Here is a 51,210-nt window from a genome sequence, read left to right on the forward strand (position 1 = left end):
GGCGGCGAATCAAGGTTGGCTATCGGAATGATAGGGGGCATGGGCAATATTGATGTTGTCCGCACGAACGCCTTCGCGGGCAAGCCTCGCTCCTACAAGGCAACCTCTGTGAGCGCCGCAACCTTGTAGGAGCGAGGCTTGCCCGCGAAGAGGCCCTTACAGCTTGAGCTGCCCTATCGCCTTGCTCAACGCCCCAGCCAACGCCGCCAACTCATTACTGGTAGTCGCCGACCCAACCGTCTGTTGCACGGTGTTCTCGGTCACATCGCGGATGCTCACCACCGCGCGGTTCATCTCTTGCGCCACCTGACTTTGCTGCTCGGCCGCCACCGCGATCTGCGTATTGCTTTCACGCATCTGCGCCACGGCCCCGGTGATCTGCGCCAAAGCCGCGCCAGCCTCTTGCGCCTGTTGCACGCAGTCGTCGGCCTTAAACGAGCTCTCCTGCATGAAATCCACAGCGTCCCGCGTTCCGGCTTGCAACGCAGAAACCATCACGGTGATTTCGTCAGTGGAGGTCTGCACACGCTTGGCCAGGTTGCGCACCTCATCGGCGACTACAGCAAAGCCGCGACCCATTTCACCGGCACGGGCCGCTTCGATCGCTGCATTCAGCGCCAACAGATTGGTCTGCTCGGCAATGCTGTGAATCACATTGACCACACCGTTTATTTTCTGGCTGTCTTCGGCCAGACGCTGAATCATCTCGGCGGTCTGCTGCACCCCGGTAGACAACCCGGCAATCGACTTCTGGACGCGCATGACTACTTCCTGCCCGCTGCCGGCCAGAGTATCGGCCGATTGCGAGAGGTCGCGGGTAGCGCTGGCGTGCTGGGCAATGTGGTGCACAGTGGCGGTCATTTCATTGATCGCCGTGGCGGCCTGATCGGTTTGACTCTGCTGGCCAAGCATGCCGTGACGCACTTCATCCATGCTCAATGCCAGCCGAGTGGCGCCGTCGTCCAGTTGTCGGGCGGTGCTGGCGACGGTGTTGACCACCCGTTGATAGCCAGCCTGCATGGCGTTAAAGGCGTTGGCCATTTGCCCGACTTCATCGCTACCGCAGAGGGGGACACGGGCCGAGAGGTCGCCGGTTTTCTCGACGTGAAGCATCACGTCTTTCAAGGTGTTGAGCTGGCTGAGCAGGAAGCGGATCAGCAATTGCGAGGCGCCGAGCATCGCCAGCATCAGGATGAACACCACTACGGCGTAATTGGCGAAGCGCTCGCCGAACACTTGGCTCAGGCTCGGGCCATGGGCAATCACCGCGATCTGCTGGCCGTCTGCGCGCGTGAAGACCTCGGCACCCAGCAGCAGGTTGGCACCCGCCAGCGGCATGGCGTTGTTATCAACCCAGCCGTTTGCATCGGCCAGTTCCAGTATTGGTTGCCCATTGAGCACCGGCGCCTGGCCGCGGCTGAAGGTCAGCAGGTTCTCGGCATTAGGCAGAGGTTGCCCGGCAGGCCAGGCGCTGAGCAAGCGCGCTTGGGCCTGCGCCGATGCCAGAGCGGCCTGGCTGCGGACCTGTTGTTCGAGCTGCACGGCGTACAGCACGAGGAGCAGGGTGGTGACGAAGGCGACGGCATTCACCGCCCAGAATTTGTACTTCAGCGAGATATTGCTAAGCCAGGCACCCATGGAGGTCTTCTCTGATAGCGGAAACAGTTTTGGCAAGGTGCCATTATTGTGCCGCTATGCAGGTATTCAGATCTTGATATGGGTCAATGGTGAACTCGGACAAATGTAGGAGTGAGCCTGCTCGCGATAGCATTGTTTCAGCCGCCAACGTTGTTGACTGACACTCCCTCATCGCGAGCAGGCTCACTCCTACAGGGGAATGGTGGGCAAGTCGTAAAATGCCCGTGCGCAGGCGGTGGTGTGAGCCGCCAGGTCTTCCTCAGTCTCCCCACGATGCAACGCCACCTCACGCAACACTTCAGTCAAATACGCCGGCTCGTTGCGACCATTCTTCGGCTTGGGACGCAGGCTGCGCGGCAGCAGGTAAGGTGCATCGCTTTCGAGCATCAGGCGCCCACGCTTGATTTCTTTCACCAGTGGATGCAGATGTGTGCCACGGCGCTCGTCGCAGATCCAGCCGGTAATACCGATATGCAGGTCCATATCGAGGTAACTGAACAGCGCCTTTTTTTCCCCGGTAAAACAGTGCACCACCGCGGCCGGCAATTGGTCGCGGTAATCGCGAAGGATCTCCAGCAGTCGCTGACTGGCGTCACGCTCGTGCAGGAATACCGGCAGCTGCAACTCGACCGCCAGCGCCAGGTGCTCTTCGAGGACTTTCTCCTGCAGCGGGCGCGGCGAGAAGTCACGATTGAAGTCCAGGCCGCATTCACCCACGGCCACCACGTTCGTTTCCTTCAGTAGACCGCGCAGATGGCGGGCGCTGTCAGCGTTCCAGTCACTGGCGACGTGGGGGTGGATGCCGGCGGTGGCGAACAGCCGTTGCCCACTGTCATCCAGTTGCCGGCACAGCTCCAAGGCCTGCTCGCTGCCCTCGACATTGGTACCGGTGAGCACCAATTGACAGATCCCGGCGGCATAGGCGCGGTCGAGTACAGCCTGGTGTTTGTCAGCAAAACTGGGGTTGGTCAGGTTGACGCCGATATCGATGAGTTGCATGGTGCTACCTCGGACCAAAGGCCGCAAAGCATATCAGAGCTGTAGATTTATAAGAAAAACCAAGAACTACAACGACTTATAACGGTCTTTTGAACTGACCTCTTGAGACGTGTGAAGGACGGGATGGTCAAGGTGCCATCATTGTGCCAGTCTTTCGCACTTTCCCAGCGCTACAGGCGCTGTGTTTCTGTCGTTTGATTGCATGACAACACTCATGTGGTCGACCCGAATTCTTTGCGGAGAGTGGATGATTCGTCCCTCGGTTTTGCTACTGCTGTGTTGTTCGCTGCTGCTGCCGATGTCGGCGGTTGCGCGTCTGCCCGGGCCACTGCAAGCCGTACCGGCGACCAAAGTGCGCGACTTGACGGAAATCCGCAGCAGTCGCGTGCTACGCGTGCTGGTCAACCAGAGCCGCAACAGCTCCGGCGAAGTCCAGGGCCAGGCTATCGGCGTCGAATACCACCGCTTGCGCGCCTTCGAGCAATACCTCAACGACCACGCCCGTGACGGTCAGGAAATCACCCTCAAGATCATCCCCAAGGCCAAGGACCAACTGCTCGGCGCGTTGCAGCGCGGGGAGGGCGACCTGGTGGCGCCAGGGGAGTTGCTCGATCTGCGAGCGGGTTATGCCGTCAGCACCAGTGAGCCGATTGCCAGCAACATCCCATTGGTGCTGGTAGGAATCAAGGGCGAGCGCCGCTACACCCGCCTCGAACAGCTGTCAGGTAAAACCCTGGCCTTACCCACCGGCAGCGCTGCCGGCGATGCCGTCAGCCAGATCAATCAGAAACTTGCCCTGCACAAACTGCCGCCGGTCAATATCGAGTGGGTCGACCCAAGCCTGGCGGTCGAGGACGTGCTGGAGATGGTTCAGGGCGGGATCTTTCACCTGACCATCGTCGAGCAACCGATTGCCGAGCGTTGGGGCAAGATCCTGCCGAAACTGCGTTTCGACAAGCAGGTGCTGATCAGCGATCCGGGTGAGGAATACTGGTTCGTGCGCCGTGACGCGTCGATGCTGCGGGCCAGCATTGATCGCTTCCTGACCGGCTACAAAAAACCATCGGACCAGGACGCTGCCTTCCTGCGAATTTATCGACGCCTCTATCAAGTGCACTATCCCTTGGCCAAGGCCGACCGTCAGCGTCTGGAAAAGCTTCGGCCGGTGTTGCAGAAACATGCCGACGCCCAGGATATGGACTGGCTGAACCTGGCGGCGCTGGCATTCAAGGAGACCGCCCTGCAACCCAAGGCCAGTAGTGGTGGCGGCCCGACCGGCCTGATGCAGATCACGCCGTCCGCGGCCCAGCGTGTCGGGGTCAGCAATATTCAGGATCTTGATGCCAATGTGCAGGCCGGGGCCAAGTATCTGGCGATGATTCGTCGCAAGTTCTTCTCCAGTCCCAAGCTCAACGAGCGCGAGCGCATGGCGTTTGTGCTGGCGGCCTACAACATCGGCCCGGAGCGGGTTCAGGGGATGCGCGCCGAGGCGCGGCGACGGGGCTTGAATCCCAATCAGTGGTTCTTCCAGGTCGAGCGCATCGCCATGGAGCAGGTGGGAATGGGACCTGTCAGCTATGTTAATAGCGTAAACAAGTACTACTTGGCATTCGATCGGGAGCGGGTGTCGTTGGAGCCCCAAGGGCAAAAGGTTGCCCTACGTAAATGATCGAATAAATTGAACTGTTAGAGCGGCTTTTTGCGCTTTAAGTATGATTTTTACTGATTAATATGGCGGCCAACCAACACACACTGACAATGGATGACACAGCATGAGCACACTGATCAACAAGGTTCTGTTTACCCGCGCTGGCTATGGCCTGACCGTTTTGCGAATTTTCGTCGGCATCATCTTCGCCGCGCACGGCTCGCAGAAACTCTTCGGGGCATTCGGTGGCTACGGCCTGGCCGGCACTGCGCAGTACATGGAAAGTGTGGGCCTGACGCCGGGTTACCTGATGGCGACACTGGCGGGCGGGACTGAATTCTTTGCCGGTCTGGCACTGATCATTGGCCTGCTGGTCCGTCCGGCAGCGCTGGGCCTGACCTTCCTTTCGCTGGTGGCGATCTTTTCGGTGCACATCAGCCATGGTCTGTTCATGGCCAACAACGGCTACGAGTTCGCCCTGGCTTTGCTCGGTGGCAGCATCGCGGTATTGATCGAAGGCGCCGGCAAGTTGTCGGCCGACCGTGCCATCGCTGGTTGAACGAACGTTTCTCTCTGTGCGGCCTCAAAGCTTCAAACCCCTTGAAGAATGCGAGGCACGCCATGACAGCGAATACTAAAGGCAAGGAATTTAGCCACCACCGTTCTCCACGTTTCCTACTGCCTGCTCTGGTTTTCGGGCTGTTGCTCACACCGCTTGCAATGGCAGCCGGTAACGGCACCGCAGCAGTAGGCGGGGTCTCGGGGAGCGGTGGGTAACGTAGTCGGCGGGCATATGGGTGGCAGTACCGGCGCTGCAATTGGTGCCGGTGTGGGTGGCGCGGCTGGAAGCGCGGTTGGCGCACCCAAGGGCAGTCGCACAGAGGCGGCGGTTGGCGGTGGCTTGGGTTCGGCAGGCGGTTCAGTAGTCGGTAACAGCCTCGGTGGCTCCACCGGTTCGACCATTGGCGCGGGCCTCGGTGGTGCTGCGGGTGGTGCGGTCGGCAGCAATATGGGCAATGACCACGGCAGCTCCCATTCCGGTGGTGGCCACAAACACAAGAACAAACACCGAAACAGCCATCACTGATTCGGCGTGGCAAGACAACAGAAACCCGGCCAGGCGCCGGGTTTTTCGTTTGTTCGGCAGGAACGTTAGATCGCAGGACACCTCGAATTAAATACATCCCTGAAATTACGAGGCTTGCCATGACTCCGGAAACCGAAGGCAAGGAAGAAAAAGGCCCAAGCGGACTGCCATTCGTTAATGATCCAGGTAATGAAGATCCAGGCTCTCTGATGGACGACGCGACGGTGCCGCTCAACGATTCGGATGACGCGGGTGATGTGGGAAACCTCGAATTTGAAGATGATGACGAAGATGAAGGTGAGGATGACGGTGAGTATTGATTGAGCATTGCAGTTCAATTGACCGGTTGTCTGCCCGATCGAACGCGTTTGTAGCTCCCGCCTCGAAATTTCAGGGCCTGCCTTTCAGGCTCTTTGAGAGGTGCTTTATGAACGCTGATCCGAAAGACTCCGACATCGATGAAACCCCTGAATACCCGTTGCCTTCACCTACTGATTCGTTGAGTCGCGATCAGCGTCCGCCTGATGATGAGGACGCGGGTGTTGAGCAGGTTTCCAATGAAGACGTTAAGCGTACTGATGTTGAGGCGACCCCTGAAGACGCGGATATTGCTGGTAAGGACTGCTCGGGGAGCCTAGTTAATTGTAATGTGCTGAGGTGTCGCCCTACATAATATGGAACAGTGCAGTTTTAAATGTTTAAGCCCAGCAGTATGCTGGGCTTTTGCGATAAATAATCTTAGGCTATTATTTAATCGATTCTAGCCAGCGAAAAAAGTAATCGGTCTGCATTTGTGGGTCGTTGATGATGTCTTGATCCTCGTAGTCAAATATATTAACAATGCTTTTTCTAGATGGCTTAACACCCAGCTTGTGTTCATAGGCCACAATGCCTGAGCTCATTTGAGAGGACATGCTGGAAGGTCGAACATTTATTTTTGCGCCCTTGCATAAAAATTTAATGTCGGGAAGCTCTTTTATAATTTTCCCGAGGCACTCGTATATGTCTAGTCCGGAGGTGCTTGTTGTCCATCCACTCTCCAAAGTCAGTCGCATGGATGGTGGATGTTCGACGTAATCGAGTATGGCTATTTCTAATTTTTCAGCGTTCAAAATAGAGACTCTGTTAGTTGGCATTATCGTTTCCTTTGGGGTTTGGTATGGAGTGGCCAACATAGCTTCCGTCTTTTTTTAGAGGAGTGGCACCTAGAATATTTTCGCTTTTTATTCGGTCGGGAATTGCAATTTCATCTTCATAGCTGTAGGGGATATCGTTTTGGTGAAGCTCTTTATTTATATCGTGGCCGTAGATTTTATTTAGTGTGTATAAGAAGCCTTTGTTTGTTCTAAATTTTGTGCCGAAGTCTATGCCTATTTCAGGGTCAGTTGATGTGCTTACAAAATTACTTGGTGGGTTTCTGTTGTCCAAGACGTGAAGCTTTAAATCGGTGCTTTTTCCTAAGCTCATAAAACCAGTATTGAAAATTTCACTCGGGGGTCGAGTATCACCACGGTATAGATATTCGCTTTCTTTTCCCGTTGATGGAAGCGTAACTTCCCCTCCATCAACCGTAGTCTCAACAACACCATCCGGTGCAGAGCAGCCCGGCTTGTTCGCTCCCGGACAGTTCCCGCTCAACCCCAACGGATCCACCCACCCCGTCGGGTTCGGCACATACCGATAGGCATTCAACCCACCCGCCAGCTTGACCGGATCCGGCGTCAGATAGCGCCCGCTATCCGGCTGGTAGTAGCGATGGCGGTTGTAGTGCAGTCCGCTTTCGGCGTCGAAGTACTGGCCCTGGAAGCGCAATGGCTGCTCGAGCTGTTCGCCGCCGCCGTGGCTGAGCTGGCTGAGCTTGCCGTAGGCGCTGTACCTGGCTGACCAGACGATCTCACCGCTGTAGTCGGTGAGTTCCTGTGGGGTGCCGAGGTGGTCGAGTTGGTAGTAGAACGGGCAGGCTTTTTCGGGCCTTTGCCGTCGAGCAGGGCCAGCGGGCGGAAGCTGCCAGGCTCAAAGAGGTAGCTGCGGTAGTGGCTCGGGCTGCTTTCGGCGACGAGTTGGTCGCCTTGCCAGAAGAAGCTGGTGGTGTGGCCGTCGACGGTCTTGTCGATGCGGCGGCCGAAAGCGTCGTAGCGGTAGGACGCTTGGCGGCCGTCCGGCAGGCTGATGCCGGTCAGGCGGTGCTGGCTGTCGTAGCGGTATTCGGTGATTTGGATCTGGCCGTGGCCACGGCGTTCACGGATCAGGTTGCCGTAGGCGTCGTAGTCGTAGTGGCGGTCGCCGTGACGCAGCAGGCGGTTGCCCTTGAGGTGCCAGGGGCCGGGGCGGTCGTGGATCAGCAGGTTGCCGGCCGGGTCGTGGCTGAAGTTTTCCGCGTCTTGGGCGCGGGCGTGGCGCACGTGGGTCAGGCGGTCGAGCGGGTCGTACTGATAGCGGCGTTGGCCGTGGCGGCTGTCGGCTATCTGCAGGAGGTTGCCGTTGGCACCGTAGGCATAGTCGCGGCGGTACAGCGGGCGTTGTTGTTGGCTGACGGCGTGGGCTTGCAGCCGACCCTGATCGTCGTAGGCGTAATCGCTGAGCAGCTGACCCTGCTGCCGCTGGCGTTCACGGCCGCATTCGAACTGATGGCTGGTGAGGCGCGAGCCGTTGAGGTCGATGGCGGTTAGCGCCCCGCCCAGAGCGCGGTGGTATTTAACACGACTGTTGTCCGGCAGGCGCAGGTGTTGCAGCTGGCCACAGGCGTCATAGCCGTAGCGCAGCGTGCCCCAGCCCTGATGCTCGCTGATCAGCCGGTCGTGGGCGTCGTATTCGAACTCCAGTGGATGGTCCTGGCCATCGTCGACGCTGACCAGTCGCCCCAGACTGTCGTAGCGGTAGTCGACCTTGACCCCATCCGGCAGGGTCTTGACCAGCAAGCGTCCGGCGCTGTCGCGTTGATAGGCCGTGACCCGTTGCGAGCCGTCATCGCCGAACTCGGTTTTCTCCAGCAACTGCCCGTTGAGGTCGTAGGCATACGCCGTGCGCCGGCCGTCGAAGCCGGTTTCCTGTCGGATCAAACCGCCTGGCGTGTAGTCCAGCCGATAGGTGTCGCCGCTTTCGTTCTCGATCTCGGTCAGCAACAGCTGCGCATGCTCGTAGCGGTACTTGAGCTGCGTGCCGTCGGGGTTGATCCGCCGGCTGACCAGGTGCAGGTCGTCGGCGTATTCATAACGGGTGATGCGATCCAGTTCGTCGCGCTCGGCGGTGATGCGGCCGTAGGCGTTGTAGCTGAAGGTGCGACGGGCGCCCGTAGGAAGAATCGTCTGCAGCAGTCGGCCGACGGCGTCCCACTGATAACGGCTGACGGCGCCGAATTCGTCCTGAGATGTAGTCCGTCGCCCGAGCGCATCGTAGGCATATTGCCGACGCCCGCCGTCGGGCAGGGTTTCCTCGATGAGTTGACCGAGGCGGTTCCACGCATACAGATGGCGGCTGTGGTCCGGGTAGCGGATCAGCAGCAAGCGGCCTTGCGCGTCGTATTCGTGGTAGGTGCTCTGGCCGTCGGGGTCGATCAGCCAGGTCAGGTCGCCCTGGGCATTGCGCTTATAGGTCCACTTGGCTTGGCCGCGATACCGCGCATGCAGGAATCCGTTGCGGTACTCGTAGGACGTCGGCTCGTCTTGCGCTGGAATCAGCGCGATCAGCCGTCCGGCTTCGTCGTAGCGGTATTCGGTGACGGCGCCGAGCGCGTCCTGCTCGGCGATCAAACGGCCCTGGGTGTCGTAGGCCTTGTGCTGTTCACCCCCGTCGGCAGCGATCCGGCCTACCAGCCGCGCGCTCTCGTCGTGGGCGTAGCTTTCCTCGCTGCCGTCGGCGTGTTTGAGCCGCACACCGCCGTTCTCGTCCCAGACATACCGCGTGTCCATCTGCGCAAACGACGCCCAGTGGCGGATGCATCTGGCCGCCTTGCCGGACCTTTCCCACTCCCAGTAGAAACTCGCGCCACCGGCCAGTTGCCGCTGCAAGATGACGTGCTGCTCGTCGTAGTCGTAGCGCTCGCTTTCCCAGGCGGCATTGCTCGCTTCGATCAGCCGGCCGCGGGCGTCGTAGCGGTAGCTGACCAGCGTCTGTTCCGTGTGCCAGCCCTGCTCCAGGCTGTCGGCGGCATGAAAGCTTTGGTAGTCGACGGCGATCAGGTGCTGACGCTCGTAACGTAATCGCAAACAACGCCCGACGCCGTTGTCGAGGCGCTGGATGCGCCCGGACACATCGCGTTGCACGGTCAGACGGTTGCCGTAGGCGTCGCTGATCGCCGTCAGACGCCCGTCGCGAAAGTGGTAGAAGCGCGCCGACTCGCCGGCCAACGCCACAATCAGCTCTTCCGGCTGATCCCCCAGATAAATCGCCGCCCGCGACAGGCTGTTGTGAATGGCCGGGCGCGCCAGGCTCGGCAGCGGAAACGGTGTGCGGCGGTTTTCGTGGTCGATCCACAGCACCGTGTCGCCGTCGATCTGCAGGCGCTGGGCCAGCGAATGGCTCCAGCCGAAGCCGAGGCCGCAGTCGATTTCGACGGCGCTGCTGCGATAGAGGCGGGTGAACTCGAACGGCAAAATCCCGTCGAGCGTGCCATCGGTGAGGGTCAGCAGTTCTTCGCCGGTGACCATCGACAGCGGGCAGCCGTGGGTGGCGGTGTGGGTGGCGGTATCGGCGCTGTCGCCGTTGGGGTTTTTCGCCTGTTTCGGAGCGTCATCCCGATGTTCCTGCCGGGACAAACGTGTGGTGGCTTCAGACTTGTTGCGCGTAATGGCAACCGGATTGTCCACCAAAAGATCGGTCGAACCCGCCGCACTGATCCGAAGCGGCACGGCTGGCGCAGGTTTCAGCGGTGCGTTCCGGGCATTGACCATCAACGGCTTGAGCGAACCCGCATGAGCGCTCAGGTCCAACCGGGCCGTCAGTTCGGCCAGTCGCAAACCCGCCGCAGCCAGCCAGCGTCGTGCGCGCTCGGACTTGATCCTGGCGAGCACTCTGGCGCTAATGCCGATCCTCAAGCCCGCTGGACCGGTCAAGCACACCAGCAGGAAACTGATCAGCAACTCCGTACGAATCTCCGCCACGACTTCGGCGATGTACTGCGGCGGCAACATCTTCAACCAACTGGTGAAAGCAGCCAGATGGATGAAAATCAATGGCTCGTCGCTCAACACCAGCAACAGGTTGGCGATGGCCTCGGCCGAAGCATTCAGCAGGGTCTCAAGTTCGGCCTCGGTCAGGTATTCAAGGAGTTTTGCGCTGTTGGCCTGCAGGTCGGCGATCAGGGCGTAGAGTTGCTTCACGTCGTCCCACAAGCCGTTCAGAGAATTCTCGACCCCTCGCCAGTCGGCGCGTTGCAGCATGCCGTAGCGTTCTCTGAAACCAGCCTCGGAAAATCCGGCCCACTGTGGTTGAAATTCGGTCGCCCACTCGTTGCGCAACCAGCCTTCCAGTTCGCCGAGGACGCCCTGATAGGAGGCATAAAGCGCTTTGACATGGTCGGTGGTGACGTTTGGAAAGAAGGTGATGCGATAGCGATTGCCGCGCCAGCAATCTGGGATTTCGAGGATGCCGCTAGGACCGATGGTTTCGCGAACCGGTTTGCCGTACTTCGGCCCGTCCGGGCCTTGTGATATCAGCGGTTCGAGCATTACCGGCGTGTTGCCGATCGGTACGAAGCGCGCGGTTTCAAACATATGCACCAGCGTCAGCGGGCCGCTGGCGGGGCACATCGCGACGGTTGAACTGACTGGCGTGGTGGAATTCTTCGGTACGTTGAGGCGGACGTCGTTGCCGACCTTGAACACTTGCTCAACGTCCAGTGCGCCGCCGGTCCAGAAGCTCTCCGCCCAGGCGTCGTAATCGTTAAGGCAGAGACGGAAATCACTGAGCAGCGCTTCAATGTCCGGGTGCTCCGGATTCATCGCAGCGACCACCAACAGGCCGATGGAGTTGTTCAGGGCCAGCAGCTTGTCGGGATCGAACATTCGCAGTCTTTCGCTCGGGTGAAGAGGGAGCGCGAAACTCTGCGGGGGATCCGCGAGGAAAGAAGTCGGGAAAGGCGGTGTTTGCTGTAGGGCGAATCGCTAAATCATTGGCGTATCTTCAACAAGGTTCAGGTTTTGCCCGTTGCTCTTCGCCAGCCGCGCTCGCTATGCTGCTGAAACCTTTAATCAGTCACGGAACCGGCCGCACTTGAGCCGCCTGGGATGTCGTTGAAAACGGATCAATGCGATGAATGCAGCGCTGAATGAGTTCGGCCCGATCAAGGCCGTGATTTTCGATATGGACGGCTTGCTGCTGGATACCGAGGGCATTTACACCGAGGTCACGTCCATCATTGCCGGACGCTATGGACGGACCTTCGACTGGAGCATCAAGCAGAACATCATCGGTCGTGGCGCCGGTGATCTGGCGCGTTACGTGGTCGAGGCGCTTGATTTGCCAATTACCGCCGAAGAATTTCTGGTGATCCGCGAGCCGCTAATGCGCGAGCGTTTTCCTACAGCTCAGGCGATGCCCGGCGCACAGGAATTGGTGCGGCATCTGAAGGCCAACAACATTCCCATCGCTGTGGGCACCAGTTCATCGAGCCAGTCGTTTGGCCAGAAAACCACCTTGCATCGGGACTGGTTCGCGCTGTTCGACACCATCGTCACCGCTGATGACCCGGAAGTCGGTGCGGCCAAACCGGCACCGGATATCTTCCTGACAGCGGCGCGACGCCTGGGTGTCGCGCCGCAGGATTGCCTGGTGTTCGAGGATTCGCCGTTCGGTGTCACGGCGGCGAAAGCGGCGGGGATGACGGCGATTGCGATTCCGGATGCCGCGATGGCTGACGAAAAATACGCACATGCTGACGGCATTCTTCGTACGTTGAAGGCGTTCAAGCCGAGTGCATTTGGCTTGCCGGCGCTTGAGTGGACCTGACGACGAAATGTGTAGGAGCTAGCTTGCTCGCGAAGGTGTGTCAGCTGCATTGATGTCAACTGATACACCTTCGCGAGCAAGCTAGCTTCTACAAAAAGCGATTGCGTTTCGCTGACTAATATCAGGCGCCGAAACCACCGTCGATGGTCAGGCTCGCGCCGGTGATGTAGCCGGCCTCTGGACCGACGAGGTAGGCGACGAAACTGGCGATCTCTTCGGCTTTACCGTAGCGCCCCACGGCCATCAGCGGAATCAGGCTGTCGGCGAAGTCGCCGTCGGCCGGGTTCATGTCGGTGTCCACCGGGCCCGGTTGCACGTTGTTAATAGTGATGCCTTTGGGGCCGAGGTCCCGGGCCAGGCCCTTAGTCAGGCCGACCAGCGCCGACTTGCTCATGGCGTACGGGCCGCCACCGGCAAAGGGCATGCGATCGGCGTTGGTGCTGCCGATGTTGACGATACGGCCACCTTCGGTCATATGGCGTGCGGCGGCCTGGGTAGCGATAAACACGCTGCGTACGTTGATGGCCAGGGTCTGGTCGAAATCTTCGAGCTTGAAATCTTCCAGCGGTGCAACGGCCAACACGCCGGCGTTATTGACCAGGATGTCCAGTCGACCAAAGCGTTCCACCGTCGCGGTCACGGCACTGCGGATGGCTTCGGCGTCGGCGCTGTCAGCCTTGATGGCCAGGGCTTTGCCGCCGTCGGTGATGATGCCGTTTTGCAATTCTTCGGCCTTGGCCGTGGAGCTGACGTAGGTAAAGGCGACTGTCGCGCCTTCAGCGGCGAGGCGTTTGACAATGGCGGCACCGATGCCGCGGGAGCCACCTTGAATCAAAGCCACTTTGCCGCTGAGGTTCTGAGTTGTCATATCGATCTCCAAAGTCCCGAGGCGAGATGTCCCGGTTGATGGAGCCTAGTATCGATTGCGGATTACACGCCGTGTAGACAGTCATTGCGATAGTCTGTGTAAACCAGAAGTTTATAGTGGCGGCTATGGAAACCTTCAGCAGTATCGAATGCTTTGTCCGCAGTGCCGAGGTCGGCAGCTTCGCCGAAGCCGCGCGGCGCTTGAGTCTGACACCGGCGGCGGTGGGCAAAAGCGTCGCCAAACTTGAAGTGCGGCTCGGTGTACGGCTGTTTCAGCGCAGTACCCGCAGCTTGACGCTCACAGAGGCCGGGCAGCTGTTTCTCGGCGAGGTCAGTGCCAGTCTGCACACGATCCAGAATGCCGTGGCCAACCTTGCCAGCGCCGAGGGGCGTCCGGCGGGGACGTTGAAGGTCAGCATGGGCACGGTGTTCGGGCGCTTGTACATCGTGCCGTTGCTAGGGGAGTTTTTTGCGGCGCTTTCCGGCGATCAACCCGGACTGGCATTTCGATAACCGTCAGGTTGACCTGATCGGCCAGGGCTTCGACGCCGCGATTGGTGGCGGATTCGAACTGCCCCAAGGCGTGGTGGCACGCAAGTTGACACCCGCCCATCGCGTGTTAGTGGCTTCCACCGACTACCTGGCGACACGTGAGGCAATCATCGAACCCGACGATCTCACGTTTCACGATGGCATCCTCATTCGCTCGCCGCAGACCGGTCGCGTGCGTTCCTGGCAGTTGACCAGTCGCAGCCAGCAACACAGCCCGTTGACTCTGAAAGCGCGGATGACCATGAGCGATTCGGAAGCGGCCTGCGCTACGGCGATCCAGGGCCTGGGCATTGCGCTGGTGAGCATGCCATTTGCCGCTGGTTATCTAGAGGCGGGGACGTTGCAGCGGGTGTTACCGGATTGGTACGTCGATGATGGCAACATTTCTATCTATTACGCCGAACACAAACTGCTGCCGGGCAAGACCCGGGCGTTTGTTGATTTCATCATTGAGCAGTTTGCCGAGCAGGGGTTGGGGCAGCGATTCAGTGCGGTTTGAGACAGGCTTTAGCGATGAAAACTTAACGCCCGAACCGCCCCGGCCAGCCAATGATGTTCTTCGGCCGCGGCGTCGCATAAGTCCGCACCTTCGAAGTCGACAACCCCAACCGCACCAGCGATTCGGCAATGGTCACCGCCGCCGTCACGCCATCCACCACCGGCACGCCGGTACGCCGGCGAATCTGCTCATCCAGCCCGGCCATGCCGCCGCAGCCCAGGCAAATCACCTCCGCCTTGTCCTGGGTTACAGCCAGTTCGGCCTGATGCACGATGGCTTCCAGTGCGCGTTGCGGCTCGTGTTCCAGTTCCAATACCGCCAATCCACTGGCTCGCACCGAGGCGCAGCGATCCCAGAGCCCGGACAGTTTGAGGCGATCTTCGATCAGCGGCACGGTGCGGTCGAGGGTGGTGACCACCGAATAGGCATGGCCGAGGAACATCGCGGTGCTTGCCGCCGCATCTGTGATGTCCACCACCGGCACGTTGAGCAGCTCTTGCAGACCTTCGCGACCATGCTCACCGTAACCGGCCTGGATCACCGCATCGAAGGGCTTGTCGTAGGACATTACCCGATCCATGACGGCAATGGCGGCCAGATAGCTTTCGAAGTTGCCTTCGATGGAGTCGGCACCGAAGTGCGGTGTCAGGCCGATGATTTCGGTGCCGGGAGCGGCCACTGCCTGGGCCGAGCGGGCAATGGCCCGGGTGATGGATTCGGTGGTGTTGACGTTGACCACGAGAATTCGCATGGGATGTCCTCTGACTTGTTGTATACAAAACCTGTATGCACTTTAGCCAGATTTTTCCCAGTCCGGAATCTATGGAATTCGTTGCTGATCTCATTCTGTAGGAGCCGGCTTGCTGGCGAATGCGGCATATCAGTCAATACATGAGTCGACGGATACACCGCATTGGTCAGCAAGGCGGCTCCTACAGGGGGATATCACTGTTATGCCTTGCTAATGATATTCCCCGCATGCAACCCGCATTCTTTCTGCGTCGCCTCTTCCCACCACCAACGCCCTTCACGTTCGTGCTGGTTCGGCAGCACCGGACGGGTGCAGGGTTCGCAGCCGATGCTGATGAAACCGCGTTCATGCAGGCTGTTGTACGGCAGCTCCAGCATACGGATGTAACCCCAGATTTCTTCGCTGGTCATCTGCGCCAGCGGGTTGAATTTGTACAGAGTGCGTTCCGGGGTGGAAAACGCGGTGTCGATTTCCATCGCCGCGACAGCGCTGCGGGTGCCGGGGCTCTGGTCACGGCGTTGGCCGGTGGCCCACGCCTTCACGCCAGACAGCTTGCGACGCAGCGGCTCGATCTTGCGGATGCCGCAGCATTCGCCATGGCCGTCCTTGTAGAAACTGAACAGGCCTTTTTCCTTCACGAAGGGTTCAAGTTTGGTGTAGTCCGGCGACACCAGTTCGATGTCGATCTTGTAGTGCTCGCGCACCTGATCGATGAAACGGTAGGTCTCGGGGTGCAGGCGACCGGTGTCGAGGCTGAACACTTTGACGTTCTTGTTCAGCTTCCAGGCCATGTCCACCAGCACCACGTCTTCGGCGCCGCTGAAAGATATCCACAAATCATCACCGAACTCGGCGAACGCGAGTTTCAGGATGTCCTGGGCAGATTTGTTGGCATAGGTCGTGGCGAGTTCCACGATGTCGAACGTTGGGCTCATCAGGGCGGCTTCCTACAGGTCGGTGGCGCTGGGCGCTCTATATGGGGTCGATGGTAACAAAAAGCTGCGCGGGCCGGGGCGTCCTCTGCGTTGCGCGGTGGGGATGGAGTCGCTAGAGTTCGGGCTCGCTCGACTCAATAAACAATACAAATGGGAGTGTCTTGTGGAAATTGCCTGTCTGGATCTTGAAGGTGTGCTGGTCCCGGAAATCTGGATCGCGTTTGCCGAAAAAACCGGGATCGAATCCCTCAGGGCCACCACCCGGGACATTCCCGACTACGACGTGTTGATGAAGCAGCGTCTGCGGATTCTCGACGAACATGGCCTGAAACTCGCAGATATCCAGGAAGTGATCGCTACGCTCAAGCCGCTGGATGGCGCCATCGAGTTCGTCGATTGGCTGCGGGAGCGCTTTCAGGTGGTGATTCTGTCGGACACCTTCTACGAGTTTTCCCAGCCGCTGATGCGTCAACTGGGCTTCCCGACCTTGCTCTGCCATCGTCTGATTACTGACGACTCTGGGCGGGTGACTGGCTATCAGTTACGTCAGAAAGATCCCAAGCGCCAGTCGGTACTGGCCTTCAAGAGCCTTTACTACCGAGTGATTGCCGCAGGGGATTCGTACAACGACACCACGATGCTGGGCGAGGCGGATGCGGGGATTCTGTTCCATGCGCCGGACAACGTGATTCGCGAATTCCCGCAGTTTCCAGCGGTGCACACATTTGAAGAACTGAAGCAGGAGTTCATCAAGGCTTCGAATCGGGCGTTGAGTTTGTAAATAGAGATCCTGTAGGAGCGAGCCTGCTCGCGATGAACCTGAGAAACCCGCGGGGTGTCAGGTTTCCCTTGTCATCGTTGACGACCATCGCGAGCAGGCTCGCTCCTACAGATTTTGCAGGGTATCGAGCAACACCTTCACCTTGGTAATCGATTCCTGATACTCGGCCTGCCACTCGGAATCCGCAACAATCCCACCTCCACCCCAGCAACACACCTGCCCATCCTTGACCAGCAAACTGCGAATGGCGATGGAACTGTCCATCTCGCCACGCACGTCCAGGTAGAGCAAAGAGCCGCAATACAACCCGCGTCGGGTCGGCTCCAGTTCGTCGATGATCTGCATCGCCCGAATCTTCGGCGCGCCGGTAATCGAGCCGCCCGGGAAGCTGCCGGCGATCAGGTCCAGTGCATCCCGATCATCCGCCAGTTCGCCGGTCACGCTGCTCACCAGGTGATGCACGTTGGGGTAACTTTCCAGACTGAACAATTCCGGTACCCGAACCGAACCGGTGCGGCAGGTGCGACCAAGGTCGTTGCGCAGCAGGTCGACGATCATCAGATTTTCCGCACGGTCCTTGGGGCTGGCCAGTAGTTCGGCGGCATTCGCCGCATCTGCGGCAGCGGTCAGACCGCGAGGGCGGGTGCCTTTGATTGGGCGGGTTTCCACATGACGTTCGCTGACTTTGACGAAGCGCTCCGGTGACAGACTCAGTACCGCGCCGCCTGCAGGCAGGCTCTGGAAGCCTGAAAATGGCGTCGGGCACGCGGCTCGCAGCGCAACATACGCGGCCCACGGATCACCTTGGCATTGCGCGCGAAAACGCTGGGCAAAGTTGACCTGATAGCAGTCACCGGCCTGGATGTATTGCTCAATACGCTCGATCGCCTGGTGATATTGATCAGCACTCAGGTCGGCATTCATTGGCGATTGCAGCTTGAACGGTTCGACCGCTGCAACGGCTGGCTGGCTGAACAGCTGGATAAGACGCTGACGTTCGCCGTCGGCCAGCGTCGGGTGAAACACCAATTGGCTGGTAGCCCGTTGGTGATCGCTGATCAGCGCCCAGTCGTACAGGCCGAAACGCGCATCCGGCAATTGCAGATCATCCAGGGCCTGACTTGGCAGGTTTTCCAGGTGTCGGCCGAAGTCGTAGCTCAGGTAGCCGATCAAACCACCAACAAACGGTAATTCATAAGGCGCAGGCAGGGTTGCTTCGCCAAGTCGCGTCAGATTGTCCCGCAGGCGTTGCAGGAAATTGCCGCCACTTTCGTCAGGTGCCACCGTCAGTTGTTCCAGTGGCCAGGCGCTGAGCAGGTCAAACCGCCCACGTTCGGCGCTGGGGCGGCCGCTGTCGAGCAGCACGGCGCCGGGGGCATGACGAATGGCCGCGAAGTACTCGGCGGGATTGGCGCGATAGGGTAGCGGGTGTACGGAACAGGTCAGCATGGGCGGGTTGGATCAGCCATCGAGGCGGGGTGGCGATTGTAGTCCTCTGCGGGATTTGGTCCTAGAGGGGATTGGCGGGTTGATGACCTGTAGGAGCGGGCATGCTCGCGAAAAACGCCGGAACAACGCGGGCATCCAGAAAGCCCGCGTAATCGTTGACGACCATCGCGAGCAGGCTCGCTCCTACAGAATCAGGTCAGCCTTCAACCTGCGGAATATGCCCAAACATCTCCTGCACAAACGCCACTCGCTCTTCAACCGTTTCGGTCACACCGCGAGCCTTCAGCTCTTCCAGTCGCGCCTCGACCGCATGGGTGCGCAGGGTCAGGCCGCAGTCATTGGCAATCTGGATGTTCAAGCCCGGCCTGGCATTCAGTTCAAGAATCAGTGGGCCTTTTTCCTGGTCGAGCACCATGTCGACACCGATGTAACCCAGGCCGCACAGCTCGTAGCAGCCAGCGGCGAGTTTCATGAAACCGTCCCAATAGGGCAGTTGTACGCCATCCACCGCATTGGTGGTGTCCGGGTGTTTGGCGATGATGTTGTTCAGCCAGGTGCCGCGCAGTGTCAGGCCGGTGGCGAGGTCGACCCCGACGCCGATGGCGCCCTGGTGCAGGTTGGCCTTGCCGCCGGACTGGCGTGTTGGCAAGCGCAGCATGGCCATGACCGGGTAGCCCATCAGCACGATGATGCGAATATCGGGCACGCCTTCGTAGCTGATGCTTTTGAATATCTGGTCCGGGATCACGCGGTACTCGATCAGCGCCCGGTCGCGGTGGCCGCCGAGGGAGTACAGGCCGGTGAGGATGCTGGAAACATGGTGCTCGATCTCTTCGTGGCTGATGATCTTGCCGGATACGGTGCGATAGCGACCCTCGAAGCGATCGGCGATCACAATGATGCCGTCGCCGCCAGCGCCCTGGGCCGGTTTGATCACAAAGTCGTTGCGCCCGCCGATGATCTCGTCGAGCTTGTCGATTTCCTTCTCGGTGGAGATCACACCATAGAGTTGCGGCACATGGATGCCGGCGGCGATGGCGCGTTCCTTGGTGATGATTTTGTCATCGACAATCGGGTACAGGCTGCGCTTGTTGTACTTGAGAACGTAGTCTGCGTTGCGCCGGTTGATCCCCATGATGCCCCGGGCTTCCAGGGCCTTCCAGGTTTTCCAGAAGCCGAACATCAGGCGTCGGCCTTTTTCAGGAAGGCCTTGAAGCGCACCAGTTCGGTCAGGCGGTAACCGCGATAGCGACCCATGGCCAACATGAAGCCCACCATGATCAGCAGGATCGCCGGGAAAGTGAACACGAAGTACACCAGCTCCGGAATAGTCATGATCAGGTGCGCGAGGGAAGCGGCGAACAGCGTGCCGATCGCCACTTTCATCGCATGCCCGGAACCGCGTTCTTCCCAGGTGATCGACAGTCGTTCGATGGTCATGGTCAGAATCACCATCGGGAACAGCGCCACCGACAACCCGCGCTCCAGGCCGAGTTTATGGCTGAACAGGCTGATGGCCGCGATCAACACCACCACAAACGTCAGCACCACCGACAGCCTCGGCAGCATTTGCAGCTTCAGGTGTTCAAGGTAGGAACGCAGCGACAGCCCCAGGGCCGTGATGATTGTGAACAGCATGATGCCGAAGCCGAGCTGGGTTTCGCGGAAGGCCAGGGCGATCAGCACCGGCGTGAAGGTGCCGAGGGTTTGCAGGCCGATCAGGTTGCGCAGGATCAGAATCACCAGCACACCAATCGGGATCATCACCATGATCATGAAGGTCTGCTGGGTTTGCAGCGGCAAGCCGTACAGCGAGTACTCGAGGAAATTGGCGTCGGTGTTTTCGTCGGTCAGCTTGGCCAGGCGAATGGCGTTCATTTCACTGTTGTTCATGCTGAAGGTGACGGTGGCTTTCTTGCCGCCATCGACGGTGATCAGGTTTTCATCGCCCGTCCACCATAGCAGGCGGTCGGTCGGCAGGCCCTGTTCACCGGTTTCCGGGTTGAAGTACAGCCAGTCGGTGCCATTGAAGCTGCGAAGCCAGAGTTCCGGCGTTTGCGGTTGATCTGCCACCAGGCGAATGGTGTGGACTTTTTCTACCGGTACGTGGGCGATGGACAGCACCAGTTCGACGATCCTGGCTTTTTGCGCGGTGGACGGATCACCCGCCAGCAGCAGCTTCACGTTGTCGTCGTTGACATTGCTGACACGCTTGATCGCCTCCCCGACGAAGGTTTCGACGTCGGCCGAGTGTTGGCGGATAGGCGCGAGCAGGGCTTCGGCAGCAATTTTTTCCGGCCCTTCGACGGCGATGCTGTCACGGAAGGTCGGGCCTTTGATCTTGGATTTCTCGGCGCTGTAGCGTTTGGTCAGCACCAGACGGTAATAAAGGGTCTGGTTGCCCTTGGCCCGACGTGCCGACCAGGTGACCTTGCGGTTGCCGTCGACCCGGTTGACCGCAACGCCGTAGTTATTGGAAATAAAGCTTTCGTTGAGACTGACGTAGTCGCGGCTCAGCGGCGGCACGAACATCTGGATCTTGACCGGGTCCTTGGCACTGGCGACGAACTCGACCTTGGCGTCGATGTTCCACAAGTCGTCGGTGGCGTCTTCGGTCACGGGAATGCCCAGTACAAAGATCTGGTAGGCCGTGACTGAAATGCCTAGCACCACCAGGATGGCGATCAGCAATTTCAGATGAAGGTTAAGAGCTCGCATTGGAATTACTCTGCGGTATGAGCGTCGGTGGCGCAGGCGGGTTTGCCGGCAGCGTATTTAAGACTGGGGTCGACCAGCGCGTCGAAGCGTTTGAGCGCTTCGGAGCCAATCAAGAGCGGGTATTGGAACGCGCTGCGGTCGGTCAGGTTCACTTCGATGCTGCGTAAAGCCGAACCCATGCAGATATCCAGTTCGATCACCGGGCGGGCGGTGTATTTCTTGCCTTCATCCGGGTCGTAGTCGCCGGCCCGGCGCTTGATCTTGCTGACGCGAGCCAGCGGTCGCTCGATCGGGTGCGAATGGGCTGCGTCGATGGCCAGATAGAAGCGCACCCAGGATTCGCCATTGCGTTTGAAACGCTTGATGTCGCGGGCACTCAGGGATGCTGTTTTCGCCCCGGTATCGAGTTTGGCCGCCACTTCGAGGTCAATTCCGCCCAGCGACGCGTACTCGTTGAGGCCATACACAGCCTTTTCCCCTGCCACGGCTGTGCCTGGCAGAAAAAGAAAATAAAGGAATGCAGGAAAGGGCTTGAGTCTCATAAATCCTGGTGCGCAGCGGGCCGTATTTCGATTCAAGACCCTGGCATTGCTGCGCAAGCTCCTCGTATGCCTATCAGCTATTTATGACAGACAGTGCAGATGTGACACACAAATGCGGCCGGCATTCTAGCACGGTGGTTTCATGGCGCCAGCGCTGCCCGGCGCCTGTAAAGAGGTGGATTGCTTCGTTATGGTGCGGCCGGTTATTAGACGATTGTCGACAATATCGAATTATCCTTTGACTCCTGTGAGCGATTTCGCTAGTTTTTGCGGCATTGGCTTTCAAGGTGTCGACAATATGTTGGATCAACTCGATCCCCCAGTAACTACGCAAGACGATACGGAAACACTTTCCGAGAACGTCTTCCGACGCATTCAGGCAGCTATCGTCAAGGGCGAGATCGCTCCTGGCAGTAAAATTTCCGAGCCGGAACTGGCCCGCACCTATGGCATCAGCCGGGGTCCGCTGCGCGAGGCTATCCACCGCCTGGAAGGCCAACGCCTGTTGGTGCGCGTGCCGCATGTCGGGGCGCGGGTGGTGTCGCTCAACCATGCCGAGCTGCTGGAACTCTACGAAATCCGCGAATCCCTCGAAGGCATGGCCTGTCGCCTGGCCGCCGAGCGCATGAGCGTCGAAGAAATCGACGAACTGCGCCGCGTCCTCGAAACCCACGAACGCGATGAGGCGTTTCAGGCCGGGAGAGGCTATTACCAGCAGGAAGGCGATTTCGACTTCCACTATCGAATCATCCAGGGCAGCGGCAACCGCACCCTGACGCAAATGCTTTGTGGCGAGCTCTATCAGTTGGTGCGCATGTACCGCATCCAGTTTTCCACCACGCCCAATCGCCCGCACCAGGCCTTTGCCGAGCACCACCGAATTCTCGATGCCATCGCCGACCGTGACGGTGAACTGGCCGAGTTGTTGATGCGCCGTCACATAGGCGCTTCCAAACGCAATATCGCCCGTCATTATCAGGACGGCGCTAACCCGACAGCCAAACGAGGTGAGTCATGAGTTCCAACAAGAGCACTCCAGGCCAGCGTTTCCGCGATGCGGTCGCCAGCGAGCATCCATTGCAAGTGGTCGGCGCGATCAACGCCAACCACGCGCTGCTGGCCAAACGTGCCGGCTTCAAGGCGATTTACCTGTCCGGTGGCGGGGTGGCTGCTGGTTCCCTCGGCGTGCCAGACCTGGGTATTACCGGCCTGGATGACGTGCTGACCGACGTGCGCCGCATCACCGACGTCTGCGATCTGCCGCTGCTGGTTGATGTGGACACCGGTTTCGGTTCCTCGGCGTTCAACGTCGCCCGTACCGTCAAGTCGATGATCAAGTTCGGCGCGGCAGCGATTCACATCGAAGACCAGGTCGGCGCCAAGCGCTGCGGTCACCGTCCTAATAAAGAAATCGTCTCGCAGCAGGAAATGGTCGACCGCATCAAAGCGGCCGTCGATGCCCGCACCGATGACAGCTTCGTGATCATGGCCCGTACTGACGCTCTGGCGGTGGAAGGTCTGGAGTCGGCACTGGATCGCGCCGCGGCGTGCATCGAGGCCGGCGCTGACATGGTGTTCCCGGAAGCCATCACCGAACTGGACATGTACAAGCTGTTCGCCAATCGCGTGAAAGCGCCGATCCTGGCCAACATCACTGAATTCGGCGCGACGCCGCTGTACACCACCGAGCAACTTGCTGGCGCGGATGTATCGTTGGTGCTGTACCCGCTGTCGGCCTTCCGTGCCATGAACAAGGCTGCGGAAAACGTCTACACCGCGATCCGCCGCGACGGCACGCAACAGAACGTCATCGACACCATGCAGACCCGCATGGAGCTTTACGATCGCATCGATTACCACACTTTCGAGCAGAAACTCGATGCGTTGTTTGCCGCGAAGAAATAACGCCCCCCCGTAGGAGCGAAGCTTGCTCGCGAAAGCGTTGTATCAGACGACATCAATGGTGAATGTCAGTCAGTCTTCGCGAGCAAGCTTCGCTCCCACAAGTTTCCCTAACAAATTCAAGATTGGAGACAGCAATGGCCGAAGCAAAAGTACTCAGTGGCGCCGGGCTCCGTGGCCAGGTTGCCGGGCAAACCGCACTGTCCACCGTGGGCCTGTCGGGCGCAGGGCTGACCTATCGCGGCTACGACGTTCGCGAACTGGCGGCTGACGCACAATTCGAAGAAGTCGCTTACCTGCTGCTGTACGGCGAACTGCCGAGCACAACGCAACTGGCGGCCTACATCAGCAAACTGGGCAAGCTGCGCGACTTGCCGCAAGCCTTGAAAGAAGTGCTGGAGCGCATCCCCGCCGACGCTCATCCGATGGACGTGATGCGCACTGGCTGCTCGTTCCTGGGCAATCTCGAACCGGAGAAAGACTTCTGCGAGCAACACGACACGACCGATCGCCTGCTGGGCGCCTTCCCGGCGATCATGACCTACTGGTATCACTTCAGCCATGAAGGCAAGCGCATCGATTGCGTGAGTGACGAGCAATCCATCGGCGGCCACTTCCTGCACCTGCTGCACGGCAAGAAACCGAGCGAGTTGCACGTCAAGGTGATGAACGTTTCGCTGATCCTCTACGCGGAGCACGAATTCAACGCCTCGACTTTCACTGCACGGGTTTGCGCTTCGACTCTGTCCGACCTGTACTCGTGCATCACTGCGGCCATCGGCTCGCTGCGCGGCCCGCTGCACGGCGGCGCCAACGAAGCGGCGATGGAAATGATCGAGCGCTTCTCGTCGCCGGAAGAGGCTATCAAGGGCACCTTGGGCATGCTCGAGCGCAAGGACAAGATCATGGGCTTCGGCCACGCGATCTATAAGGACAACGATCCGCGCAATGAGGTGATCAAGGGCTGGTCGAAAAAACTCGCTGACGAAGTGGGCGACAAGGTGTTGTTCCCGGTCTCCGAAGCCATCGACAAGACCATGTGGGAGCAGAAAAAACTGTTCCCGAACGCCGACTTCTACCATGCCTCGGCGTACCACTTCATGGGTATTCCGACCAAGTTGTTCACGCCGATCTTTGTCTGCTCGCGCCTGACCGGCTGGGCGGCGCATGTGTTCGAACAACGCGCCAACAACCGCATCATCCGCCCGAGCGCCGAGTACGTCGGTGTTGAACAGCGCAAGTTCGTGCCAATCGAACAACGCTGAATGGTGGAGGCCGGCTAACCGGGAACCTGTAGGAGCGAGCATGCTCGCGATGGACGTCAACGAAAACGCGGGGAGCCTGATGCCCCGTGGTGCGGCGTCCACCATCGCGAGCGTGCACGCTCCTACAGGGGTCGTGTCGCGCCAGCCCCACCCTTTGTATTTACCGTGACCGAGTCCTGACCGATGAACACACAATTCCGCAAAACGCTGCCCGGCAGCCATCTGGATTATTTCGACGTCCGTGCGGCGGTCGATGCCATTGCGCCCGGCGCCTACGATACCCTGCCGTACACCTCCCGCGTGCTGGCGGAAAACCTTGTGCGTCGCTGCGACCCGGCCACGCTCACCGAATCCCTGAAGCAATTCATCGAACGCAAACGCGACCTCGATTTTCCATGGTTCCCGGCCCGTGTGGTGTGCCACGACATCCTTGGCCAGACCGCGCTCGTGGACCTCGCCGGTCTGCGTGACGCCATCGCCCAGCAAGGCGGGGACCCGGCGCAAGTGAACCCGGTAGTGCCGACGCAATTGATCGTCGACCACTCCCTGGCCGTCGAGCGTGGCGGCTTCGATCCCGAGGCGTTCGAGAAGAACCGCGCCATCGAAGATCGTCGCAATGAAGACCGGTTCCACTTCATCAACTGGACCAAGAAGGCGTTCAAGAACGTCGACGTGATCCCGCCAGGCAACGGCATCATGCACCAGATCAACCTGGAGAAAATGTCTCCGGTGATTCAGGTGCGTGACGGTGTCGCGTTCCCCGATACCTGCGTCGGCACCGACAGCCACACTCCGCACGTCGATGCGCTGGGTGTGATCGCCATTGGTGTCGGTGGCCTGGAAGCCGAGAGCGTGATGCTGGGCCGCGCGTCGTGGATGCGTCTGCCGGAAAGCGTCGGTGTTGAACTGACCGGCAAACTGCAACCGGGCATCACCGCCACCGACATGGTGCTGGCGCTGACCGAATTCCTGCGCAAGCAAAAAGTGGTTGGCGCATGGCTGGAATTCTTCGGTGAAGGCGCCTCCGCGCTGACCCTCGGCGACCGTGCGACCATTTCCAACATGGCTCCGGAATACGGCGCCACTGCGGCGATGTTCTACATCGATCAGCAGACCATCGACTACCTGAAACTCACCGGCCGTGAAGACGAGCAGGTGCAGTTGGTTGAGAACTACGCCAAGCAGGTTGGCCTATGGGCGGACAGCCTGAAGGGCGCGCAATACGAGCGTGGCTTGACCTTTGATTTGTCCTCGGTGGTCCGCAACATGGCCGGCCCGAGCAACCCGCATGCACGCGTTGCAACCTCTGATCTGGCCGCCAAAGGCATCTCCGGCCAGTGGGAAGATGTGCCGGGTCAAATGCCGGACGGCGCGGTAATCATCGCCGCCATCACCAGCTGCACCAACACCAGCAACCCGCGCAACGTGATCGCCGCCGGCCTGCTGGCGCGCAACGCCAACAAGCTCGGCCTGGCCCGCAAGCCGTGGGTCAAATCGTCCCTGGCACCGGGCTCGAAAACCGTGGCGCTGTACCTCGACGAAGCCGGTCTGACCGATGAGCTGGAGCAGCTCGGTTTCGGCGTCGTGGCCTTCGCCTGCACCACCTGCAACGGCATGTCCGGCGCGCTGGATCCGGTGATCCAGCAAGAAATCATCGACCGCGACCTGTATGCCACCGCCGTACTGTCCGGTAACCGCAACTTTGACGGCCGGATTCACCCGTACGCCAAACAAGCGTTCCTCGCCTCGCCGCCGCTGGTGGTCGCTTATGCCATCGCCGGTACCATCCGTTTCGACATTGAAAGGATGTGCTGGGCGTGGTCGATGGCAAGGAAATCCGCCTGAAAGATATCTGGCCGAGCGACGAAGAAATCGACGCCGTGGTGAAAGCTTCGGTGAAGCCTGAGCAGTTCCGTCAGGTCTACATCCCGATGTTCGCCATCCACGAAGACACCGGTCCGAAAGTGGCGCCACTGTACGACTGGCGCGAGATGAGCACCTACATCCGCCGTCCGCCGTACTGGGAAGGCGCACTGGCCGGCGCGCGTCCGCTCAAGGGTATGCGTCCGCTGGCGGTGCTGCCGGACAACATCACCACCGATCACCTGTCGCCTTCGAACGCGATCATGCTCGACAGCGCTGCCGGCGAATACCTGGCGAAAATGGGCCTGCCGGAAGAGGACTTCAACTCTTACGCCACCCACCGCGGTGACCACCTGACCGCGCAGCGCGCGACCTTCGCCAACCCGAAACTGTTCAACGAAATGGTTCTGGAAAACGGCAAGGTCAAGCAGGGCTCGCTGGCTCGCGTTGAGCCTGAAGGTCAGGTCATGCGCATGTGGGAAGCCATCGAGACCTACATGGATCGCAAGCAGCCGCTGATCATCATCGCCGGCGCCGACTACGGTCAGGGCTCGTCCCGCGACTGGGCGGCCAAGGGCGTGCGTCTGGCGGGTGTGGAGGCGATTGCCGCCGAAGGTTTCGAGCGCATTCACCGCACTAACCTGGTGGGCATGGGCGTGTTGCCGCTGGAGTTCAAAGCGGGCACTAACCGTCACACCTTGGCCATCGACGGCAGCGAAACCTACGACGTGATCGGTGAGCGCACGCCGCGCGCCGACCTGACGCTGGTGATCCATCGCAAGAATGGCGAACGCGTCGACGTGCCGGTGACCTGCCGCCTCGACACCGCTGAAGAAGTGTCGATCTACGAGGCGGGCGGCGTGTTGCAACGCTTCGCCCAGGACTTCCTCGAAGAATCGGCGGTTGCCGTTTAACACGCGCTGTGTGGGCACGGGACTTCAGGTCCCGTGTTTGCTTTTAAGGTAAGGAGTAAGCACACAATGGCTCATACACCTCAGATCAAGATCCCCGCCACCTACATGCGCGGCGGCACCAGCAAAGGCGTGTTCTTCAGCCTCAAGGATTTGCCCGAAGCGGCACAGATTCCTGGCCCGGCCCGCGATGCCTTGTTGCTGCGCGTGATCGGCAGCCCCGACCCCTACGACAAGCAAATTGACGGCATGGGCGGCGCGACTTCCAGCACCAGCAAAACCGTGATCCTGTCGAAAAGCATCAAGGCCGATCACGACGTCGATTACCTGTTCGGTCAAGTGTCCATCGACAAACCTTTCGTCGACTGGAGCGGCAACTGCGGCAACCTCTCGGCCGCAGTCGGCTCATTCGCCGTCAGCAATGGCCTGGTGGACGCCAGCCGCATCCCGCACAACGGCGTTGCTGTTGTTCGCGTCTGGCAGGCCAACATCGGCAAGACCATCATCGCCCACGTGCCGATCACCAACGGTGAAGTGCAGGAAACCGGCGATTTCGAACTCGATGGTGTGACATTCCCGGCCGCTGAAGTGCAAGTCGAATTTCTCGATCCTGCAGCGGAAGAAGAGGGTGGCGGTGGTTCGATGTTCCCCACCGGTAACCTGATCGATGATCTGGAAGTGCCCGGCGTCGGCACGTTCAAGGCAACCATGATCAACGCCGGCATCCCGACGATTTTCGTCAATGCCCAAGACATCGGCTATACCGGCACTGAATTGCAGGGCGCGATCAACGGCGACCCTAAAGCGCTGCTGATGTTCGAAACCATCCGCGCTTATGGCGCACTGCGCATGGGCCTGATTTCGAACGTTGACGAAGCGGCCAAACGGCAGCACACACCAAAGGTGGCGTTCGTGGCCAAGCCCGCGGACTATGTTGCTTCCAGCGGTAAAGCGATTACGGCCGGTGATGTCGATTTGCTGGTGCGCGCGCTGTCCATGGGCAAGTTGCACCACGCAATGATGGGCACCGCAGCGGTGGCAATCGGCACGGCAGCAGCGATTTCCGGCACCTTGGTCAACCTCGCGGCAGGCGGTGTCGAGCGCAACGCGGTGCGCTTCGGTCATCCGTCCGGCACCTTACGTGTCGGCGCCGAGGCCAGCCTTGTTGACGGCGAATGGACCGTGAAGAAAGCCATCATGAGCCGCAGTGCACGGGTGTTGATGGAAGGTTTCGTCCGCGTGCCGGGTGATTCCTTCTAAGCGACACGAACCCCTGTAGGAGCGAGGCTTGCCCGCGAAGGCGTCCTCGAGAACGCCAAAAGCTTCGCGGGCAAGCCTCGCTCCTACAGGGGATTACATTTCAAGAATAAGAATGTTGTCACAAGCCGAGATCGATCCCTGAACCGAGGTCCCATCAACGAACCACCGCTGAGTGAATCGAACATGAGCGCCAACGTTGACCTGAACAATCGCCCGGACTATGACCAAGTCCTGCAGGACATTGCCGATTACGTCCTCAACTTCAAGATCGAATCCAAAGAAGCATTGGACACCGCCCGCAACTGCCTGATGGACACTTTGGGCTGTGGCCTGCTGGCGCTGCGTTTTCCCGAATGCACCAAGCACCTGGGACCTGTGGTCGAAGGCACCGTCGTCCCGTTCGGTGCGCGCGTGCCTGGCACCTCTTATCGGCTGGATCCGGTCAAGGCCGCCTGGGACATCGGCTGCATCGTGCGCTGGCTAGACTACAACGACACCTGGCTCGCGGCTGAATGGGGTCATCCATCGGATAACCTCGGCGGCATTCTCGCGGTGGCTGACCATTTATCACAAAAAAACCTGGCCAATGGCGACGCACCGCTGACGATTCGCGCTGTGCTCGAAGCGATGATCATGGCTCATGAAATTCAAGGCGTGATCGCCCTGGAAAACTCGTTCAACCGCGTCGGCCTCGATCACGTGATTCTGGTGAAGGTCGCCTCGACCGCGGTCACCGCCAAACTGATGGGCGCCAACCGCGAGCAGTTACTTTCGGCCTTGTCCCACGCTTTCGCCGACGGCCAGGCGTTGCGCACCTACCGTCATGCGCCGAATGCCGGTTCGCGCAAATCCTGGGCTGCGGGTGATGCGTCCAGTCGTGGTGTGCGTCTGGCGGACATTGCGATGCGCGGCGAGATGGGTATTCCCGGCGTCTTGAGTGCCAGACAGTGGGGCTTTTACGACGTGTTGTTCAGTCATACCAACAACGATTTGGCGCTCAAGCCTGAAGAAAAGCGCGCCTTCAGTTTCTCCCGGGCGTACGGCAGTTATGTGATGGAAAACGTGTTGTTCAAGATCAGTTTTCCCGCCGAGTTCCACGCACAAACCGCCTGCGAAGCCTCGGTGACCCTGCACCCGCAAGTTCGTAATCGTCTGCACGATATCGACAAAATCGTCATTACCACCCACGAATCGGCGATCCGCATCATTTCCAAGGTCGGCCCGTTAGCCAATGCCGCCGACCGCGATCACTGCATCCAGTACATGGTCGCCGTGCCGCTGGCGTTCGGCAAGCTGGTGGCTGAGCACTACGAAGATGACTTTCACAAGGCGCATCCGATCATCGATGTACTGCGCGAGAAAATGGTCATCGTTGAAGACCCGCGCTACACCCGTGAATATCTGGAGGCCGACAAGCGTTCTATCGCCAATGCCATACAGGTGTTTTTCAAGGATGGGTCCAGCACCGAAAACGTCATGGTGGAGTACCCGATTGGCCATCGTCGGCGCCGTACGGATGGCATTCCGTTGCTGGAGGAGAAGTTCAAGGCGAACCTGGCGACGCGCTTTACTGCGCAGCGTAGCGCCGAGATTTTCGGGTTGTGCAAGGATCAGGCGCGGCTTGAGGCGACGCCGGTAAACCGGTTTGTGGATTTGTTTATCATCTAGGAGACCGCGTTATCGTTCATCGCGGGCAAGCCTCGCTCCCACAGGTTTTCTGTTGGTTGCAAAATTTACATTCACAACAGAACCCTGTGGGAGCGGGCTTGCCCGCGAAGGCGGCATGTCAGGCGCTACAAATCTATTTGAACCGCCGCTCGACGCCTTTCTCTACAAGGATCTTCGCCGAAATTTCTTCAACGGAAAAATGCGTGGAATTGATATTCGGAATGTTCTCGCGGCGGAACAGGTTTTCAACCTCGCGCACTTCGAATTCGCACTGGGCGTAGCTCGAATAGCGGCTGTTGGGCTTGCGCTCGTTGCGGATCGCGGTCAGGCGGTCCGGGTCGATGGTCAGGCCGAACAGCTTGTGCTGGTGGGCGCGCAGGGCGCTTGGCAGTTGCAGGCGTTCCATGTCGTCTTCGGTCAGCGGGTAGTTGGCCGCGCGGATGCCGAATTGCATGGCCATGTACAGGCAGGTCGGGGTCTTGCCGCAGCGCGACACGCCTACCAGGATCAGGTCGGCCTTGTCGTAATAGTGCGTGCGGGCGCCGTCGTCGTTGTCGAGGGCGAAATTCACCGCCTCGATACGTTCCATGTAATTTGAGTTGCTGCCAATGGAATGAGATTTGCCGACGGTATAGGAAGAATGCTCGGTCAGTTCCTGTTCAAGAGGCGCCAGGAAGGTCGAGAAAATGTCGATCATGAAACCATTGGAAGTCGCGAGGATCTCACGGATGTCCTGATTGACGATGGTGTCGAAGATGATCGGGCGGAAGCCGTCGGTTTCGGCAGCTTTGTTGATTTGTTGTACCATGGCCCGCGCTTTGTCCGCGTTGTCGATGTACGGCCGCGTGACTTTGCTGAAGGTAATATTTTCGAACTGCGCCAGAAGGCTTTGACCCAGGGTTTCGGCGGTAATGCCGGTACCATCGGAGATAAAGAAAGCAGATCGTTTCATTTGCACCTTGGGCCTTAAGCTAGTGACGAATCTTGGATATGATAGGCGCGATTTGCCGGCCGCCAATGGCCCGCATTCTCACTTATTTTCCAGGTCCAGGCCATACAGCTGGCAAACGCTCCCCCGAGCAGCCGGCTTCTGAGCTTTTCCAACACAGTTAGTGGAGAGATCACCTTGGTAGAGTACGTAGTTTCCCTCGATAAGCTCGGCAAACACGATGTTGAGCATGTGGGGGGCAAGAACGCATCCCTCGGCGAGATGATCAGCAACCTTGCAGGTGCCGGTGTATCGGTGCCCGGTGGCTTCGCCACGACCGCTCAGGCTTATCGTGATTTCCTGGAGCTGAGCGGCCTGAACCAGCAGATTCACGACGCCCTTGATGCCCTGGACGTCGACGACGTGAATGCTCTGGCCAAGACCGGCGCCCAGATCCGCCAATGGATCATGGAAGCCGAGTTCCCTGAAAAACTGAATGCCGAAATCCGCACCGCTTTCGCCACGCTATCCGCCGGCAACCCTGACGTAGCCGTGGCCGTGCGCTCTTCCGCTACCGCCGAAGACCTGCCGGACGCCTCCTTCGCCGGTCAGCAGGAAACCTTCCTGAACATCCGTGGTGTCGAAAACGTCATTCGCGCCGCCAAAGAGGTGTTCGCCTCCCTTTTCAACGATCGCGCGATTTCCTACCGCGTGCATCAGGGCTTCGACCACAAGTTGGTAGCCCTGTCGGCCGGCGTACAGCGCATGGTCCGCTCTGAAACCGGCACCGCCGGCGTGATGTTCACCCTCGATACCGAATCGGGCTTCCGTGACGTGGTGTTCATCACCGGCGCCTACGGCCTGGGTGAAACCGTCGTACAAGGCGCGGTCAACCCGGATGAGTTCTACGTCCACAAAGGTACGCTGGCCGCCGGTCGCCCGGCGATCCTGCGCCGCAACCTGGGCAGCAAGGCCATCAAGATGATCTACGGCGACGAGGCCAAGGCCGGTCGTTCGGTCAAGACCGTCGATGTCGACAAGGCCGATCGCGCACGTTTCTGCCTGACCGACGCCGAAGTCAGCGAACTGGCCAAGCAGGCGATGATCATCGAGAAGCACTACCAGTGCCCGATGGACATCGAATGGGCCAAGGACGGTGACGACGGCAAGCTGTACATCGTGCAAGCTCGTCCGGAAACCGTGAAGAGCCGCACCCAGGCCAACGTCATGGAACGTTACCTGTTGAAAGAAACCGGCACCGTGCTGGTGGAAGGCCGTGCCATTGGCCAGCGCATCGGCGCCGGCAAGGTCCGCATCATCAAGGACGTGTCCGAGATGGACAAAGTCCAGCCAGGCGACGTACTGGTATCCGACATGACCGACCCGGACTGGGAACCGGTCATGAAGCGCGCCAGCGCCATCGTCACCAACCGTGGCGGTCGTACCTGCCACGCGGCGATCATTGCTCGCGAGCTGGGCATTCCAGCGGTAGTCGGTTGCGGTAACGCCACCCAGCTGTTGAAAGACGGCCAGGGCGTGACCGTTTCCTGCGCTGAAGGCGACACCGGCTTCATCTTCGAAGGTGAATTGGGCTTCGACATCAAGAAGAACTCCGTAGACGCCATGCCGGACCTGCCGTTCAAGATCATGATGAACGTCGGCAACCCGGACCGTGCCTTCGACTTCGCGCAGCTGCCGAACGCCGGTGTGGGCCTGGCCCGCCTGGAATTCATCATCAACCGTATGATCGGCGTTCACCCTAAAGCGCTGCTGAACTACGACGGCCTGCCGCAGGACATCAAGGACAGCGTCGACAAGCGCATTGCTGGTTACAACGACCCGGTCGGCTTCTATGTCGAGAAACTGGTCGAGGGCATCAGCACCCTGGCCGCTGCGTTCTACCCGAAAAAGGTCATCGTGCGTCTGTCGGACTTCAAGTCCAACGAATACGCCAACCTGATCGGCGGCAAGCTCTACGAGCCGGAAGAAGAGAACCCGATGCTGGGCTTCCGTGGCGCCTCGCGTTACATCAGCGAATCGTTCCGTGACTGCTTCGAACTCGAATGCCGCGCCCTCAAGCGCGTGCGCAACGAGATGGGCCTGACCAACGTCGAAATCATGGTGCCGTTCGTCCGTACCCTCGGTGAAGCGAGCCAGGTGGTGGACCTGCTGGCCGAAAACGGCCTGGCCCGTGGCCAGAACGGTCTGCGCGTCATCATGATGTGCGAACTGCCGTCCAACGCGATTCTGGCTGAAGAGTTCCTCGAATTCTTCGACGGTTTCTCCATCGGCTCCAACGACCTGACTCAGTTGACCCTGGGCCTGGATCGTGACTCCGGGATCATCGCGCATTTGTTCGACGAGCGTAATCCTGCGGTCAAGAAGCTGCTGGGCAACGCTATTGCCGCGTGCAACAAGGCCGGCAAGTACATCGGTATTTGCGGTCAGGGTCCTTCGGACCACCCTGATCTGGCCAAATGGCTGATGGAGCAGGGCATTGAAAGCGTTTCGTTGAACCCCGATTCCGTACTGGAAACCTGGTTCTTCCTGGCTGAAGGTCAAGCTTCGGCTTGAACGGGACGCTCCCTGTAGGAGCGAGCCTGCTCGCGATGGTCGCTAACGATGACGCGGGGCTTCAGATGCCCCGTGATGTCCTGAAGTCCATCGCGAGCGTGCTCGCTCCTACAGTTATCGCGGTCATTGACCAGATTTAAGCAGGGCGGGCTCCTCCCCAAGCCGCCCTTTTTTGTGCAAGAGACTATGCAAAGCAGCAGCAACCTATTTCCTGTCGCCCTGATCAGCGCCGAGCGGCGCGGTGATCTGAGCGAAGATGTCTATCGTTTGAAACCGGCCAACAGCCCTGACGGTACCGTCGAACTGGCGGTGACGCGTCTTGGCATGGCCGATGAGCCGGCGGTGCGTGGCGTGCCGGTGATCTTGTTGCACGGCAGTTTTTCCAATCGACGTTTCTGGTTTTCTCCCAAGGGGCTGGGTCTGGGAGCTTATCTGACGCGCCTGGGATTCGATGTGTGGATTGCGGAAATGCGCGGTCACGGCTTGTCCCAGCGCAACCAGAACTACCGCAAGAACCGCGTCGCCGACTATGCGCGTTACGATCTGCCGGCCATTGGCGCATTCGTGCGCGAGCAAAGCGGCCAGGTTCCACACTGGATCGGCCACTCGCTGGGCGGCATTACCCTGGCGGCAGCGCTGGGTGGTGAGTACATCGGCGAGCCTGTGGTCGCGTCCGCGGCGTTTTTTGGCACGCAAGTCAGCCGCACCTACTGGCCGTTGAAGATTCCGCCGGTAGAATGGAGCGGGCGCTTCATTCTCAAGCGTTTTGCCCAGCTGTCCGGTTCACGACTCAAGCGCGGTCCGGAGGACGAGCCCATTGGCCTGGCCCTGGAAAGCATGCGTTGGTACGGCCTGTTCGGGCGTTTCGGCGATGCCGACAAGGACTGGTGGGCGGGTTTGGCTGAGGTCAAACTGCCGGTGCTGGCGGTGAGCGCCGCGGGTGATCATCAGGATCCGGCCTGGGCTTGTCGCAAGTTGTTCGATCAGGTGGGTTCCGAGCACAAGCAATTTATCAACCTGGGGCGCGAGCAGGGTTTTGCTGACAATTTCGGTCACGTGGAAATGCTGGTCAGCAAAGCCGCCCAGGCTGAAGTCTGGCCCTTGGTGGCCCGCTGGCTGGCTGATCAACACACGCAGCTGTTGGGCGAGCAAGCGAATTTGAGCGCAGCAATCTAAGCTGGACGCTCTATCAGAGGCATTTCGCTCTGATTGGCTTGCGGCTAAGATATGACGCATTGAGCTGTTCTGGTCATTTTCGATGATTGAATCATCAGTGATGTTCGTGCTGTCTTCCTCTTTACAGGAGTTTCTCGATGAACCATTACCTCACGCCTGACCTGTGCGACGCCTACCCGGAGCTGGTGCAGGTGTTGGAACCGATGTTCAGCAATTTCGGTGGCCGTGATTCCTTCGGCGGCGAAATCGTGACCATCAAATGCTTCGAAGACAACTCGCGGGTCAAGGAGCAGGTCGAGCTCCAAGGTAATGGCAAGGTGCTGGTGGTTGACGGTGGCGGTTCCCTGCGTCATGCGTTGCTGGGTGACATGCTGGCCGAGAAAGCCGCGAAAAACGGTTGGGAAGGGCTGGTGATCTACGGTTGCATCCGCGACGTCGATATCATTGCGCAGACCGATCTGGGCGTGCAGGCCCTCGCCAGCCACCCGAGGAAGTCCGACAGGCGCGGGCTCGGCGATCTCAACGTTGCGGTGACCTTTGCCGGCGTGACCTTCCATCCAGGTCATTACATCTATGCGGACAACAACGGCGTGATCATCTCGCCAAGCCCGCTTGCAATGCCTGAGTAAGATTTGCAGATTTTTTTGAAGAATGGATTGCGGATGTTTGAGGAAGAAAACGCGCAGTGGGGGCTGGTACACGCCCTGGTGCTGGACGGTAAAGGCGGTGCGCGTTCGATAGCCCGGACAGATCTCGATGACTTGCAGCTGCAGGCCCATGAAAGCCTGTGGCTGCACTGGGACCGCAGTCACCCGCAAACCCAGACCTGGCTGCGCAAATCCAGTGGTCTGAGTGAGTTCAACTGTGACCTGTTGCTTGAAGAAAACACCCGTCCGCGGCTTTTACAGCTTTCGGACAGCGAACTACTGCTATTTTTGCGCGGGGTAAACCTGAATCCGGGTGCCGAGCCTGAAGACATGGTATCGGTGCGAATCTTCGGCTCCGCCCAGCGGGTGATTTCCCTGCGCCTGCGTCCGTTGCGCGCCACCGAAGAACTGCTGGTGCAACTGGCAGATGGCAAGGGGCCGAAAACCGCGTCCGAACTCATCCTTTATATGGCGCAGTACCTCACCAACAAAGTGCAGGATCTGATCAGCTGCCTTTCGGAAGTGGTCGATGAGGAAGAGGAAAAGCTGGATGCCGACGAACGGTACACGCCCGAGCATGGAGAGGTTTTACAGATCCGTCGCCGGGCAGCTGCGTTGAAGCGGTTTCTCGCTCCGCAGCGGGATATTTTTGGTCAGCTGACGCGGATCAAATTGCCATGGTTCGTCGAGGACGACGGTGATTATTGGAATGAATTGAACAACAGCCTGACCCGTTATCTTGAGGAGCTGGAGTTGACCCGGGAGCGGGTGGGCCTGGTCCTGGAGGCTGAAGACCGACGATTGAGCGTGCGCATGAATCGCACGATGTATCGCTTCGGGATCATCACCGGGATCTTTTTGCCAATGAGTTTTCTGACCGGTCTTTTGGGGATCAACGTCGGGGGTATTCCGTTTTCTCAAAACCCCTATGGCTTCCTCATCGCCTGCGTGTTGATGGTCTCGGTGGCGCTCGGGCAGTGGTGGTTATTCCGACGTTTGCGCTGGGTTTAAACGTGAGCCATGTGACCCGACCAAATTTGACCGCGTCTTTCACAGACATCACGAGAGGTGCGTATGCACGATCCGTTTGAACAGTCTTTGCGTGACATGCTCAAGGCATCACCTTCCAACCGGGACGACGATGCATGTCTTGGCCGTGTTCTGAAAACCGCCAATCGCCAGGTCGGCGCCGGCGATCTGTTCAGCCTGCTGGGCCGCTGGCTGCCCGCGCTGATGATCGCCCTGAATAACGGGTCGGCCCATGTAGCGCCGGTGTCCCGTCTTCGAAAACCTACCGCTCGAACTGCTGATAAGGCTGATTGAATATGGAACTTGATCTCTGGACACAGAGCCTCGTCACTGCAATGACTGCGCTATGGACCAAGGTTGCGAACTTCATTCCGAACCTGTTTGGCGCACTGGTTGTGCTGCTGCTGGGTTTTGTCGTGGCCAAGCTGCTGGACACGCTGCTTTCCAAATTGCTCGCCAAACTGGGCCTTGATCGCCTGATGGGCGGTACCGGTCTGACCAAACTGCTGTCTCGCGCCGGTCTTCAAGTGCCGATCTCCACGCTGATCGGCAAGATCGTTTATTGGTTCGTTCTGCTGATTTTTCTTGTTTCTGCCGCAGAATCCCTTGGACTTGAGCGAGTTTCGGCTACGCTGGACATGCTTGCGCTGTATTTGCCGAAGGTATTTGGCGCGGCTCTGGTGCTGCTGGTGGGGGTCTTGCTGGCGCAACTGGCCAATGGGCTGGTGCGCGGCGCCGCTGAGGGCGTAGGGCTGGATTACGCCTCTGGCCTGGGGCGAATTGCCCAGGGCCTGGTGATCATCATCAGTATTTCGGTCGCGATCAGCCAGTTGGAGGTCAAAACTGACCTGCTCAACCATGTGATCGTGATCGTATTGATTACCGTTGGTCTGGCGGTTGCGCTGGCCATGGGATTGGGAAGCCGGGAAATTGCCGGTCAGATTCTTGCGGGTATCTATGTGCGTGAGTTGTACCAGGTTGGGCAACAAGTGCGTATTGGCGAGGTCGAAGGGCAGATCGAAGAGATCGGCACGGTTAAAACTACATTGCTGACCGATGAGGGTGAGCTAGTCTCTCTTTCCAATCGGATCCTCCTCGAACAGCATGTGAGTAGCCGCTAACCCGGCAAACCCTGCTAATGTATGCCGCCGCAAAATGCCTGCTGATGCTGGCTGCGGCGGACATTGACCTGACTGTCGGCCCGACTTGTTTTGAATAAAGCCCAATCGTTATCCATGCGCTACGACCCCCGCGAGCTCTCTGATGAGGAGTTGGTCGCGCGCTCGCATACCGAGCTGTTTCACGTAACGCGCGCCTATGAAGAACTGATGCGGCGTTACCAACGAACATTATTTAACGTCTGCGCAAGATATCTCGGGAACGATCGCGACGCAGATGATGTCTGTCAGGAAGTCATGTTGAAGGTGTTGTATGGCTTGAAGAACTTCGAGGGCAAATCGAAGTTCAAGACATGGCTATATAGCATCACGTACAACGAGTGCATCACACAGTATCGCAAGGAACGGCGAAAGCGTCGCTTGATGGACGCCTTGAGTCTGGACCCCCTCGAAGAAGCGTCCGAAGAAAGGCGCCGAAACCTGAGGAGAAGGGTGGACTTGATCGCTGGTTGGTGTATGTGAACCCGATTGACCGCGAAATTCTGGTGCTACGATTTGTCGCAGAGCTGGAGTTTCAGGAGATCGCAGACATCATGCACATGGGTTTGAGTGCAACAAAAATGCGGTACAAACGCGCTCTAGACAAATTGCGTGAGAAATTTGCAGGCATTGCTGAAACTTAGTTCGGCGCAAATATCTCTTACGTGTAGGCAAGTTCTGATAGACTTGCCGCCGAGTTGTCCCCCGGTTTGCGGGACTGCTTCACAATCACCAGATGGGGATTTAACGGATGAAACTGAAAAACACCTTGGGCTTGGCCATTGGTACTCTTATTGCCGCTACTTCGTTCGGCGCACTGGCACAAGGCCAAGGCGCAGTTGAAGGCGAGCTCAACTACGGGAAAAAGTACAACGACAGCGTTAAGAACGTTGAAGATGGTTACACTCCTGGCGCCTCCATCGGTTACTTCTTGACCGACGACGTATCGTTGAACGCGACCTACAACAACGATGACCACACCCGTTCGAACAACGGTACTGGCCATCAGAAAATCGAAGGCGACCAGTTTGGTCTGAACGCTCAGTACCACTTCAACAACGCTGGCGACGCTCTGCGTCCTTACGTTCAAGGTGGTGTTAAGCACGGCAGCATGACCAACGTAGCCGCTGATGGCCACACCGGTCGTGACCAGTCGACTTTCCTGACTGCAGGCGGTGGCGTTAAGTACTACTTCCTCGAAAACTTCTTCGCCCGTGCTGGCGTAGAAGCTGACTACAAGCTGGACAACGGCAAGTGGGACTACATTCCTTCCGTAGGTCTGGGTGTGAACTTCGGTGGCGGCTCCAAGCCTGCTGCTGCTCCAGTTCAAGCACCAGCTGAAGTCTGCTCCGACAGCGACAACGATGGCGTGTGCGACAACGTTGACAAGTGCCCGGACACCCCAGCCAACGTTACCGTTGACGCTGATGGCTGCCCAGCAGTTGCTGAAGTTGTACGTGTAGAGCTGGACGTGAAATTCGACTTCGACAAGTCGGTAGTCAAGCCTAACAGCTACGGCGACATCAAAAACCTGGCTGACTTCATGAAGCAGTACCCATCCACCACCACTACTGTTGAAGGTCACACTGACAACGTCGGTCCTGACGCTTACAACCAGAAACTGTCTGAGCGTCGTGCAAACGCCGTTAAACAAGTTCTGACCAACCAGTACGGTGTTCAATCGTCCCGCGTTCAGTCTGTTGGCTACGGCGAATCCCGCCCAGTTGCTGACAACAAAACTGAAGCTGGTCGCGCTGTAAACCGTCGCGTAGAAGCGCAGGTTGAAGCTAAAGGTAAGTAATTACCTCGCTGCTCTGAGAAAAGCCCGGCTTAGGCCGGGCTTTTCTTTGTCTGCGATTTGATGAGGAATGGGGGTGCAGGCAGATTCAGGCTGTTTGACCTACCGTCATCGCGGGCAAGTCGTGCTCCCACAGCGATTGCGTTGCCCTGGATGCCACGGTTCCGATGACCAGAATCGCCGGGCTTTTGAGCTCGAAGTCGTGGGCATCTTCTTCCATCGCTGTCAGATCACTCCTGCATTCGCGCTGATGTGGCAATGAAGCATTTTCAATCATCGCCACCGGTGTATCCGCCTTCATCCCTCCGGCCAGCAACTGTTCGCGGATTTCGCTGAGTTTGGCCACGCCCATATAGATCACCAGGGTCGTACCGCTCTGGGCCAGTGCCTGCCAGTTCAGGCTGCTGCCGTCCTGAGTGTGGGCGGTGACCAATGTCACACCGCGCGCTACACCGCGCAATGTCAGCGGAATATCGCATTGCGTGGCGCCTGCAAGCCCGGCGGTGATGCCATTGACCAGCTCGACCTCAACCCCACGTTCGCGCAACCACTGTGCCTCTTCACCGCCGCGCCCGAAAATGCACGGGTCGCCGCCCTTGAGTCGCACCACGCATTTGCCGTGGCGCGCATAACGCCACATCAGGCGATGAATGAACGCTTGTGGCGTCGAGCGGCAGCCGCCGCGTTTTCCAACAGGAATGATCCGCGCGTTGCTGCAGTGTTCGAGGACTGCGTCATTCACCAGATCATCGATCAGCACCACATCCGCTTCTTTCAACGCCCGCACGGCCTTGAGCGTCAGCAGTTCCGGATCACCAGGTCCCGCACCGACCAGCCAGACTTTTGCGTTCATTGTGTTTTCCTCATTTGGAATGACTGTCAGTTCATGATTGCGAGCGGTATCAGCCATGAAATACGGCAAACAACAGCGCCAGATTCATCAATAGCGACGCCAGCGCCAATGCCCGCCACACCTTCAGTGGCTCGCGCTCCAGCAAGGGTCGTGGGCGCACGCTCAAGCTGCGGCGCTCACCCTGTTCCATCAGCAGCAACCATTCTTCCGCCGTTTCAAATCGCTGAACCGGATCAGCCGCGACCGCGCGTTCCAGGCTTTGCGTCAGCCATTCCGGAAGGTCAGGGCGATAGCGGCTGGCGCTGACCGGCACCCCGAATCGTGGACGCTGGAAAGCTTCGATTTCGCCATAGGGAAAATGCCCGGTGAGCAGGTAGTACAGGGTCACACCCACCGCATACAGATCCTGTTGCGGTGTCGGCTTTTCACCGCGAAACGCTTCCGGCGCAATGTAGCTGGGCGTTCCGGGCAGGGCAGAGGGCTGGTCTTCGGACAGGCCGGGGCAGTAGGCGAGACCGAAATCCAGCAGTCGCAATTCCCCGTCGCCCCCCAACAACAGGTTTTCCGGCTTGATGTCGCGATGCAGGATTTGCCGTCGATGCAGCAGACCGACCGCTCTGAGCAGGCGTTCGGCCACGTCCTGCCACTGGGCCAGCGGCAGCGGCCCGATCTGCGCATGCAGTTGCGCCAGGGTCGACCCGCAATATTCGCGCATCACATAGTACAAATGCTGACGCTGACTGGCGGCATGGACTTCAGGGAAATGCCGCCCGGCCACACGCTTGAGAAACCATTCTTCCGACAGCAATGCTTGCCCGGCCAGATGATCGTCGTGCAGGCGCTCAGGCAGGGTTTTCAGCAGCCAGGGTTGCTGCTGATTGTCATGCACCCGGTAGAGCAGAGATTGCTGGCTCTGGCCGATGACTCCTTCGACCTGCCACCCTTCGAAGTTCTGACCCGGTTTCAGCGCCGGCGGCAATGGCCATTGCTGTAAATGAATCAACGCATCGCCGATGCTGGTTTCACCGAGGGCATCGACCCGCACCAACAAGGCGCTGGCGTTATCCTGACTGCCAGCCAGGTGCGCGGCATTCACCAGCGTCTGCGCGGCGCTGTCCAGGTCCGGTTGATCTCGCAGAATGGCGGCAATCGCGGTATCGCCCAGGACGGCCCAGATACCGTCGCTGAGTAGTACAAAGCTCTCATCGAGGCGCAATTCACCGTCGAGGAAATCCAGCACCAGATGCTGATCGAGTCCCAGCGCCCGCTTGAGCACATGCTGCATGCCCGGTTGATCCCACACGTGATCTTCGCTGACCCGCTGCAATTGGTCAGCATGCCAGCGATAAACCCGGCAATCGCCGACATGGGCCAGGGTAAAACGCCGTCCACGCATGACCAGAGCACTGACCGTGGTCAGCAAGGGTTGTCCACCGCCGTTGGCCTGCAGCCAGCGATTCTGTGCCAGCAGCAGGCGATCCAGTGCCTGGGCCACACCCCAGGTTTCCGGGGTCGCGTAGTAGTCCAGTGCCAGGGCCTGCAAGGTCGAGCGGGCGGCCAGACCGCCATCTGCGCATTGGCTGACGCCGTCGGCGATGGCGAACAGGTAGCCCTTGCTGGCGGCCAGTGCCGGGACCGGCGTAACCAGACGCAGGGCGTCCTGGTTTTCGTCACGCGGACCGATGGCGCTGGCTTGGGCGAAACTCAGTTGCAGGCTCATGGAAGCCTCAGACCCGTGCGGCGGTAACGGCGGCCGAACCCCAGGTGGTTCTCCAGCGACGTTTCACACCGTGCAAGCCGAACCAGGCGAGGACAGCGAGGCTGGCGAACAGCCACAGCGCCATCTGGTAGCTGCCGGTGCTTTGCTTGATCGTGCCCATGCCTGCTGCGAGGGCAAAGCCGCCGATGCCGCCGGCCATGCCGATCAGGCCGGTCATCACGCCGATCTCCCGACGGAAACGTTGTGGAACCAACTGGAACACCGCGCCATTACCTGCACCCAAACCGAGCATGGTGCAGACGAAAAGTGCCAGGGCCGCATAGGAACTTGGCAGATTGAAACCCACGGCAGCGATGCAGATCGCCGCCACTGTGTACATCCCCAGCAAGGTGCGAATGCCGCCGAAGCGATCAGCCAGGGCACCGCCCAAAGGGCGCATCAGGCTGCCGCCGAACACACAGGCCGCGGTGTAGTAGCCGGCGGTGACCGGGCTCAGGCCATATTGGTCGTTGAAATAGCCGGGCAGTGCGCTGGCCAAGCCGATGAAGCCACCAAAAGTCACGCTGTAGAAAAACATGAACCACCAACTGTCGCGGTCGCCCAAGGCCTTGAAGTAGTCGGTCATCGACTTGGCTTTCGGCCGCTCAGGGGCGTTTTTGGCCAGCCAGGCGAAGACGATCAGGGTCAGGATCAGCGGGATCAGGGCAAAGCCGAATACGTTGCTCCAGCCAAACGCCGCCGCCAGCACCGGCGCAATCAGCGCCGCAAGTACGGTGCCCGAGTTACCGGCTCCGGCGATGCCCATGGCTTTGCCTTGATGCTGGGGCGGATACCATTGCGACGCCAGGGGCAAGGCCACGGCGAAGGACGCGCCGGCCATGCCGAGGAACAGCCCCAACAGCAGCGCTTGCTCGTAGCTGTGTATACCGAGCTTCCAGGCACCGAACAGCGCACAGATGACGATCACTTGACCGATCAGGCCAGCGGTTTTCGGCGACAAGCGATCAGCCAGCATGCCCATCACAAAGCGCAATACCGCCCCGGCCAGTATCGGCGTAGCCACAACCAGACCGCGCTGCTGGGTGGTCAGGTGCAGGTCGCCGGCGATTTGCACCGCCAGGGGGCCGAGCAGGTACCAGACCATGAAGCTCAGATCGAAATACAGGAAGGCCGCGAACAGGGTTGGGGTATGGCCGGATTTCCAGAAGCTTGAATTCATCGCGCACCTCAGCTGATAGGAGTCTCGAACGGGAGTCATGCAGGTGGGGCGCCGAAGGGCTGCACCACCGGCCCCGTGCTATGGGGCCAAAACAAAAAAACGCCGCTACCCGATTCGCCTGGGGCAAATGGGGTGAGCGACGTCTTTGTCGTAGGTGGGGCAACCGCCGTTGGTTACCTGTGGTGTTTACTAAGCCAGATCTGTGCCAACAACTTGAGACCGAGGTGCGCCATTCGCGGGCAAGCCTCGCTCCTACGGGATTTCGTCGAATTCAAATGTTGTGTACGACACAAATCCTGTAGGAGCGAGGCTTGCCCGCGAAGGCGTCCGTGCAGGCGCTACAGATCTCAACCCAACAATTCACTCATGGCAATGATCTGCTCCGCCACCTGAATCAGCTTCTGCTGGCGACTCATGGCCTGGCGGCGCATCAGGGTGTAGGCCTCTTCCTCGTTGCAGTCCTTCATTTTCATCAGCAACCCCTTGGCCAGCTCGATGCGCTTGCGCTCGGCCAGTTGCAGGTCGCGGGCGTGCAGTTGGGCGCGCAAGGCCTGATCGCTTTCGAAGCGCGCCATGGCCACGTCGAGAATTGGCTGCAAGCGTTGTGCGTGAATGCCTTCGACGATGTAGGCACTGACCCCGGACTTGATCGCCTGGCGCATCACGTCGGGGTCATGTTCGTCGGTAAACATCACGATCGGCCGTGGCTGGTCGCGGCTCACCAGCACCACTTGCTCCATGACATCGCGGCTCGGTGACTCGGTATCGATCAGAATCACGTCCGGACGCACCGTTTCGACGCGCTCGGGCAGGTCGATGGTCAGGCCCGACTCATCGATCACCTCGAAGCCGGCTTCGGTCAGGGCCGCTTTCAGGCGTCCGACTTTTTTCGCAGTGTCATTGATCAGCAGGATACGCAACATATTCGCAGTCTCCTGTCAGCGGCTGGCGATAAGGGGCGAGCTGTCGCTCATGGCATGCAGTTTGAAGCTGCGGGCGTAGCCGGCCGGATCAGAGCCGTCCCAGACCTTGCCATCGATCAATTGGCTGCTGCGCATTTCCTTGCCCGCAGAAGCGATACCGACGGCGCTGGCGGCCTCTCGATACAAATCCAGTTGTTGCACCTGACGGGCTACCGCGAGGTAATCCGGGTCATCGCGCAACAATCCCCAGCGGCGGAACTGGGTCATGAACCACATGCCGTCGGACAGGTAAGGCAGATTGACCTCGCCATTACCGTGGAAACGCAAGGCGTGCGGGTCTTGCCAGCGATTGCCGAGCCCGTCGGCGTAGTCACCCAGCAGACGCGGCTCGATGCATTCGAGCGGTGCATCGAGGTACTGCGGCGCGCTGAGCAATTGCGCGGTGCTGCGGCGGTTCTCGGCGTTGTCTTCGATGAAGCGGCTGGCTTGCAGGATCGCCATCACCAGCGCCCGGGCGGTATTGGGGTATTGCTCGACGAATGCGCGAGTGCAGCCGAGGACTTTTTCCGGATGATCGGGCCAGAGGGTCTGGGTTGTCGCCAGGGTAAACCCGAGATCCTGTTGCACCGCACTGGCGGACCAGGGCTCACCAACGCAGAAACCATCGATGCGGCCCGCTTGCAGGTGCGCGACCATTTGCGGCGGTGGCACCACTACGCTGTCGACATCCAGCAACGGGTGAATGCCTTGACTGGCAAGCCAGTAATACAGCCACATCGCGTGAGTGCCAGTGGGAAAAGTCTGAGCGAAGGTCAGTTTTGGGCGAGTTTGGTGCACGTGCCGGTGAAGTGCTTCAGGACCGGTCACGCCGAGGCCCTGTAAACCGTGGGAGAGATTGATGCTCTGACCGTTCTGGTTCAGGCCCATGAGCACGGCCATGTCGGTCGGAGCCACGCCACCGATGCCCAGATGCACGGCGTAGATCAAACCGTACAGACTGTGGGCGGCATCGAGCTCGCCGCTCACCAGTTTGTCCCGCAGATTGGCCCAGGACGGCTGGCGCTTGAGGTTCAGGGTCAGGCCGTAGGGCTGGGCGAAGCCTTGGGTGGCAGCGACCACCACCGAGGCGCAGTCGCTCAGGGCCATGAAGCCGAGATTGATTTCGGTCTTTTCCGGGGCATCGCTGCCATTGACCCAGGCCAGAGGGCCGGCTGATGGTTCGTTCATCGCATGTTCACCTTGCAAAAAAAAACGTCGTCCCGGGACCTTGCACGCGCAAGGCCGGATGACGACGCCATTGTCCTGGCACGCATCCCGCCGTTGGCATGTGTGCTGATGTCTTAATGGCTGCAAGGCATATGCCAGCCCGGGTTTCATCAGCTTTACATCAGGATTGGACGCGCCATCTCTTTCATCCTGCCGACCTACATGCCGAGCTATATCGTCAGGCCGCAAAGGAGATTGGCGTGCAAATCGAATCACTACACGTCACACGTTTCCCTGATGCCCGTTTCAGCGAACGGGTACTGCATCTGCGTGTCAGCGAATCTCCCGTGTACCTTGCGTCGCAGCAGTGTGCGGCGACCGCTTGCCTGCCGGCCGGTTGGGAAGGGCTGATTGCGATCAACGGTGCGTTTGAGGTGAAGGGCGGCGGGCAGATTCTGCCGGTTTCGGAAGCACCACTGGTGAAATTGCAGGTGTTCATTGATCTGGGTAATGCGCTGATCGATCAACGACCCAGCCAGGCACCCTGGGCCGCCTTGTCAGTTGCTTGTTCAACCTTCCAGTCCGAGCGGGCGCTTGAGCGCTGGTATATCGAACAGGCAATGGACGCAGGTGTGGCCTGGCAGGCCTTTGCCAGCGTGCTGCGTCACACCGAGAGTTACGGACTCGTGCGTTTTCTGCTGGAACAAGGCACCCACAGCGAAAAACTGACCACCCTGGCCCAGCGTTATGGCGTTTCGGTGTCGCATTTTCGCCGACTGTGTCGACAGGCGCTGGGCACGGCGGCCAAGCCTGCCTTGCGCGGCTGGCGAACGGCCCAGGCGCTGTTGAATATGAGTCTGCAGGACGGCTCCCTGACGGATGTGGCGCTGGAGTTCGGTTTTGCCTCTTCTTCGCATTTCTCCAAGGAAATCCGCGAACTGGTGGGATTCACGCCCAGCAGCCTGGCCGACATTACCTACCTTCCAGGCAAGTGAGCCGATGAACCGCCTAATTCACTCTTTATGTATTTTTCCATTCTGGCTGGGCGCCGCGTTGATGGTTATGCCGTGTGACGCGCGGGCCGATACTTATAATTTCGAGGCCCGCGAGCAAAGCGCGCGCACCTTTTTCAGCGAACTGTCCGGATCACTGGGCAAACCGGTGATCGTCAGCAAGGCGGCTGCGGCCAAGCGGATTTCCGGTACGTTCGATCTGCTTAAACCACAACGAACCTTCGAGCGAGTCGCCTCGCAGATGGGCTTGATCTGGTACAGCGATGGTCAGGCGATTTATCTGTATGACGCCCCGGAAATCAAAAGCTCGATGGTGTCGCTGCAGACCCTGACGGTGACCAGGCTTCAGGCGTTCCTTGAGCGTTCCGGGTTGCACGATGTCCGTTATCCATTGCGCCACGACGGTCTGCGGACTTTCCATGTGTCGGGCCCACCGATGTATGTCGACCTGGTGGTGCAAGCGGCCGGGCTGATGGATAACCAGCGCTCGGAATTGTTGCTGGGCAAGCAGCAGATTGGCGTCATCCAGGTGCGCAACACCTTCGTCAGCGACCGCAAATACGAGCTGCGCGATGACAAGGTGACCATCCCCGGGCTGGCAACCGTGATCGAGGATTTGCTGCGCGGTGAGAAGCGCGAGGTCGAGTCGTCGATAGCGCAAGCCCCTGCACCGCGACCGCCGGGATTGATGCCGGCGTTTCCCCTGGAAGGCCTGGCGACCACGCCCTCGGATCAGGATCCGGCCGCGCCGCGAATCATTGCGCGGGATGTAGCCGCCGGAAACATTCGGGTGGTCGCGTATCCCGATACCAACAGCCTGCTGGTCAAGGGGCTGCCGGAGCAAGTGCGCTTTATCGAGAACCTGGTGAGCGCGCTGGATACGCCGAAACGGCACGTGGAGTTGTCGTTGTGGATCATTGATTTGCACAAGGATGAACTCAATCAACTGGGCATCAATTGGCAAGGCGCAGTGAATTCGGGCGGGAAATTTTCCGCATCGCTCAATGCCGGCTCGGCGACCACCCTCGATGGCGCGTCTTTCGTCACTCAGGTCATGGCGCTGGAACGCACCAACCGGGCGAATGTGGTCTCGCGGCCGGTCATCCTCACGCAAGAGAATGTGCCAGCGATATTCGACAACAACCGCACGTTTTATGCCCCGCTGGTGGGTGAGCGCAGTGTCGATTTGCAGCACGTGACCTACGGCACGCTGGTGAGCGTATTACCCCGTTTCGCCCAGGCGGACGAGGTTGAAATGTCGCTCAATATCGAGGACGGCAACGAAGTCGAAAGCCCTGGTCGAGGCGAGCAGCCGGGCACGTTGCCGACGGTCGGCCGCACACGGATCAGCACCGTGGCGCGCGTACCTCAGGGAAAGAGTCTGTTGGTGGGTGGTTTCACCCGCGATGACAACAGCGAACAAATCGGACAGATACCGGTACTTGGATCGATTCCCTGGATCGGGCGTTTGTTCAGCTATCGACAGAATCGCTCGGCCAACACAGTTCGGGTGTTCCTGATACAGCCCAAGGAAATTCTTGCTGCACTGGAACCCGGCAGCGCCGAGCCGGCCACTCAGTTGCTGACGCCACAACAGCACGAACGCGTGCGCCGCAGTTACTTTCGGGCGGCAAATAAATGATCCTGCCACCGATTTCCACAGGCGGGCGAGCCGCCCAGGCACGGCTCAATACCGAGAAGGCCGCCGAACATCCGCAGCCGCAGGCGGACGCAGAGATTGATCTGGACGACAGCGGCACGGCCGCCGCAGCGCAGCGCATTGTGCAGATCAGTGATGAAATGTCGGCAGCGCTCGCGCAGTTCCGTGGCCGACGGCTTTTCGAACTCAGGTCCGATGCGCTGACAGATACTTTCGAGAGAGTCCTGGAAGACGACACCGTGCCCAAGGCGCGGCAGGTGCTCAATCTGGCGCGTCTGACGGACAAACCCGTCGCCTGGCTGCTGGAGATGGCGCGCAGTCTGTTCCCCGATGACAGCGACCTGGCGTTGGTGCTGCGAGAACTGTTGCGCCGAAGAAAACTGGAAACAGCTACCCGTCAAAGGCTCGAAACGCTATTGCAGACGGTGGTTGCCCAAGGCTCCCCCAAGCGCATGAATGCCGGGATCAACAGCGCCCTGAAAGCCCGGATGTTCGGTGCAAGCATGGCGATGCGCGCCGGCCTGTTGCGCGAAACCTACCGCGACTTTCTGGAGTCCGACGAAGGTCCACTCGATTGTTACCAGGACTGGATTGCGCTTTACGGCCCGCCACAACGCATGAGTGTGCTGGCCTTCATCGAAGCGGCATTACTCACCGACATCAGTGCCCAGGACCCCAGTTGCTCGCGTGCAGAGTTCGGTCAACTGCTGGGCCGGTTGATCGACCTCAAGCACCTGCGATCCGCAGACGAGCTGTTCATCGGCAGCCTGCTGGGTGATGCGCTCATCTGCCGGCACAACCCCCATGAACCCGACTGGCTGGTGTTCCTGCTCGGCTTGTTGGCCTACCCCGATGAACTCGACCAGCTGTTGCTCGGCGCATTGGGTGAGCGCGTGCTGTTGAGTGCGCACCGTGAACGCTCGACCGTGTTGCAGAAGGTGCGCCGGCTCAGCCTGCAATTGCCGACGCCACTGTTTGCCGATGAAGAAGCGCCGCTGCGCCTGGCACAACAGTTCACGCGATTGGCAGACATTGCCTATGCCCACGAATGTATTGAACAGCGACGTCTCGGCGGTTGCTCATGATTTTTAGCCGGAGCTGACCTGCCATGTTCAATGTGTTTTTGCGTAATGTCGGTGCTCGCCCGGAGCTGCTGATCCTGACGCTGATGGTGATGATCATCGCCATGCTGATCATTCCACTGCCGACGCCGCTGGTGGATTTTCTCATCGGCCTGAACATCGTCATTTCGCTGCTGGTGTTCATGGGCTCGTTCTACATCGAACGCATCCTCAGCTTTTCGACATTCCCGGCCTTGCTGCTGTTGACCACGCTGTTTCGCCTGGCACTGTCGATCAGCACCAGCCGGCTGATCCTCAGCCAGGCCGATGCCGGGGAGATCATTGCCTCCTTCGGCGAGTTCGTGATCGGTGAAAGCCTGGTGGTTGGTTTCGTGATCTTTTCCATTGTCACCATTGTTCAGTTCATCGTGATTACCAAGGGCTCGGAACGGGTTGCCGAAGTCGCGGCGCGCTTCTCGCTGGACGGCATGCCCGGCAAGCAAATGAGCATCGATGGCGACCTGAAGGCAGGCGCCATGACTGCCGAGGAAGCCAAAGAAAAACGCAGCGTGCTGGAGCGTGAAAGCCAGTTGTACGGCTCTTTCGACGGCGCGATGAAGTTCATCAAGGGTGATGCGATCGCCGGCATCATCATTATCTTCGTCAACTTCATCGGCGGCATGGCCATCGGGGTCGGACAAATGGGCATGGACATGTCCACGGCCCTGTCGACCTACACCCTGTTGACCATCGGCGATGGTTTGGTGGCACAGATTCCTGCGTTGCTGATTGCCATCGGCGCCGGCTTCATCGTTACCCGCGTCAACGGCGATGACAGCAACCTGGGGCGCAACATGCTCGCCCAAATACTGGGCCATCCATTCGTGATAGGTGTGACCGCGCTGCTGGCGGTGGGTGTCGGCTTGCTTCCCGGCTTTCCGCTGCTGACCTTCTTGCCCATCGCCGCGGTCCTGGCGCTGGTGGTGTTTTTCCGGCAGCGCAAGGCTTCACGGGGTGAAGGACCGGGTGACAATCGTCCGGTGCCTGCGCAGGGAGATGCCATGCAGACGGGATCGGGCCTGCTCGATGATATCGACAACATTGCCACCGAAACCATCGCCTTGATGTTGCTGGTGCCCACGGCGCGGCTGGAAGAACTGAACAAGGCCCGCTGGGCAGCACGCTTTCGCAGCCAGTTTTTCGTCGACTACGGCTTGCGCATTCCCGAGCCGCAACTGCGTGCCAGCGAGGCGTTGCCGGCGCATCAAGTGGCGGTGCTGATCAACGAAGTGCGCGCCGAACAGTTCGATATCCATTTCGATCATTGGCGCCTGCTCGACTATTCGCCGGAGCTGGAACCTTTGGGCTTTGCCCTGGTACGCGGCAACGACAGCAATCGCCTGGGCGGTGTCTGGGTCAACGCGGCCGACAGGGAGCGCGTGCAGCAGTTGGGTTACCACCTGCGTCCGGCTGACGAAGAATGCTACCGCTGCCTGGTCACGTTGCTGGCGCGCAACATCCGGGAGTTTTTCGGCGTTCAGGAAACCAAGCAACTGCTCGACGAAATGGAAACGCGCTGCCCCGATCTGCTCAAGGAAGTGTATCGCCACGTCACCGTGCAGAAGATCGCCGAGGTGCTGCAGCGGTTGATCGGCGAGCGCATTTCGGTGCGCAACATGAAGCTCATTCTCGAATCGCTGGCCCATTGGGCATCGCGGGAAAAGGACCCGCTGGCGCTGGTCGAACACGTTCGCGGCGCGATGGCGCGCTACATCAGCAACAAGTTTGCCCAAGGCAATGACTTGCGTGTGTTGCTGTTGTCAGCGGAGTTCGAAGAGGTGGTGCGGCGAGGCATTCGGCAAACGTCGGGTGGCAGTTTCATCAACCTGGAACCGGCCGAGGCGGAAGAGCTGATGGACCGGCTGAGTGTCGGCCTGGACAGCGTGCACATCGCGCACAAGGACAT

Annotated in this window: 38 protein-coding genes and 5 pseudogenes; 26 read left to right on the forward strand and 17 right to left on the reverse strand. The window is 59.3% G+C overall.

The window, feature by feature from the left end; all coding sequences use genetic code 11:
* Positions 1 to 156 precede the first annotated feature (156 nt).
* Both CES87_RS15745 and CES87_RS15750 read right to left on the reverse strand, forming a co-directional pair.
* Entirely contained in the window at positions 157 to 1,638 is a 1,482-nt protein-coding gene (locus tag CES87_RS15745; RefSeq protein WP_128606834.1) for a methyl-accepting chemotaxis protein, read from the reverse strand.
* 189 nt (positions 1,639 to 1,827) lie between these two features.
* The gene (locus CES87_RS15750) at positions 1,828 to 2,637 is read right to left on the reverse strand and encodes a TatD family hydrolase (protein WP_128606835.1); all 810 of its coding nucleotides are present in this window, start codon (positions 2,635 to 2,637) and stop codon (positions 1,828 to 1,830) included.
* A gap of 247 nt (positions 2,638 to 2,884) precedes the next feature.
* Between CES87_RS15750 and CES87_RS15755 the strand changes: the two genes are divergently transcribed.
* The 5 genes and pseudogenes from CES87_RS15755 (at position 2,885) to CES87_RS33170 (ending at position 6,045) form a co-directional block, all read left to right on the forward strand.
* Complete coding sequence (locus CES87_RS15755) at positions 2,885 to 4,306, forward strand: transglycosylase SLT domain-containing protein (protein WP_128606836.1); 1,422 nt, start codon at positions 2,885 to 2,887, stop codon at positions 4,304 to 4,306.
* A gap of 103 nt (positions 4,307 to 4,409) precedes the next feature.
* A complete protein-coding gene (locus tag CES87_RS15760) occupies positions 4,410 to 4,844 on the forward strand; it encodes a DoxX family protein (RefSeq protein WP_128606837.1) in 435 nt (144 codons plus the stop codon).
* A 62-nt stretch (positions 4,845 to 4,906) separates the two neighbouring features.
* Positions 4,907 to 5,372 (forward strand): annotated as a pseudogene (locus tag CES87_RS15765) (glycine zipper domain-containing protein).
* Positions 5,373 to 5,491: 119 nt separating this feature from the next.
* Positions 5,492 to 5,692 (forward strand): hypothetical protein, encoded by a 201-nt coding sequence (locus CES87_RS15770; RefSeq protein ID WP_128606838.1) that lies wholly within the window; start codon positions 5,492 to 5,494, stop codon positions 5,690 to 5,692.
* Between the two features lie 107 nt (positions 5,693 to 5,799).
* Complete coding sequence (locus tag CES87_RS33170) at positions 5,800 to 6,045, forward strand: hypothetical protein (RefSeq protein WP_128606839.1); 246 nt, start codon at positions 5,800 to 5,802, stop codon at positions 6,043 to 6,045.
* 73 nt (positions 6,046 to 6,118) lie between these two features.
* On the opposite strand, the gene CES87_RS15780 is transcribed toward CES87_RS33170, so the two are convergent.
* Both CES87_RS15780 and CES87_RS34330 read right to left on the reverse strand, forming a co-directional pair.
* Positions 6,119 to 6,508 carry a hypothetical protein gene (locus tag CES87_RS15780; protein ID WP_128606840.1) on the reverse strand — a complete coding sequence of 130 codons (390 nt, stop codon included), beginning with the start codon at positions 6,506 to 6,508 and terminating at the stop codon, positions 6,119 to 6,121.
* Positions 6,498 to 11,374 (reverse strand): annotated as a pseudogene (locus CES87_RS34330) (RHS repeat-associated core domain-containing protein). Before CES87_RS34330 ends, CES87_RS15780 begins: the two are co-directional and overlap by 11 nt.
* A gap of 247 nt (positions 11,375 to 11,621) precedes the next feature.
* On the opposite strand from CES87_RS34330, the gene CES87_RS15790 reads away from it, so the two are divergent.
* On the forward strand, positions 11,622 to 12,317 hold the full coding sequence (locus CES87_RS15790) for an HAD-IA family hydrolase (protein WP_128606841.1): 696 nt from the start codon (positions 11,622 to 11,624) through the stop codon (positions 12,315 to 12,317).
* 121 nt (positions 12,318 to 12,438) lie between these two features.
* On the opposite strand, the gene CES87_RS15795 is transcribed toward CES87_RS15790, so the two are convergent.
* Positions 12,439 to 13,185 (reverse strand): 3-oxoacyl-ACP reductase family protein, encoded by a 747-nt coding sequence (locus CES87_RS15795; protein ID WP_128606842.1) that lies wholly within the window; start codon positions 13,183 to 13,185, stop codon positions 12,439 to 12,441.
* A gap of 125 nt (positions 13,186 to 13,310) precedes the next feature.
* Here CES87_RS15795 and CES87_RS15800 point away from each other — a divergent pair.
* Positions 13,311 to 14,235, forward strand: a pseudogene (locus CES87_RS15800) (LysR substrate-binding domain-containing protein).
* A 22-nt stretch (positions 14,236 to 14,257) separates the two neighbouring features.
* Here the strand turns inward: CES87_RS15800 and CES87_RS15805 are convergent.
* Positions 14,258 to 14,986 (reverse strand): aspartate/glutamate racemase family protein, encoded by a 729-nt coding sequence (locus CES87_RS15805; protein ID WP_128606843.1) that lies wholly within the window; start codon positions 14,984 to 14,986, stop codon positions 14,258 to 14,260.
* A gap of 200 nt (positions 14,987 to 15,186) precedes the next feature.
* Entirely contained in the window at positions 15,187 to 15,921 is a 735-nt protein-coding gene (locus CES87_RS15810; protein ID WP_128606844.1) for a phosphoadenylyl-sulfate reductase, read from the reverse strand.
* Between the two features lie 163 nt (positions 15,922 to 16,084).
* Between CES87_RS15810 and thrH the strand changes: the two genes are divergently transcribed.
* Positions 16,085 to 16,702 carry a bifunctional phosphoserine phosphatase/homoserine phosphotransferase ThrH gene (thrH, locus tag CES87_RS15815; RefSeq protein ID WP_128606845.1) on the forward strand — a complete coding sequence of 206 codons (618 nt, stop codon included), beginning with the start codon at positions 16,085 to 16,087 and terminating at the stop codon, positions 16,700 to 16,702.
* A 105-nt stretch (positions 16,703 to 16,807) separates the two neighbouring features.
* On the opposite strand, the gene pabB is transcribed toward thrH, so the two are convergent.
* The 4 genes from pabB to CES87_RS15835 form a co-directional block, all read right to left on the reverse strand.
* Positions 16,808 to 18,151 (reverse strand): aminodeoxychorismate synthase component I, encoded by a 1,344-nt coding sequence (gene pabB, locus CES87_RS15820; protein ID WP_128606846.1) that lies wholly within the window; start codon positions 18,149 to 18,151, stop codon positions 16,808 to 16,810.
* A 196-nt stretch (positions 18,152 to 18,347) separates the two neighbouring features.
* On the reverse strand, positions 18,348 to 19,334 hold the full coding sequence (locus tag CES87_RS15825; RefSeq protein ID WP_128606847.1) for an alpha-L-glutamate ligase-like protein: 987 nt from the start codon (positions 19,332 to 19,334) through the stop codon (positions 18,348 to 18,350).
* Positions 19,334 to 20,869 (reverse strand): inactive transglutaminase family protein, encoded by a 1,536-nt coding sequence (locus CES87_RS15830; RefSeq protein ID WP_128606848.1) that lies wholly within the window; start codon positions 20,867 to 20,869, stop codon positions 19,334 to 19,336. Before CES87_RS15830 ends, CES87_RS15825 begins: the two co-directional genes overlap by 1 nt.
* A gap of 5 nt (positions 20,870 to 20,874) precedes the next feature.
* Complete coding sequence (locus tag CES87_RS15835) at positions 20,875 to 21,411, reverse strand: ATP-dependent zinc protease (protein WP_128606849.1); 537 nt, start codon at positions 21,409 to 21,411, stop codon at positions 20,875 to 20,877.
* A 298-nt stretch (positions 21,412 to 21,709) separates the two neighbouring features.
* Between CES87_RS15835 and CES87_RS15840 the strand changes: the two genes are divergently transcribed.
* The 6 genes and pseudogenes from CES87_RS15840 (at position 21,710) to prpD (ending at position 30,280) form a co-directional block, all read left to right on the forward strand.
* Positions 21,710 to 22,429, forward strand: a complete 720-nt coding sequence (locus CES87_RS15840) for a GntR family transcriptional regulator (protein WP_128606850.1) — start codon at positions 21,710 to 21,712, stop codon at positions 22,427 to 22,429.
* Complete coding sequence (gene prpB, locus CES87_RS15845) at positions 22,426 to 23,316, forward strand: methylisocitrate lyase (protein ID WP_128606851.1); 891 nt, start codon at positions 22,426 to 22,428, stop codon at positions 23,314 to 23,316. The genes CES87_RS15840 and prpB overlap by 4 nt, the downstream gene beginning before the upstream one ends.
* A gap of 134 nt (positions 23,317 to 23,450) precedes the next feature.
* Positions 23,451 to 24,578 carry a 2-methylcitrate synthase gene (prpC, locus tag CES87_RS15850; RefSeq protein ID WP_128606852.1) on the forward strand — a complete coding sequence of 376 codons (1,128 nt, stop codon included), beginning with the start codon at positions 23,451 to 23,453 and terminating at the stop codon, positions 24,576 to 24,578.
* Positions 24,579 to 24,761: 183 nt separating this feature from the next.
* Positions 24,762 to 27,355, forward strand: a pseudogene (gene acnD, locus CES87_RS15855) (Fe/S-dependent 2-methylisocitrate dehydratase AcnD).
* A 66-nt stretch (positions 27,356 to 27,421) separates the two neighbouring features.
* Positions 27,422 to 28,612, forward strand: a complete 1,191-nt coding sequence (gene prpF, locus CES87_RS15860) for a 2-methylaconitate cis-trans isomerase PrpF (RefSeq protein WP_128606853.1) — start codon at positions 27,422 to 27,424, stop codon at positions 28,610 to 28,612.
* Between the two features lie 183 nt (positions 28,613 to 28,795).
* Positions 28,796 to 30,280, forward strand: coding sequence for a 2-methylcitrate dehydratase (gene prpD / locus CES87_RS15865; RefSeq protein ID WP_128606854.1), 1,485 nt, complete (start codon positions 28,796 to 28,798; stop codon positions 30,278 to 30,280).
* A 133-nt stretch (positions 30,281 to 30,413) separates the two neighbouring features.
* Here the strand turns inward: prpD and CES87_RS15870 are convergent, their stop codons facing one another.
* Positions 30,414 to 31,232, reverse strand: a complete 819-nt coding sequence (locus tag CES87_RS15870) for a pyruvate, water dikinase regulatory protein (RefSeq protein ID WP_128606855.1) — start codon at positions 31,230 to 31,232, stop codon at positions 30,414 to 30,416.
* Between the two features lie 174 nt (positions 31,233 to 31,406).
* Here CES87_RS15870 and ppsA point away from each other — a divergent pair, with 174 nt between their 5' ends.
* The 8 genes and pseudogenes from ppsA (at position 31,407) to CES87_RS15910 (ending at position 39,592) form a co-directional block, all read left to right on the forward strand.
* Entirely contained in the window at positions 31,407 to 33,782 is a 2,376-nt protein-coding gene (gene ppsA, locus CES87_RS15875) for a phosphoenolpyruvate synthase (protein WP_128606856.1), read from the forward strand.
* Between the two features lie 186 nt (positions 33,783 to 33,968).
* Positions 33,969 to 34,958 (forward strand): alpha/beta fold hydrolase, encoded by a 990-nt coding sequence (locus CES87_RS15880; RefSeq protein ID WP_128606857.1) that lies wholly within the window; start codon positions 33,969 to 33,971, stop codon positions 34,956 to 34,958.
* Positions 34,959 to 35,095: 137 nt separating this feature from the next.
* Positions 35,096 to 35,587: a ribonuclease E activity regulator RraA gene (gene rraA, locus CES87_RS15885; protein WP_128606858.1), complete on the forward strand. Its 492-nt coding sequence runs from the start codon at positions 35,096 to 35,098 to the stop codon at positions 35,585 to 35,587.
* Positions 35,588 to 35,620: 33 nt separating this feature from the next.
* Positions 35,621 to 36,616 carry a zinc transporter ZntB gene (locus CES87_RS15890; protein ID WP_128606859.1) on the forward strand — a complete coding sequence of 332 codons (996 nt, stop codon included), beginning with the start codon at positions 35,621 to 35,623 and terminating at the stop codon, positions 36,614 to 36,616.
* A 63-nt stretch (positions 36,617 to 36,679) separates the two neighbouring features.
* Complete coding sequence (locus CES87_RS15895; RefSeq protein WP_128606860.1) at positions 36,680 to 36,928, forward strand: CrfX protein; 249 nt, start codon at positions 36,680 to 36,682, stop codon at positions 36,926 to 36,928.
* A 2-nt stretch (positions 36,929 to 36,930) separates the two neighbouring features.
* Positions 36,931 to 37,755, forward strand: a complete 825-nt coding sequence (locus CES87_RS15900) for a mechanosensitive ion channel domain-containing protein (RefSeq protein WP_128606861.1) — start codon at positions 36,931 to 36,933, stop codon at positions 37,753 to 37,755.
* Positions 37,756 to 37,845: 90 nt separating this feature from the next.
* Positions 37,846 to 38,435, forward strand: a pseudogene (sigX, locus tag CES87_RS15905) (RNA polymerase sigma factor SigX).
* A gap of 107 nt (positions 38,436 to 38,542) precedes the next feature.
* The gene (locus tag CES87_RS15910) at positions 38,543 to 39,592 is read left to right on the forward strand and encodes an OmpA family protein (protein ID WP_128606862.1); all 1,050 of its coding nucleotides are present in this window, start codon (positions 38,543 to 38,545) and stop codon (positions 39,590 to 39,592) included.
* 85 nt (positions 39,593 to 39,677) lie between these two features.
* On the opposite strand, the gene cobA is transcribed toward CES87_RS15910, so the two are convergent.
* The 5 genes from cobA to CES87_RS15935 form a co-directional block, all read right to left on the reverse strand.
* Complete coding sequence (cobA, locus tag CES87_RS15915) at positions 39,678 to 40,442, reverse strand: uroporphyrinogen-III C-methyltransferase (protein WP_128606863.1); 765 nt, start codon at positions 40,440 to 40,442, stop codon at positions 39,678 to 39,680.
* A 49-nt stretch (positions 40,443 to 40,491) separates the two neighbouring features.
* Positions 40,492 to 42,162 carry a bifunctional protein-serine/threonine kinase/phosphatase gene (locus CES87_RS15920; protein WP_128606864.1) on the reverse strand — a complete coding sequence of 557 codons (1,671 nt, stop codon included), beginning with the start codon at positions 42,160 to 42,162 and terminating at the stop codon, positions 40,492 to 40,494.
* A 7-nt stretch (positions 42,163 to 42,169) separates the two neighbouring features.
* Positions 42,170 to 43,381 (reverse strand): NarK/NasA family nitrate transporter, encoded by a 1,212-nt coding sequence (locus CES87_RS15925; protein WP_128606865.1) that lies wholly within the window; start codon positions 43,379 to 43,381, stop codon positions 42,170 to 42,172.
* A 347-nt stretch (positions 43,382 to 43,728) separates the two neighbouring features.
* Positions 43,729 to 44,304, reverse strand: coding sequence for an ANTAR domain-containing response regulator (locus CES87_RS15930; RefSeq protein WP_128606866.1), 576 nt, complete (start codon positions 44,302 to 44,304; stop codon positions 43,729 to 43,731).
* A 15-nt stretch (positions 44,305 to 44,319) separates the two neighbouring features.
* The gene (locus CES87_RS15935; RefSeq protein ID WP_128606867.1) at positions 44,320 to 45,531 is read right to left on the reverse strand and encodes a CmpA/NrtA family ABC transporter substrate-binding protein; all 1,212 of its coding nucleotides are present in this window, start codon (positions 45,529 to 45,531) and stop codon (positions 44,320 to 44,322) included.
* A gap of 239 nt (positions 45,532 to 45,770) precedes the next feature.
* Between CES87_RS15935 and CES87_RS15940 the strand changes: the two genes are divergently transcribed.
* From CES87_RS15940 to CES87_RS15955, 4 genes are all read left to right on the forward strand, one after another.
* Entirely contained in the window at positions 45,771 to 46,505 is a 735-nt protein-coding gene (locus tag CES87_RS15940) for a helix-turn-helix domain-containing protein (RefSeq protein ID WP_256590937.1), read from the forward strand.
* Between the two features lie 4 nt (positions 46,506 to 46,509).
* Positions 46,510 to 48,165, forward strand: coding sequence for a type III secretion system outer membrane ring subunit SctC (gene sctC / locus CES87_RS15945; protein WP_128606868.1), 1,656 nt, complete (start codon positions 46,510 to 46,512; stop codon positions 48,163 to 48,165).
* Complete coding sequence (sctW, locus tag CES87_RS15950; RefSeq protein ID WP_128606869.1) at positions 48,162 to 49,268, forward strand: type III secretion system gatekeeper subunit SctW; 1,107 nt, start codon at positions 48,162 to 48,164, stop codon at positions 49,266 to 49,268. The genes sctC and sctW overlap by 4 nt, the downstream gene beginning before the upstream one ends.
* Before the next feature lie 23 nt (positions 49,269 to 49,291).
* A partial coding sequence (locus CES87_RS15955; RefSeq protein WP_128606870.1) for an EscV/YscV/HrcV family type III secretion system export apparatus protein occupies positions 49,292 to 51,210 on the forward strand: 1,919 nt, incomplete at its 3' end.

Origin of the sequence: Pseudomonas sp. ERMR1:02 (genome assembly GCF_002277815.1) — a bacterium.
Classification (GTDB): Bacteria; Pseudomonadota; Gammaproteobacteria; order Pseudomonadales; family Pseudomonadaceae; genus Aquipseudomonas.

Bases quoted from the DNA above. Each gene is read 5' to 3' on its own strand.
- CES87_RS15745 (WP_128606834.1), bottom strand. From the start codon at position 1,638: ATGGGTGCCTGGCTTAGCAATATCTCGCTGAAGTACAAATTCTGGGCG.
- CES87_RS15750 (WP_128606835.1), bottom strand. From the start codon at position 2,637: ATGCAACTCATCGATATCGGCGTCAACCTGACCAACCCCAGTTTTGCT.
- CES87_RS15755 (WP_128606836.1), top strand. From the start codon at position 2,885: ATGATTCGTCCCTCGGTTTTGCTACTGCTGTGTTGTTCGCTGCTGCTG.
- CES87_RS15760 (WP_128606837.1), top strand. From the start codon at position 4,410: ATGAGCACACTGATCAACAAGGTTCTGTTTACCCGCGCTGGCTATGGC.
- CES87_RS15770 (WP_128606838.1), top strand. From the start codon at position 5,492: ATGACTCCGGAAACCGAAGGCAAGGAAGAAAAAGGCCCAAGCGGACTG.
- CES87_RS33170 (WP_128606839.1), top strand. From the start codon at position 5,800: ATGAACGCTGATCCGAAAGACTCCGACATCGATGAAACCCCTGAATAC.
- CES87_RS15780 (WP_128606840.1), bottom strand. From the start codon at position 6,508: ATGCCAACTAACAGAGTCTCTATTTTGAACGCTGAAAAATTAGAAATA.
- CES87_RS15790 (WP_128606841.1), top strand. From the start codon at position 11,622: ATGAATGCAGCGCTGAATGAGTTCGGCCCGATCAAGGCCGTGATTTTC.
- CES87_RS15795 (WP_128606842.1), bottom strand. From the start codon at position 13,185: ATGACAACTCAGAACCTCAGCGGCAAAGTGGCTTTGATTCAAGGTGGC.
- CES87_RS15805 (WP_128606843.1), bottom strand. From the start codon at position 14,986: ATGCGAATTCTCGTGGTCAACGTCAACACCACCGAATCCATCACCCGG.
- CES87_RS15810 (WP_128606844.1), bottom strand. From the start codon at position 15,921: ATGAGCCCAACGTTCGACATCGTGGAACTCGCCACGACCTATGCCAAC.
- pabB (WP_128606846.1), bottom strand. From the start codon at position 18,151: ATGCTGACCTGTTCCGTACACCCGCTACCCTATCGCGCCAATCCCGCC.
- CES87_RS15825 (WP_128606847.1), bottom strand. From the start codon at position 19,334: ATGTTCGGCTTCTGGAAAACCTGGAAGGCCCTGGAAGCCCGGGGCATC.
- CES87_RS15830 (WP_128606848.1), bottom strand. From the start codon at position 20,869: ATGCGAGCTCTTAACCTTCATCTGAAATTGCTGATCGCCATCCTGGTG.
- CES87_RS15835 (WP_128606849.1), bottom strand. From the start codon at position 21,411: ATGAGACTCAAGCCCTTTCCTGCATTCCTTTATTTTCTTTTTCTGCCA.
- CES87_RS15840 (WP_128606850.1), top strand. From the start codon at position 21,710: ATGTTGGATCAACTCGATCCCCCAGTAACTACGCAAGACGATACGGAA.
- prpB (WP_128606851.1), top strand. From the start codon at position 22,426: ATGAGTTCCAACAAGAGCACTCCAGGCCAGCGTTTCCGCGATGCGGTC.
- prpC (WP_128606852.1), top strand. From the start codon at position 23,451: ATGGCCGAAGCAAAAGTACTCAGTGGCGCCGGGCTCCGTGGCCAGGTT.
- prpF (WP_128606853.1), top strand. From the start codon at position 27,422: ATGGCTCATACACCTCAGATCAAGATCCCCGCCACCTACATGCGCGGC.
- prpD (WP_128606854.1), top strand. From the start codon at position 28,796: ATGAGCGCCAACGTTGACCTGAACAATCGCCCGGACTATGACCAAGTC.
- CES87_RS15870 (WP_128606855.1), bottom strand. From the start codon at position 31,232: ATGAAACGATCTGCTTTCTTTATCTCCGATGGTACCGGCATTACCGCC.
- CES87_RS15880 (WP_128606857.1), top strand. From the start codon at position 33,969: ATGCAAAGCAGCAGCAACCTATTTCCTGTCGCCCTGATCAGCGCCGAG.
- rraA (WP_128606858.1), top strand. From the start codon at position 35,096: ATGAACCATTACCTCACGCCTGACCTGTGCGACGCCTACCCGGAGCTG.
- CES87_RS15890 (WP_128606859.1), top strand. From the start codon at position 35,621: ATGTTTGAGGAAGAAAACGCGCAGTGGGGGCTGGTACACGCCCTGGTG.
- CES87_RS15895 (WP_128606860.1), top strand. From the start codon at position 36,680: ATGCACGATCCGTTTGAACAGTCTTTGCGTGACATGCTCAAGGCATCA.
- CES87_RS15900 (WP_128606861.1), top strand. From the start codon at position 36,931: ATGGAACTTGATCTCTGGACACAGAGCCTCGTCACTGCAATGACTGCG.
- CES87_RS15910 (WP_128606862.1), top strand. From the start codon at position 38,543: ATGAAACTGAAAAACACCTTGGGCTTGGCCATTGGTACTCTTATTGCC.
- cobA (WP_128606863.1), bottom strand. From the start codon at position 40,442: ATGAACGCAAAAGTCTGGCTGGTCGGTGCGGGACCTGGTGATCCGGAA.
- CES87_RS15920 (WP_128606864.1), bottom strand. From the start codon at position 42,162: ATGAGCCTGCAACTGAGTTTCGCCCAAGCCAGCGCCATCGGTCCGCGT.
- CES87_RS15925 (WP_128606865.1), bottom strand. From the start codon at position 43,381: ATGAATTCAAGCTTCTGGAAATCCGGCCATACCCCAACCCTGTTCGCG.
- CES87_RS15930 (WP_128606866.1), bottom strand. From the start codon at position 44,304: ATGTTGCGTATCCTGCTGATCAATGACACTGCGAAAAAAGTCGGACGC.
- CES87_RS15935 (WP_128606867.1), bottom strand. From the start codon at position 45,531: ATGAACGAACCATCAGCCGGCCCTCTGGCCTGGGTCAATGGCAGCGAT.
- sctC (WP_128606868.1), top strand. From the start codon at position 46,510: ATGAACCGCCTAATTCACTCTTTATGTATTTTTCCATTCTGGCTGGGC.
- sctW (WP_128606869.1), top strand. From the start codon at position 48,162: ATGATCCTGCCACCGATTTCCACAGGCGGGCGAGCCGCCCAGGCACGG.